Genomic DNA, 57,671 nt, shown 5'->3' with positions numbered 1-57,671 from the left:
ATTATATTCTAGATATAATCCATTATTTAGATATAACTTTTTATAGTTATCTTCTCTTGTAATACTTAAAGCAGTACATAGCTTAGATGGTCCATTGGTTAAATTTCTCTTTTGTACATTTGTTAACTCATTATAACTTTTCTTAAATCTAATATTAGATAAATAATCAAAATTATCAATAGGTTCAACAGCTCTTATTAAAACTGCCTCTGGCTCATCTTTTATATTAGTTACTATATTAAAACAATGATATAACCCATAAATAAAATAAACATACGCTATTCCGCCTTCTTCGAACAAAGGTTTTGTTCTCTCTGTTTTTTTATAATTATACGCATGACAAGCTTTATCTGTAGCTCCTATATAACTTTCTGTTTCTACTATTTTAGATTTAATTTTTATACCATCAATTTCTCTAACTAAGTAATGTCCTAATATACTTTGAGCTACTTCAATAGCTCCTTGCCTATAAAATTCTTTTTCAATCATCATAATAAATCTCCAGATATCAAAATATTATAAAATTAATTATCTTTTATAACTTTATTATTTATTATACTACCATATTTATTCCCTAATTATTTCATATTTATGACTTATTTAATTTTAACTATAATAAAAAAATAGAAAAGCCCTATAAGCTTCTCTATCTCAGCTATTTTAATAACTCTACCATTCAATTGTTAAAATATTTATTTCATCTTTTATTAATGAAACCTTGTACCCTTCTAATGCTAACCAAGCTAATAATTCTTTTTGTACCTCTTCATCATTACACATAAGTATTGCTGAAACCTTATTTATATCAGAGTTTTTAGCATAATTAATATTATCTAATATTTTTCTTTTTTTATCATTTAAAAATTCTAGATTCATAAAAACCTCCTACATATTTTAACTTATATAAAATATGTATTAGTCAAAAAGCATTATTATGTTGATTTACTTTATTTTCCAGGAAATATTTTTATAATTATCTTTAATAATTATAATTTATAGAAGAAATTGCTTATAAAATTTCTAAACTTAAAAGCTTATTACATAATAGATTTAATTTAATATCTACCTCTTTATCTTCTTAATTGTGAGATAAATCCTGTTTTATTATTCCAATTGCAACTCCTAATATATTAACTTCTTTATTTTCTAAATTAATTGGAGCATATAAGGAATTGGCTGGCATTAACTTCGGTGAATCACCATTTAAGTTTAATGTTTTTAATGTTGCCTCTCCATCTAAACTTGCAGCTACTATTTCATTGTGATTTGCTGTGCCTTGCTTTTTAATAACAACTAAGTCCCCATCACAAATATCTTTTTCCACCATAGAATCTCCTTTTACTCTTAAGATAAATATATCTTTTCCTCTTTCAAGCCAATACTTTGGTATATAAAAGTTACCTTCTATATTATCATTTATTTCTATAGGTGTTCCAGCTGCTATATTATTAAACATTGGAATATCTTCTAATTCATTTTCGTTATAACAAATATCATTTCCTTCAAATATTTCTTTTTTATTCGAAGCAGTGTCTATATTAAACTCTATAATTCCCTTGTTTTTTAAGTTAATATATCTATATTTTTCAACTGTATTTACTTGTTTTCTCTTCTCTTCTTCATATTTGATTTTGAAATTAAAGCTTTTTCCTTTTACATCAACACCTAAAGTATTTACTTTTCTTCCTTTAATCATCCAGGAATTTTCTTTATTATTGAATTCATTATTTAACACAAAAATAAATGAAGAATGAGCCATATTTTTATAAATAGCTTTTATAAAATCTATTTCACCCTTAGTAAACTTCTCCATATCATCTAATATGATATGACTATATAGGCCACCATGATTATTTATATACAAGATAGCATATAAAACATGGTCATATTCATCCATGTATCCTTTAGCAATTAATTTATCATTATATAAATCTTTAATTTTATATATAGCCTCTCTTGTGTAAGAAGATTTTTTGATTCTTCCACCTCTACCTTTTCTATCAACTTCTAAATATTCCTTTTTAGAAAGATTACTTGCTTTAATCCATAAAATTTCTTCTAATACAAACTCAATTGTTACTTTTTGAAGAAATTTAGATTTTTTATGAAATAATAATATTTCATCCTCTAAGTCTTTCAAAATCTCTAAAGACTTTATTTTATCTATAACCTGCATAGCTAGTCCTTTTTTTCTTCTAAATGCTTTAGAATATGTATCAATAAGTTCTTCTATTGATACAATATTTACTCTATCTTTTTCTAATGAAAATAATGAATAAAAATAATTCTCACTACTTTCTTTTTTATAAAGTTCTATTGCTTCATGAGCTTTAGTGTAATTAGATGTTACAAGTAAAATCTTGTCCTCCTCATAAATGCAGTAATTATTTTCTAAATTTATTGTTTTATATATCGATGCAGTACTCTTTCCTGTACCTTCATTACCCTTTAGCATTTGATATCCTGAATTTTTATGATTTATAAATCTGTGTTGAATATTAGAAAAATCCATTACCTTCACCACCGTATCCTTCTTATGTTTTATGTACTATAATCATATATTCTATAATAGTTTATGTCAAATAATCACTATTAAAAAGTAGTGATGTTTAAGTGTATTGACTATAATTTAACATTCTTCTTGTTATATATAATATTATTTGCTATAATTTAACAAACAACTTTGGGAGGTATTTAAATGAATGATTTAAAAGTTTTAATATATTTAGATCTTTTAAAAATTAAAAATTTCTTTTTTCAAATTTTCACTAATCCAATTCTCTTTCTAAAAAAACTATTTTCAATTATTATTTTCTTTGGAGTCTGTTTTTCTTCAATTATTATTTCAATATTTAAAAATGAATCTAAAATATCTATAACATCAGAAATTCAACAAGCTTCACTTGGAATAATAGCTGTACTATCTGTTATTATTATATTATTTGTTTTAGCACATTATTTAAATGATTATGCACCAAGTAACTTTTCAATTTCAGATATTAATTATTTATTTCCTTCACCATTGAATAACAAAATAATACTTTTTTATTCTATGGCTCGTAGTGCTATAAAAGGTGTAGCTAGTTTCTTCTTAAGTATTCTTTTCATTATACTTATGCTTTTAGCTTCAACTAATTTATCATTAATAGGATTATTACCAATAGCTTTTGGTTTCTTCTTTATATTCTTATTATTTATTTCGCTATCATACTTATTTTTTGCATTGAAAGTTAAAACAGGTCTAATAAAAAAGTTTAAGATTATATCCTACATATTACAAGGTATTACATGCTTAATAGTTTTATTTTATTTATATAAACTATGGACATTTAACTTTAACTTTTTTGAATTATCTCTTTCTATTTTTGATAGTTTTCTGGTTAAGTTACCAGTAGTTTGTTCTATTATAAACTTTATATCATTACTTTTAACTGAAACAGTTACACCACCAATATTCGACATAGTGTACTTAATTGTATTAACTGTACTTAATTGTTTTTTATTTACAGCTCTAAATACTGACTACTATGAAGAAATAGCTGAAAAAGTATCTGTACAAAATGAAAGGATTAAGCAATTAAAAAATAATAAAAAAGATGTTCATTCACAAATGGAAAAGGAAATAAAAAATGTTAACTTAAATAGTAACTCTAAAGAAAGATGGGGAGTGCTATCATTATATTGGAAATCTTCTATTATTAGAAAAAGAAAACAAACTTCATTAAAGAAATATTTGTTATTCTTATTTAACATTATTATTGGCGCTATAGGGGGATATGTAACATTACAAGGAAATCAATTAATTTCAATTATCGCAATTTCAGTTGGAACAGTTTATATAGGTCTTATTTCATCTAACTTTTCTGAGTTGTCTAGAGAATTAAAAAATGTGTATATATACATTATCCCTGGAAAACCAATAAATAAAATTCTTTCTACAGTCTTAGATGAGCTTTTAGTATTACTAATTAGAATTAGTATAATGCTTATACCTTCAATTGTTTTAAATTCAGAATTCTTAATCTTAGGAATAGGATGTTATATACTAACACTAGCATTTTCTCTTGTAATAAAATTGCTTAATTTAATATTGATACTTCTTATGCCAAAAGATAATGAATCTGGCCCTGGAATGCTTGCAACCTTTGTATTAATGATAATTATAATGATTCCATTTTTAGCAACTGGAGCTACATATGGATTAACACTTAATACTTATATAGCTTTTGGAGTATTAACTGTAATAATAGGTCTTTATCTAGGTTTATTAATATTATTATGCAATAAACTATTCGATCTTATAGAGTATTAAGAATTAATAGGAGGAAAATATGTTAGAAGTAAAAAATTTGTCTAAATCATTTAAGAAAAATAAAGCAATTGATAATATATCATTTAGTTTAAATACTGGGGAAATAGCCATATTATGTGGTCCAAATGGTGCTGGTAAGACTACTACCTTAAAATGCATACTTTCTCTATTAAGAAAAGATTGCGGTGATGTTTTAATAGATGGCAAGTCAACTAAAGATAGAACTATAAGAGAAACCTTAGCATATATACCAGAAACACCTGATTTATATAATTTATTAACAGTTTGGGAACATTTTAAATTTATAGCTCTAGCTTATAAAATCAAGGATTGGACAAGCAAAGCTGAAGATTTAATGAATATTTTCAATTTATCTAATAAGAAAGATTCTCTTGCTAAAGATTTATCTAAAGGTATGAAACAAAAAGTTTCTATTATAATGGCATTAATTCATGATCCAAATATAATTTTAATTGATGAGCCATTTGTAGGGTTAGATCCAAATGGAATAAAGGAATTTAGAGATATGTTATCTAAAATAAAATCTCTTGGGAAGACTATACTGGTTAGTACTCACATATTAGCTTCAATGGAAGAAATTAGTGATACTATGATTTTAATGAAAGAAGGTAAAATAGTAGACTCTGGAAGCAAGGAATATTTAAAAGAAAAATACAACGAAATGGGCAACATAGAAGATTTATTCTTTAAAATAATTGATAATGCTTAATAATAAATATGGCTGTCCTTGAGACAGCCATATTTATTATACTTACTTTATTATAATATTTAAATTATTTTACTTGTAAAGATAATCTTTTTCTAATTTTTATCCTATCTAAAGAATAACTAAGCATTAGAAATATTATTCCACTTGCTATAGGTTGTATTAACTCCATAAAAAAAGTTGCAAGTGGTGCTATAAAATTTCCTGATATAATTCCTCCAGCCAAATAATATCCAAACCATCCTACTATTCCTGCTAAAAATACAGCACTTATATTTCTTTTGCAAATAATATTATTATCTTTAGATGTAAAAAATAATACCATAACTGGCTTAATTATTATTGTTGGTAAAACCCAAAGCATTCCTCCAGATAATGCATCTGAAAGCCCAGCCCCTATTGCTGCGGATATCATAGCATAAGGTGTGGGTAATAATACAGCTGATAAATATATAAGAATATCACCTAAATGAATATATCCCCCATTAAACCCTGTAGGAATATGCAAAAATGCTGTTATTACATATATTAATGCTGCAAAAAGTGCTGTTATTACTAAATTTCTTGTTTTAATATTTTCTTTCATTTATCAAAATCAACTCCTTTAAAAATGCTTCAAACATTATCCCTTCCTTAGGATTAGTTTTAAATTTAGATGTATATTGAATAGCTTCATATATAAAGTTAGAAGCTTCTTTAATAGCAAAATTCAAATCATGTCCATTTAATAATAACCCTATAATTATTGATGTAAATATGTCTCCAGTTCCACTATAAGACTCATTATTAAAATATTCTTTTACCATAAAAACTTTATCTTCTTCTTTATCATAAACAAAATTGTAAATTTTATTTTCTCTTATTATTCCTGTAATAATAACTTTTTTAGGACCCATTTCGGATATTTTAACAGCAATTTCTTTTATTATTTCATCACTCATCTTATTCTTTTTATAATCTTCACCTGTTAATATGCAAGCCTCAGTTAAATTTGGTGTTACTATATTTGCAATAGAGATAAGTTTTTTCATTTTATTGCACATATTTTCTGTGAAAGTATCATAAATCATTCCATTATCCCCCATAACAGGATCTATAACAATTAAAGAATTTTTATTATCTAACACAAAATCTAACACTATATCAATTTGCTTTTCTGAACCTAAAAAACCACTATATATACAATCAAATTTTATATTCAACTCTTTCCAAACTTTTTTATAATTATTCATTTCATTAGTTATATCTAAAAATGAAAATTTATCAAATCCAGTCTGAGAAGAAAGTATAGCTGTCGGAAATGGACAACATTGTACCCCTAAAGCTGATAATATTGGAAGTGCTACTGTTAGTGAACATCTTCCTATTCCAGATAAATCATTTATTGTTGCTACCTTTTTTACCCAATTCATAAGTGCACCCGCTTTTTATTAAGTATTTATTTTATAATAATCCAATAATTACATTTTGTCTATTGTACCGATACAATGTTAAAATCAATAAAAAAAATAGAACTATTAATTTTAAATAGCTCTATTTTTTATTAATATCTTTTAATTTTACTTTATAATTCTATTACTTTATTTAATAACTCATTACTTCTATTAATAAAATCATTCATTTCTTCAGCATTTAATTCCTTATTAGATATTAACGCTAAATCTAAAATATATTTACATATTAAATTAATATCATCTTTTTTATTTTCATAATCTAATGACGCTAATTTTTTAATTATTGAGTTATTATTATTTATAACTAAAGTTTTTTCTTCCACAAACATGTTTGGCATTTCCATCCCGCCGAACATTTTGCTCATTTCAAGCATTCTTCTTGATTGCTCTGAAACTAGTATAATAGCAGGTGTCCCTGAATTTTTCAAATTTTCAACTTTAATACTATTTACTTTATTTAAAGTTGCTTCTTTAAATAATTCTTCTAATTTAGTATTTGCTTCTTTCAAATCTTCACTTTCATTATTTTTAAGTGTTTCAGAAATGTCAGAATCTATTCTAGTAAATGTGACACTATTTTCTTTTGATTCTAAGAAGCTAATAAAATGATTATCTATTGAACAATCTAAAATTAAAGCATCTAAATCTGCTTCTTTAAACATTTTAATATATTGTGATTGTTGTTTCTCATCTGTTACATAAAAAACTTTATTTTCATGTTTATCTTTATTATCTTCTAAATATTCCTTTAAGGTTATATATTCACCATTTAATCTTCTAAAAATGATAATATCTTTTATCTTATCATAGAAGCTTTCATCTCTTAAACAACCGTATTTAATAAATATTTGAATATCCTTCCAGAAACCATTAAAATTTTCTTTTTCATTTTTATATAGTCCAACTAATTTATCTGCTACTTTTTTAACTATATGCTTAGATATTTTTACAACGTCTTTATCTTTTTGAAGGAAACTTCTTGAAACATTTAAAGGTAAATCTGGACAATCTATTGTTCCCTTTAATAATAGTAGGAAATCTGGTATAACTTCTTTTATATTGTCAGCAACAAAAACTTGGTTATTATATAACTTTACTTGTCCTTCAGTAGCTTCTAATTCATGCTTTAGTTTAGGGAAATATAATATTCCTTTTAAATTAAATGGATAATCTACATTTAAATGAATCCAAAATAATGGATCATTAAAATCCATAAATACTTTTTTATAAAATTCTTTATACTCTTCATCCGTACAATCTTTTGGAGACTTTATCCATAATGGTGTTATATCATTTAAAGGTTTATTATCTTCTTCCTTAACCTCATGATCTTCTTCTTCTAAATATATTTCTATAGGTAAGAAAGAACAATACTTTTCTATTATTTGTTTCACTTTATATAATTCCAAAAATTCATTACTATCATCATCAATAAAAAGAGTTATAGTTGTTCCTCTTTCTTTTTTATCGTCACATGGAGATACTTCATATTCTGTGCCGCCATCACAAATCCATGTTACTGCTTCTGCTTCTTTTAAATAAGATAATGTATCTATTTGAACTCTTTTAGCAACCATGAATGCTGAATAAAATCCTAGACCAAAATGACCTATTATATCTGTACTCTCATCCATTTTATCTTTGTATTTTTCTATAAAATCTTCTGCTCCTGAAAACGCTACTTGAGTTATATATTTTTTAATTTCTTCTTCCGTCATTCCAATTCCATTATCAATAATTTTTAAAGTTTTATTATCTTTATTTAACGAAACTGTAACTTTATATTTTTCATTTTCATTTTCTTTTGCTTCTCCCAATGAAACTAACCTTTTATACTTGCTTATAGCGTCACACCCATTACTAATAAGCTCTCTAATAAATATATCTTTATCAGAATATAACCATTTTTTTATAATTGGAAAAATATTTTCTGTATGTATTGAAATATTTCCTTTATTTTTCTCCATAATTATTCCCTCCTCTTTCCTGTAAATATTTTATTTAAAAGAATTTCTTCTGTCAATCTTTACTAAGATTTATTTAAGTGTTTGAATTACTATTATTAAATATTAGAACAATAAATTTTGTATTTATAAAATAAAGCTTTAATTATCTAGTATTTTCTTTAATTTTTTAATCTTCTATTATTTACATATCTTTTTCTTATAATATCTTAACAAAATGTATTGTAAAATAATTCCTTAGAGATATATAATATTGATATAGTCTATTACTTATTAATTTGTAAAGAAGGTTTTATTATGAAAAAGCTCACTATAAATACTTTTTCTTGGATTCTTATTGTATTAATACTCTCATTATATTTACAAAGAAAATTGAACTTTCCTTTAAACTATTATATTTTTATAATTGGAATATCTCTTATAATATTTGGTATTTTCTCTGTCCTTAAATCAATATTTGGGAATAGTAAATATACTATAACTAATAAATCTGAAATACTTGTTTGTCTTAAAAATACAAATATCAATACTATATCTATTTGTTTAGCAGGTCTTATATCTTTATTAACTGGTATTTTATTATAATCTTTAAATTTTATAAAAAGTAGGCAAAGCTAATTCATTTTTTATAGTAAAAAATTTATCTTTAAACCTTCCACTTAATAATATAAAACAAAAAATTATGTTGCCTACTCATCTTTAAACATTTATATTTCATTTTCAATTATCTTAATATATCCATTATCTATACCTATTACATTTAAATTATTATGGATATATTCATTAACGATATCTATAATTTCTTTTGTTATCTTTTCGCCAGCACAAACTATTGGTATTCCTGGTGGGTATGGAATTATCGATTCTTTTGCTATTTTATTTAAAGCTTCATTTATGTTTATGTTTATACTATTTATATTAAAAACTTCATTTGGCTCCAACACTTTAATTGGTGCTATCTTAGGAAACACTACATTTTTTTCATTACATCTTAGTAAATTCATATCTAAATTTTTAATAGCTAAGTATATCTTTTCAAACTCATCTTCTGTATTTGAAGGCGATAATATAAGAACTACACCATTGGAAAAACTCATTTCGCCTTGTATTTTAATACTTTTAAAATATTTTAATAATTTATGGCCACTATATCCATTTTTTAATATAACTAAATATCTACTCCTATCAATTGAATATCCTTCTTTTAAATCCATATCACTAGCTATTATAGCTTTATCTAAAAGATTTATTTTTCTCTTCCATTTTTCTGCTAAAACAACTAAATTCTCATAATCCTCCTTGCCATAATTATCTAAATAATATCTAGAATAATCTAATGAAGCCATTATTAAGTATGATGGTGATGTAGTCATAAACGCTTTAATATAAAAGTTTATATTTTCACTATAATCATTTACTAATAAGTAAGCTCCTTGTGTCAATGCTGGTAAAGTTTTATGTGCACTTAGTACAATATAATCACCAAGATTCACTAGAGATTTAGGTAATTCTCTACTTATTACAAAATGAGCTCCATGTGCACTATCAATTATGACTTTTAATCCCTTTTCTTTTAATTCAATTATTTTATTTTCTATATCATAAGATATTCCAAAATAATTTGGACTTGTAAGTATTATTCCTTTTGGATTAGTTGATTTATTTAAAGCTTCATCTATCTCTTTTTCCCTAGGTGGTAGAAATACTCCCATTTCTTCATCTACTACAGAATCTATATAAATTACTTTAAGCTTTCTCAAAATAATACCATTATAAATTGACTTATGGCAATTTCTTTCTACTAATACCTCATCGCCTTCATTGAAAGCTGCAAATATTGACGCTAAGTTTCCAGATGAACTTCCATTTACAAGAAAATATGCTTTTTTTACATTATAAGTTTTTGCTAAAAGATCTTCTGACTCTTTTATTACTCCTTCAGGACAATGTAAATTGTCTAGATTATCAACTTCTGTAATATCCAGTTCTCCTAAAGATTCTCTAAATTTCTTACCTAATAAGTCTCTTAAAAATGCTTTTCCACTTTTGTTTCCTGGCATTGATAAAATCAAATTTTGTTCTTTATGATACCTTAATAATTCTTCTAACAAAGGTGCTTTACTCATTAATATCTCCCTTTTATTTAAATTAATTACTTATAACTTGTATAGATTTATTTTTTAATACTTTTTTAGCCACATCTAGGATATAATTTTTGTTTATAAAATCAATATTATTAAACTCATCTGAGTATGTTTTATAATCACCAAACATTGTACTATATGTTGATAATTCTTTAGCTAAAATTATATTTTGCTCTTCTCTAAACCATCTTTTTAATTTTATAGACTTTATAAAATCTAATATATCATTATCACTTATATCTTTTTTAAACATATCTATTTTGTTTATGCATTCATTTATTAATTCTAAGGATTTATCTAAGTTTTCTTTTGAAGTACTATAAGTTATTTTATAGAGTTTTATATACTTTTCGTAAGAAATCTTAGTTAAAACATCATATACAAGACCGTTTTTTGTTCTTAATGTATCAAATAATACTGAATTAACTCCCTCACCAAAATACTCATTAAATATTCTTAACGCTTTTATTTCATTATAACTTAAATCATTTATTGGAAATATAATTTGAACCTTACAAGTATTTATCCCATCTTTAATATCTCTATAAAATCCAAAATTAGAATTCTCATAACTAATATTCTCTTTACTATTATCCTCATATATACTTACCCAAGATTCAAAATATCTTTCTACCATATTTTTAACTTCTTCAAACTCTAAAGAAGATACTATTGCTATAGAGGTCTTATGAGGCAAATAGTTTTCTCTATAAAACTGTTGTATATCTTTTAGTTTTATCTTTTGTAAATCCTCACTTATACCTATTATTGGGTACTTTATTCTTCTTTCAGAAAAACTATTAAAAAACAACCTATCTTCACAATATTGTTCTAACTCCTCATCCCATTCTTTTAACTCTTCCACTATTACATTCATTTCTTCCTGAAAACCTTCACTTGGAAATATGGGATTTAAAATTATATCTGAAAAAAGTTCTATACCATTTTTTAAATCTTCATTTAGCATAGTTCCATAATAAATAACATAAGGAAAATTTGTCATAGCATTTTGAAAACCAAAAATTTTACTTAAGTCTTTATTTATTTTCTCTTCATTTCTCTTTTTTGTACCTTTATAAAGCATATGCTCAGTTGCATGAGCTACTCCTAATAATTTTTTTTCTTTACAGGCACCTGCATCTATTGATATGGATATTGAAGTTAAGTTAGATGTAGTTTTTGTATATATAAGTTTTATTTTATTTTTTAATATAAACTCCATAATTTCACCACCTTTATTCAGCTGATAGTTTACAATTCACAGCTATTGAAATAATTTACCCTTGTTGAATTATGAACTTTTTAGTTATATAAAAGAAATGATTGCTTCACAACAAAGTTATGCAGCAACCATAAATTAAAAACTGTAGTCAATATTTCTTTAGTAAACTAATTATCTAACCTGTAAATTGTACATTTTGAAATACTTAAATTATTCTGCTTTTAAAGCAATTGCACATTCAATTCTCTTCTTTTGCATTTTACAGCCAACTTCATAAGGTATTTTCATATCTCCATTGAAGCTAAAGTTATTTGCTTGACACCCTCCACTACAATAAAATCTTGCCCAGCAATCTCTACATTTAGGTTTATTATATATATGAGCTTTTTTAAATTCTTTGCCAAGATCTTTGTTGTATGTATCATCATATATAGTTCCAAGTTTAAATTCTTCTTTTCCTACAAATTGATGACATGGATAAACATCACCTTGTGGAGTTATTGCAACATATTCAAATCCTGCACCACAACCTGAAATCCTCTTATAAACACACGGTCCACCATTTAAATCAACATTAAAATGATAGAAGTTATATTCTCCATCCTTCTCTTTTTTTCTTCTTACCATATCTTCATATAATTTATCATAGTTTTTCATTATTTCTGGCAAATCCTCTTCTCTTAGCGCAAGAGGATTTCCATCTTCTAACACTACTGGTTCTATAGAAATTTCATCAAAGCCTTCATTTAACATAGCTTGTACATCTTCAAAGAAATCAGTATTAGCCCTTGTGAAAGTTCCCCTAACATAATATGTTTTTCCTGGTGTTCTCTTACTTATCATCTTTTTTATATTAGGAATTATATCATTATAAGATCCACTTCCATCAACTTTAATTCTTACATTATCATTAACACATTTTCTTCCATCTAATGAAAGTATGATGTTTCCCATCTCTTTATCCATAAACTCTATCATTTCATCATTTAGTAGAGTAGCGTTTGTTGTCATAGTAAATCTTACATTTTTCTTCCAACCTTTTTCATTTTCTCTAGCATACTGTATTATTTCTTTTACAGTATCCATTATCATAGTTGGTTCTCCACCAAATAAATCTATTTCTATATTTCTTCTTGGGCCACTTCTTTTTATTACATAATCAATTGCTTTTTTAGCCGTTTCTATTGACATAACACCTTTATTTCCGTTATATTCCCCTTCGTCAGCAAAGCAATATTTACATCTTAAGTTACATCCATGAATTATATTTAAGCATACTGCCTTTATATAATCCCTATCATCCATTGATCCATGAGCTATATCTTCATATCTATCTTCTGAATATAATAAACCATCTTTTATAAGATCCATTATTTCATCATAAGCTTCTATAATAGTATCCTCATTATATTTATTACTTAAATTTTTTAATGTTTCTTCTTTATTCTTCATTCCTTCATCATGTACTAAATCATATACTAGTTCGTCTACTATATGAACTGCTCCTGTATTTACATCTAATACAAAATAATTTTCACCTTGTTTAAATTTGTGTATCAAAGACATTTTCTATCCCTCCAAAAGCTTTGCTAAAACTAAAAAGCAAGCAGCAACTAACTTGTTGCCGCTTCTTGTTAATTAGTTTTCACACTCTAAGTTTGCAACTGTACATGAAGTTTTGCAAGCTGATTGACATGAGTTAGCACATTCTTTACAACCAGGTTTTACTAAACTGTTCTTAATATTCGTCTTGTTGATTGTCTTAATATGTTTCATGATTATACTCCCCCATTCTTCCAAAATACTCCACGATTATAACATAAAAATTTTACTTATAAAAGATTAATTTTATAAATTTGGTGATTTTCTTGTTATGTAACCATTATATGGTATCATAACTGCTACACCTGCTTTATCCAGTTTATATTCTGTTCCTTGCAAAGGTGGATTCTCTTTAACTAAATTCATTCCTATTCTATAAACTGCTTTAACCACAGCTTCATGATCTTGTATAACTGTTCCCGTCATTACACCTTCTCTAATTAATTTTACTGCTGGATCTGTTGCATCTATTCCTACTACTACTATATATTTTTTTGGATCTCCCTTATTATATCCAAGCTCCTGAAGTGCTAATATAGCACCTATTGCCATTTCATCATTATTTGAAATTATTACATCTATATTATCTGTATTCTTCTCAAATAAATATTTTACTCTTTCTTTAGCACACTCCCTATTCCAATTACAATATTCTGATGCAATTTCTTTTGTTTTAATTTCATGTTCATTAAGTGTTTTTATAACACATTCACTTCTAAGAGTAGTTGTTACATCATTTATAACACCTTGTAATAAAATATATTCTAAAATATTATTCTTATTTCTGTCTACTAAGCTTTCATTTCTTAATTCATTAATTATCATTTCTCCTTGTATATTTCCTGATACACAAGTTTCAGATCCTATGTATATAGCTTTATCATAAGTTTCAATAATATCTAAGGATTTAGGCTCTCTCCCCATAAATACTACTGGTATATTTGCTTGTTTTATTTTATGAATTAATATACCATATTCATTTGCATCTACAACATTTAATATTATTAGATCTACTTTCATATCTATAAGTTCATCTAATTGTTTGTTTTGCAATTCTTGATTATTCTCTGCATTATAAAATATAAAATCTACTATATCTTTATTTTCTTCTTCTATCTTCAAAAAATCATTCTTTATTAAAGATACATATGTATCTTCAGTGTACAATAATATCCCTACTCTAATATAAGACATATTATCAATATAAGCACTTACATTTGTAGTAAAAATATTAATATAAAATATTTCAGCTATAATTAATAAAATTATCTTTTTCATTTTTCCTCCGATTATACTTATATTAACTAATCTCTAACCAAGTAACCATTAAATGGCATTCTAACTCCAACTCCTGTTATATCAAATTTATATTCTGTGTCTTGTAATGCTTTCTTGCCTTCAGCCAAATTTAATACTATTTTATAAAGAATCTTTGCCTTTTCTTTAGCATCTTGTATAACTGTACCTGTTATAAATCCTTTTTTTATCATATCCCTAACTTCACCTGTTCCACCTATTCCTACTACTGATATAAATTTATTTGGGTCTCCTAAATTATAACCTTTTTCTTGAAGCGCTAATACAGCTCCTACTGCCATATCATCATTATTTGAAATAATTACTTCAATATTATCACCATATTTATCAAATAAAGAATTAATTTTCTCTTTAGCACATTCTTTTTCCCAGTTACATATTTCAGTGGCTATTTCATTAGTTTTAATTCCATTTTCATTTAAATCTCTTATAACACATTCACTTCTTAATTGAGCTTCTACATTATCTCTTTCTCCTTCTAATAATATATAATCTAAACTATCATTTTTATTTTTATCCTTTATATTCCCTTTCTTCATTTCATTTATTATCATTTCACTTTTAATTTTACCTGCGTCACAAGCTTGTGTTCCTACATAAATAGATTTATTATATGACTTTATTCCATTCAATGATAAAGGCTCCCTGTTAAAAAATATTAATGGAATATCTTTTTCCTTAACTTTATTTATTATTGAGTCTGCTTCATGTACATCTACAATATTTAACAATATTGCATCTACTTTCATATCTATAAGCTCATCAATTTGCTTATTTTGTAATTCTTGATTTCCCTCTGCATTATAGAATATAAAGTTTATTACATCTTTATTTTCATTTTCAAGTTTTTCTAACTCTTTCTTAATTTCAGAAATATAACAAATACCTTCTTTATATAAAAGTACTCCTACTTTTACAGATTTTTCATTTATAGTATTAGCACTTACATCTAATCTAAATATGTTTAAAATTATAACTAATACAAAACTAAATAAAATTAACTTTTTCATTTTTTTCCTCCATGTTATATCTATCTTAGTGAACTTCTAATTAAATATCCCTCATATGGTATCCTAATTCCTACTCCTGTTACATCAAATTTATAATCTGTATCTTGTAAAGCTGGTTTTCCTTCTGCTAAATTACTTCCTATTCTATATAAAGCTGTAGCCATTCCATCTGAGTCTTGAATAACAGTTCCTGTCATAAATCCATTTTCAATCATTTGTCTTGCTTGCTCTGTTCCATCAACACCTATAACTGAAATATATTTTTGGGGATCGCCTAAGTTATATCCATTTTCTTGTAATGCTAATATAGCTCCTATTGCCATCTCGTCATTATTAGAAATTATTAATTCTATTTCTTTTCCGTATTGTGAAAATAACTTTTCTGTAGCTTGTTTTGCACATGCTCTATCCCAATTACAAAACTCTTCCGCTATTTTAATAGTTTTAATATCATTCTCTTCTATTCTTCTTATAACACATTCACTTCTGTATTGAGCCTCCAAATTATCTTTATCTCCTTGCAATAGAAAGTATTGTATAGTATTATCTTTATTCTTATCTGTAATTCCTTTATCTCTCCATTCCTTTATTACTACATCGCCTTGCATATTTCCTGATTCACAAGCTGTTGTCTCTATATAAATTGCTTTATTTGTGTATTCTTTAATACCATTTAAGGACAATGGCTCTCTATTAAAAAATATTACTGGAATATTGCTTTTTTTTATTTCTTCTAATAATTTATCAGCATTATTTATGTTTACAATATTCAAAAAAATAACATCAACTTTATCTTTTATAAGTTCTGCTAACTGCTTATCTTGCAAATCTTGATTTCCATCCCCATCATAAATTATAAACTGTATTCTATCCTTATTTTGGTTTTCTATTTCTATTAATTTATTTCTTACTAAGGAAATAAAATAGTCATTTCCTTTATAAAGCAATACCCCAGCACGAATAGGTTCTGTATTTTTTAAAATAGCCTTAGGTTCTATACTAAATACATTTATAAATATTGCTATCATAACACATATTGAATTTATTTTTTTCATTTTATCCTCCATATTATGATTGATTTAAACTTATTTATTATATGGGTTGTATATCTTTCTCTTTCTCATTTAACTTAGTTCTTTATAATATATGTTTTAAGTATAGTATAAGAAATATATACATATTTAATACCTATTTTTAATTTTAAAAAAATAATAGCCACCAAAAAAAGATAGTTATTATAAATTATATTATTTTCTTATTATGTATCCATTATATGGTATTCTGATTCCAATCCCTGTTACATCAAATTTATATTCTGTATTTTGTAAAGCTGGTTTCCCTTCTGCTAAATTAACACCTATTCTATAAAGTGCCTTTGCCATAGCCCCATAATCTTGTATAACAGTTCCTGCCATAAACCCATCCTGAATCAATTTTCTAGCTTCATCTATTCCGTCTATCCCTACAACCGAAATATATTTTTCTGGATCACCTAAGTTATATCCATTTTCTTGAAGTGCTAATATTGCTCCTATTGCCATTTGATCATTATTTGAAATTATTGCTTCTATTTCATTTCCATGCTCTTCAAATAATTTTTCCATAGTTTTTTTGCACATTCTCTATCCCAATTGCAAAACTCTTCTGCTATCTTATTAGTTTTTATTCCTTTATTTTCTATACTTCTTATAACACATTCACTTCTATTTTGAGCCTCTAAATTATCTTTATCACCTTGAAACAAAACATATTGAATAGCTTTATCTGAATTTTTATCTATTATCCTATTTTTTTCCCATTCTTTAATTATCATATCCCCTTGCATATTTCCTGAATCACAAGCTGTTGTTCCTACATATACAGCCTTATTCGTATGTTCTTTAAGACTATTTAAATTAAATGGTTCTCTATTAAAAAATATAACTGGAATATTAGTTTTTTTTATTTTTTCTAATAATTCATAAGATTTCTTTACATTAACAATATTTAAGAGTATAATATCCACTTCACTATTTATAGCCTCATCTAATTGCTTATCTTGTAATTCTTCATTGTCCTTTCCGTCATAAATTATAAAGTCTATTATATCCTTATTTTGATTTTCTATTTCTAATAATGAATTTGTTAATAATGATATAAAATAATCATCTTCTTTATAAAGCAATACTGCTGCACGAATTGGTTCTGTAATTTTAATAGCTTTAGGTTTTATATTAAGCATATTTATAAATACTATACTTATAATAAATATTAGATTTATTTTCTTCATTTTATCCTCCAATCAAATTATTATAAACTTTTTATACCTTTAAATTATTCATATTTATAAGTTATAATTTTGTTTTTAAATTAACAAGATAAAATTAACGTATAAATGTATTATAAGTAATAATATATATTTAATACTAGCTTTAAATTTTTATTGTATTAAATGACTTTATAGTATTTAGACAAATATCTAAAAATATTTAAACTTAATACCTTTATCAAATATTTTCCTCTTGAATTTCTTATATAATATGTTATTATAGTTTTATTATTTATTAGCTTCCAAGCGGAGTGAAAAATAGATACACATATGTGTGAAGAGTGAAAATGGCAAATCACTCTTTTTTTTGATGAAAAAGGACTATATGAATAGTCCTTTTTATTTTACATTTAAGTATTCTTCTAAATTTCTAATATTACTCCTTTTTCCTATAACTACTATTAAATCATTTTCTCTTAATATATATTCTGGATCTAATTCTATTATAGTTTCTTCATTCCTTTCTAAAGCTATAATATTTAAACTGAAATTATTTCTTATATTCGATTTTAAAATAGACTTCCCATCTATTTTAGAAGTAACTTTTAACTCTTCTATATGAATATCATTGTTTAGCTCAATAAACTCTAATGCTTCTTCATTTAGCAATCTATTTGCAATTCTTATTGCCATATCATTTTCAGGGTACACAACCTCTGCACCTATTTTTCTTAAAACACAACCTTGTTCATAAGTAGTTGCTTTAGATATAACTCTTTTTACTCCCATATTAATTACATTTAATGTAGTCAATATGCTAACATCTATTTTCTCACCTATACATACGAATACTGTTTCACAATTTTGTATACCGGTTTCCTCTAAAGTTTCCTTATATAAATTATTAACTACAAAAGCATTTTCTGTTAGGTGTCTAATTTGTTTTATTTTATTTTCATCATTATCTATTACTATTACTTCTTTTCCAGCTTCTATAAGTGTTCTTGCTAATGCAAAACCAAATCTTCCAATTCCTATTATTCCAAATTCTATTGCAGATTTATAACTAAACATATTTATCTCTCCTTATCCTATTATAACTGTTTCTTCTGAATAATAAGCACTTGATGCTTCCTTAAAAGACCAAATTGTAGCTATAGTCATAGGTCCTAATCTTCCTATAAACATAATTAGTGAAATAATTATTTTACTTAAATCATTAAGATCTGGTGTTATTCCAGTTGATAATCCCACTGTACCAAAAGCACTTGTTACTTCAAATAATAATTGCATAAAAGTATAATTAGGTTCTATTATACTTATAACGAAAGTTCCCATACATACTACAAGTAAGGCTAATATAGTTAAATTAAATGCTTTAAAAACTACACTTGTAGGTATTGTTCTCTTAAATGCACTACAATGCTTATTTGTTGATGTGCTATAAATACTTTTATATAAAGTAAATAAAGTGGTAGTTTTAATACCTCCTCCAGTAGATCCTGGAGACGCACCAATAAACATTAAAATAACTAATACAAATAATCCTGAATTTGTAAAGTTACTTAATGAATAAGTACTAAATCCTGCAGTTCTTGCGGATGTGCTAAAAAAGAATGCCCCAAGCCAAGAAATATCCTCTGTTAATTTTAGCAAAACTGTACCTACTATTAATAATAAAGTTGTCATTGTAAGAACTATCTTTGTATGTAGGCTAAATTTCTTAAAGGATTTCTTTACTAAAATTTCTTTAATTACTAAAAATCCTAATCCTCCAAATATAATTAATCCACATGTAGTTAAATTTAATAATACATCATTTTTATATTGTATTAAATTTTGAAATCCTCCAAGTATATCAAATCCTGAATTATTAAATGCTGCTATGGAATGGAATATGCTTATTCCTAAAGCATCTAAAGGCTTATAATCTTGTGAAAATACAATATAACTTAAAATTACTCCTATAAATTCAAAGGTTAAAGTTACTGCTAAAACTGCTTTTACTAATCTTACTAATCCTTTCATTGTATCTAAGTTCATGGATTCTTTTATAAGTGTTCTTTCTTTTATTCCTATTCTTTTACCTAAAAGTAATATAAAACCAACACCAACAGATGTTACTCCTAATCCTCCTACTTGAATTAGTAAGGCAACAATTGATCTTCCAAATACAGTAAAAGTATCTGCGGTATCTATAGCGATCAATCCTGTTACGCATACAGCGCTAGTTGATGTAAATAATGCATCTACGAAAGATACATCGACTCCTTCATTTATTGATATAGGGAGTTTAAGTAATAATGCTCCTAATATAATTACTATTAAAAATCCTAAAACAATAATTCTTCCAGGCTTAATCTTTTCTATTAATTTCATACAAAGCTCACTCCTTTATGATTAATATCTGGAAACTTAATATATTTAATAATTTATGATAATATTTCCAAAAGATTTTAATATTAATTCTATATTAAAATCTTCTATAATATCTTGTACATTTTTATAAATTATATTTTAAAACTTCCTAAGATTTTACGGTTAATTATATATAGACAAGCAATTAATGTCAATTTCATTATTCTTATGCATAATCTTTTAAAAGCTGAATTAACTTAAACTACCCCTTAATAATTAGCTTATATTCACAAAATGTTGCAAAATCTACATTTCTCTAAAAAAACTAGAAACTATGTTTGTATAAAATTATTAATTTATAATATGATATCTCCTTATATCAAAAAGAGACTGTTTATTATCTTTTCAGATAATAAACAGTCTCTTTTGATTTATATAATTGTAAATACAAAACTTATTTAATAATACTGCATTTAACAGTATTATTCTTCCCATCCTTCTGGGAATTCAGCATTGTGGTAAACCTCTTGAACATCATCATCGTCATCAAGTAAGTCTAACATCTTTTGGAACTTTTTCGCATCATCTTCATTAATTGCAGTATATGTGTCTGGTATCATCTTAACTGTCGCTTCTAAAAATTCTAATCCATTTGATTCTAAGGCTTCCCTTACAGTTCCAAAATCCTCAGGTGTAGTTGTAATTATAAATACTTCTTCTTCTGCTGAAAAATCTTCTGCTCCTGCATCTAAAGCTAGCATCATAATTTCATCTTCATCTTTATCTTCTCTTTCAATAACTATTTCGCCTTTTTCTTGGAACATAAACCCAACACATCCCGTTGCTCCCATGTTTCCTCCGCCTTTTGTAAAGGCACTTCTTACATTTCCTGCTGATCTATTTTTATTATCTGTTAAAGTTTCTACTATTACAGCAACTCCAGATGGACCATAACCTTCATAAACTATTTTTTCATAGTTAACACCTGCAAGTTCTCCTGAAGCTTTTTTAATTGATCTTGTAATTGTATCATTAGGCATATTAGCCGCTTTTGCTTTTGCTATTACATCTCTTAATTTCGGATTAGTGTCGGGTACAGGGCCACCATTTTTAACTGCAATAATAATTTCTTTACCTAACTTTGTAAAGATTTTTCCCCTTTTAGCATCTGCTTTTCCCTTTTTATTTTGTATATTATGCCATTTTGAATGTCCTGACATGTTTTTTTCCTCCCAACATCTATCGAATAATTTTTATAACTTATAAACATTAGAATTATATCATACTTATATTATTATGACAAATTTTCTTATTTATCCATGAATTAGTAATAAAATTATTTAATTAATTATACAAGTTGATTTATTCTTAAATTAATTTGTATAATCTATTTTCTTCTTTAAAATAAATTCCTTCATCCATTTTAGTTATTATAACTTTACCATTTGAGGTTTCGGTTATTTCTTTTTCCATTTCATCCACTTTATTTATTTCTGATAATATATGAATTATAACTTTATCTGTATATTCAACTTCTTCAATATGCCAATTATTTTCATTACACTTATATTGAACTTTACCCAACATATCATAATCCATATTTAATAACAACCTTACTCCTTCTACCTTTTCAACTACTTTTCCTGCTTTTAGTGCTATTGAAGCACCTTTTGTATAAGCTCTTGTAAGCCCTCCGGCTCCTAATAATATACCACCATAATACCTAGTTACTACTATGGCACAATCAGTCACTTTACTTTTTTTCATCACTTCTAATATAGGAATTCCTGCCGTTCCCTGTGGTTCTCCGTCATCGCTATATCTTTGAATCCCCATATTTTCTCCTATAGCATAAGCAAAACAATTATGAGTAGCTTGCTTATGCTTGTTTTTAATTTCTGCTATAAACTCTTTTGCTTCTTCTTCATTTTCACATCTTTTGGCATATCCTATAAACTCTGATTTTTTTTCTATAAAACTATCTTCTCCGAAATTTCTTATAGTAATATAACTCATATAAGTTCCTCCTTGATTAAATTGATACCTTTTATTATCTTTTCTTTATTAACTTGTGAGAAACTAATTCTAAAAAAATAATCTCCATTTTTGGAATCTCTAAAAAATATTATTCCAGGTGTAATATATACATTTTTCTTTTTTAATTTATAAAAAAGTTCTTTAGATTTTACCTCTTTATTTTTTAATTTTATATAAAAATAAAGTCCTCCCTTTGGATCTAAATATGTGACTTTATCAAAAAGCTTTTCTTCTATTAGGTTTTTCATAAGCTCATATTTTGTTTTGTATTCTTTACATTGATATTGTATATGTTCCTTCCAAAAACCTTCTTTTATATATAATTCTAAAGCTCTTTGCATAAGACTAGAAGTTGCAAAATCTGTGTTTATCTTAGAATTTTGCATACTCTCTATAAATGAATTTGGTATAATCATATATCCAAGTCTTATTCCTGGTAAAAATACCTTTGAAAAACTTTTTACATAAATTACTCTTTCATACTTATCAAGCTCTTTTAATGGTTCATGAATTATTCCATCATCATATATAAGTTCAGATAAATAATCATCTTCTATAATATAAAAATCATATTTTCTAGCTAAAGCTAATAATTTCAGCTTTTTTTCATAGCTATAGCTTACACCTGTTGGATTATGGAAATAACTCATTGTATAAAAACAACTTATTTTATTTTTCTTTAATATTTCTTCAAATTCTTCTAAATCTACTCCATCTTCTTTAATTTCTAATTCAAATATATTAGCTCTTCTCCATTTAAAAACTGATATAGCTCCTCCATAGGTAGGTTTTTCTACTACTACGTTATCATTAATGTTAACTATTGCCTTAACTGCTATATCTATTCCCTGCTGCGCCCCTGAAACTATTATTATATTATCTAAATCTAACTTACCGCCCCAAAGTTCCTTATTTATTGTTCTTCTTAATTCTTCATATCCAAAAGGCTCTTTCATTATTAGTGCATTTGCTCCATCCCTATCTAGAACCTTATTAATTACATTCTTAAATTCTTTTATTGGAAAATACATCTCTGTATTTGTTTCTCCTGTAAAATCAATGATTTTATCTAAATCTTCAGTTAATATACTTTTTAATGTTTTAGAATATTCTCTATTGAATACTGATATAAGATCTTTCCTTTTTGCATAAGTTCCAGATCCTACTTTTTGAAAAGCATATCCGTCTGATTTTAACTTTTTATATGCGTTAACTATAGTTACATTGTTTACCTCTAAAATTTTTGATAACTCTCTTATTGTAGGTAGCTTTTCTCCATCATTTATTTTTTTATTATCTATTAGTTTTTTTATATGATTTGAAATTTGTATATATTTAGGAATTTCTTCCTCAAAGAACATCTTAAAAATATTATTCATAATTCCTCCAAATTCTTCTAATGTTTATAACTATATACATTTTCAGTTGCTAGTAGACATTCTTTGTGATCTCTAAATTCTCTTTTATTTTTTGTTAAGACATTATTCTTGTATAATACTTTTAAAATTTCTTCCGTCTTAATATTAAAATTTTTAAAATAGTCATTGTTTTTAATCTCATATGCACTTAATTCTTTATCTTCCTCTTTTATAAATTCTAGAATTTCTTTTGATGCTTTTTCTATATTGTAATCTAAATAGCTTTCCATATAACTTATAATGCTTTTTATATTCTCATCATTCATTTCGTTGTAGAATAATTTTTTTATTCTCTTATTTAATTCATCATTTAAATTACATGCCATATTTAATGAATCTTTACTTACAGTGTATCCATTAATACTAAGATAAAGCTTAGAAAAGTTATCTAATGCCCTAATAAGAAGTTCATATGCAGTGTATCCTCTGCCTGTACTTAAATATTTTTTGCATATCCCTATTTCTTTTAACAAATTTCCTAAATAAACTAGATTCCATCTTCCTTTATCTGAATTTACACTATATATTATTTTTTCATATAGTTCTGATATTTCATGATCCATTGAATATATTAATTTAGATGATATTAAAGAATTTTTTATTACATCTTTCTTACCACATTCATAATAAGCTTCTTTAAAAGCTTTTTTACTTAAAAATTTTATATGAACAGGTATATTCATCACTTCAGAATATAAATCTCTAACCTGTTCAAAATCATCTTTATATATTGTAAATAAATCTATATCTGATTCTTCCCACAGATCTCCAGTAACCATACTTCCTAATACAAAAATTGCTAATATATTAGTATTTTTCATAAGAATATCTGTAATTTCTTTATAAGCATTTTGGTAATCTATAATTGATTTTGCCATTATCCTACTCCCTTCAACTTAATATTGTATTATTACAATTTATTTTATTATATAAAATTACTGCAATAAAGTCTAATCTTCATTGCAGTAATTAACTATTTGGCAATAATGTTTACTATAAAATCTTTTGATTTATTATAAACTTCATCTTCTACCTCTACTACCATAAAGGTACCATTATCCTTATATTCTTCTTTTAGTACTCTTCCATTCCTATGAAGATATGAATTCATATCACTTCTATCGTAAGGAATCAAATATTCGCATTTTTTCATTTTATACGGTAATTTTTCTTCTATTAAATCAAGAAGATTATCTAAATTAATTCCTTCTTTAGCTGATATTTCAATAATTTTATATTCTGAACATATTTTTTTTACTTCTTCTATTTGCTCATCTGTAGCTTTATCTATTTTATTTAGTACTAATATAGTTTCTTTATCTTTGGCTCCAAGTTCTTCTAAAACTTCCTCTACAGCTTTTATTTGATCAAGTGCATGATCTGAAGAGGTATCAACAATATGACATAAAAGATCTGAGTATATCACTTCCTCTAGTGTTGATTTAAATGCTTCAACTAAATCATGAGGTAACTTTCTTACAAATCCTACTGTATCTGTTATAGTAACTACACCTTTATTTTTTAATATTATAGATCTTGTAGTTATATCTAATGTTGCAAATAACATATCAGCTTCAAAAACTTTTTCTTTTCCTTGAACCTCTTTTTGAGCTGCAACATCACACAATTTATTTCTAAGAGTTGATTTACCTGCATTTGTATATCCTACTAATGATACCTTAGGAATACTTTCTTTTGTTCTTTTTTCTCTTTGAACTTCTCTTGTTTTCTTTATTTTTTTAAGCTCATCATTTAAATCATATATAGTTTCCTTTATATGTCTTCTATCGGTTTCTAACTTCTTTTCTCCTGGTCCTCTTGTTCCTATTCCCCCACCAGTTCTTGAAAGCACTGTTCCTAAGCCTTGAAGTCTACCCATTCTATATTTTAACTGTGCAAGTTCAACCTGAATTTTTGATTCCTTACTTCTTGCTCTTCTTGCAAAGATTTCTAATATTAAAGTAGTTCTATCTATTACCTTTGCACCAATTGCCGCTTCTAGATTTCTTACTTGTGAACCTGAAAGCTCATCATCAAAAATTATAAGGTTTGCATGTTTACTTTGCCTTAAGCTAGCTATTTCTAATACTTTTCCCTTTCCAATATAAAAGGCTGGGTCAATTTTACTTCTACTTTGATAAACTAACTCTAATACTGGTATATCACAAGCTTTAGTAAGTTCTTTAAGTTCTTCTAAACTTTCCTTGGTATCAGATCCTACTAAAATAGCTCTTTCACCTTCATCTTCTACTATTTCTTTTTCTTTAATTAATCCTTCAACATAATGAATTTTATCTAATATGTGAATTGACAATACTTCTTCAATTGATAAGTTTAATTTCTCTTCATAATCTAACAAATCATTTGTTATTGTAAGCATTGCTAAAGAATAATCTGTTATTTTTCCATCATAAACTCCTATTGCCATTATTGCATCAAGTTTTAATTTTAAAAGAGCTGACAAATCAAGAGCTGACAAATTAGAAAATCCATTAGGATGTGTATGTATAACTCTAACTCCAGATAACCTTTTTTCCCTTATACCAATCATAGCTAATTCAACTGAAGTTGAATCTCCTATTGCTATAGATACTATTTTCCCTCTTCTATCTACTGCTATGCTTATTTCCCTATCCAAAATAGAAGTTAATCTAGAAATAATATCTATTATTTCTACACTACACACCTCATCTTTTAAAACCTTTACTTTATAGAGTCTTTCAAGTTCTTCTAAATAAGACTTCTTTATACCATCTATATTTCCAAATATCATAATACCACCTCACTATCTACTATTGGCAACTTGCATATAATTTTATACTAATAATTCTTTATTGTAAATATAATACTAATATTATAATCCATGCTATATTATACTTATATCAAATACTTTACTAAAAACTGTACTTAAAGTATTTAAAAATAAGTTGCAAGAAATATAAATAATATGTAATATTAAAATAATAATATAAGTTATTAGGTTATATAGGATATTTTAGGAGGATTAAACTAATGAATGACAAAAAAAGAAACATACTTTTTACAGAAGAACAAATAAAAACTAGAGTTGCAGAACTTGGAAAAATTATTACTGAAGATTATAAAGATAAGAAACTTTATGTTCTTCCACTTCTTAGAGGAAGTTTTGTTTTTGGGGCTGACATATTTAGAGCAATTGATTGTAAAGCAAAAGTTGGTTTTATGACTACTTCAAGTTATGGTCATGGTGAAGAAAGCACTGGTGAAGTTAAGGTTGTAAATGATATTCCAGACAATATAGAAGGATGGGATGTATTAATAGTAGATGATATTATAGATACTGGATATACAATGGAGTTTGTTGTTGATTATGTAAAAAAACGTGGAGCCAAATCTGTTAAGACTTGTGTGCTATTAGATAAGCCTTCTAGAAGAAAAGTTGATTTAAGACCAGACTATTGTTGCTTTGAAATAGAAGATTTATTTGTAGTTGGATATGGTCTTGATTATGAAAGTTTTTACAGAAATGTACCTTATGTATTTAACTGGAACTAAGTCAATTGACAATTTAAAATTAACAATTAGATTTAAATAAAAATCCACCAGCTTAGCTGGTGGTTTTGCATTTTCGGGCCTAGCCCTTTATTACTAGCATCGCCTAAAGGCGTACCCTCGGTCTGGCACACGCATTCCTTCTATTTGCTACCCGTAAACGGGTCTAAATATTCCATTGTAAGCTGCTCTGATACTTTATCTTCCTGCAATTGATTAGCTATATACTCTTTTATTTTTTTAGTATTTTTCCCTACTGTATCAACATAATATCCCCTACACCAAAATTCTCTATTTCTATATTTATATTTCATATTCCCCCATTTTTCAAATATCATCAAACTACTTTTTCCTTTAAGATATCCCATAAAACTTGATACGCTCATTTTAGGTGGTATTTCTACTAACATATGAATATGATCTACACAAACTTCAGCTTCTATTATATTTACGCCTTTCCATTCACATAATTTTCTAAGTATTGCTCCTACCTCTAATCTTTTTTCTTCATAAAATACTTTCCTTCTATATTTCGGCGCAAATACAATATGGTATTTGCAGTTCCACTTTGTATGTGATAAACTATGTACATCATTCATTTCGAATGTCCTCCTTCTGATATTAAAGTGCAGTTGCCAGACCGCATTTTTATTATATCAGAAGGAGTTTTTTTGTCATACTCATAGCTATAAGCTATACGGAACCCCACGTCTAACGCGGGGTTTTCTAAATACAATAAAAAACTCCTAAAATTAGGAGTTTTTTATTTTAATTAAATTTTCTTAATTCAGCTTGCCTGAATTATAACATAAATTCTTTCATTCTTTCATTTTCAATTATTTATTAAGTTCTATTGCTGTATTTGGAATTTTTCCTACTATTATTGTTTCTGCTATTGGAATTTCACATGCTATTTCTACATCTTTGCTATTAAGAGGCACAACTATTTTCATTTTCATATTAACATGCAAATATATTTTATGCCTTGTTTGATTAATACCTGCACTTTCAAATACAGATTCATAACTACTAGTTATATTCCCTATTTGATTCATATTTATATTTATCTTAGGCCCCAAATTATAAAAAACTAAATTTTTAGTCATATATCCTAAGGGCACTTCTAACCCCATCTCTTGTAATTTCCCAAATTTATCGTTAGATGCTAAAATCAATTTTGACGATAGATAATTTAATTTTACAGTATCGGCTCTTAGCATAGTTATATTTCCATCATTATCTTTTTCTATAATTATCATGTCAGAATAATCAAATTGATTTGAATAAATATCCAAAGCTGTTTCATTTATAATCTCTGTTGCTTCTCTTTTTAACTGCTCTTCTCCTATAGTTAAAACAGCTGGTAAAATATTTTTATCAAAAAAATACAATATAGAATTAAATAAGACACAAATGGCAATAATACCCAATATAAGTTTAGGATGTTTAATTTGAAATCGCATTTTAGGTTTTTTTGTATAATACTTCATAGACACCTTCTTGAGTTATTATTTTACTCTTTATATAAATATGCTATAATATTCTATATTATTTATTTTATACTTTAAATAATTTTAAATTGCAAGGGAGGAACAAATGGCTACTAAAGATACTTCTAGAACAGAAAAAAGCCAAGCTAATGTTAAGAAAAATAAAAACAGCGGCAAAAATTCTAAAAAGAAAAAAAATCAACCTAAATATAAGAAAATTTTGAAAGGTACTTTTCTTGGAATATTAATAGCAGGGCTTCTTTGCTTTGTTGTTGGACTTGGTTATGTATTTGCAATAATTAAAAGTACTGAGCCTCTTGACGTAAATGCGGTCCTGACTTTAAATGAGCCTTCAATGATTTATGATAGTGAAGGTCAATATATTGATAATCTACCAACTAAAGAAGAGAGATATAAAGTAAAGTTAGATGAAATGTCCAAATACTTAAAAGATGCTTACATTTCAATTGAAGATGAACGTTTTTATAAACATCCTGGCGTAGATATAAAAAGAACTTTAGGTTCAGCTCTAAGATCTGCAAAATACTTCTTTACAGGAAGTGGAAACGTACAAGGTGGATCTACTCTTACTCAACAATTAATAAAAAATACATTATTAACAAACGATGTTAAGATTGAAAGAAAAATAAGAGAAATTTATCTTTCATTAACACTTGAAAATAAACTTACTAAAGACCAAATATTAGAAGCATATTTAAACACTATTCCTTTAGGTGGTAAAATTTATGGAGTAGAGGCTGCTTCAAAATATTTCTTTGAAAAAAGTGCTAAAGATTTAACTTTACCTGAATCTGCATTTATTGCTGGTTTAACTCAAGCACCAAGTGCTTATAGTCCTTATGATCCTGAAAATAAAGAAGATCCTACAATATATTTAGATAGAACAAAAACTGTTCTTATGAAAATGAGAGATTTAGGATATATAACTCAATCAGAATACGATGAAGCATATGCTTTTGTAGATGCTAATCAATTTGTATTTTCTCAAACAGTAATTGACTATAAAATTAATTATGAATGGTTTGTATATCCAGCTTTAGATCAAGTGCGAGAAGATCTAAAAGAAGTGTATAAATATACTGATGAGGAAGTTGATAGATTATTTGCTACTGGCGGACTTAAAATTTATACTACTATGGATAGAACAATTCAAGATTCTACCCAAGCCGTTTTAAATGATAGAAATAGTATACAACAACTTGATATTTACGCTAACCCAGAAGTTACTGATGAAAATGGAACTCCAGCACTTCAAGCTGCTGCTGTAATTATTGATTATAAAACTGGCCAAGTTAAAGCAATGGTTGGTGGAAGAGGTGAACAGCCTGCAAGATCTACAAATAGAGCTTATTATGCTTTAAGATCTGTTGGATCAACTACTAAACCTTTAACAGTTTATGGCCCTGCTATTGATACTAAGGCTATTACAGCTGGTACAGTGCTAGATGATGCAGGTCTTCCATCATCTATTCAAAGTAAATATGGTGGATATAATCCAGCAAACTGGAACAAGGTTTCAGATGGATTAATTACAGCAAGACAATCACTTGCATTATCTAAAAATGTACCAACAGTTCTAGTCGAAGACAAACTTGGAGTTGAAACTGGATTGGCTTATGGTGAAAAACTGGGATTGGTTTATGGCGAAAAATCAAAATTCATAGCTACCGTAGCATTAGGTGAATTTACAGGTGTTGATGACGACGGTTCTGTAGATGGTGGTAATCCATATATACTAGCTTCCGCTTTTGGAAGCTTTGGAAATAATGGTTTATATACTAAACCTATTTTATATACTAAAGTTGCTGATGCAACTGGTAAAATTATATTAGAATCTAAACCTAAGCAAACACAAGTATTTTCTCCTCAAACTGCATATATAATGAGGGATTTATTAAAGGGTCCTTTAACCTTTGATGGTGCTTTGGCAAAGCTTCCTAATATGCCTGTAATAGGTAAAACAGGAACAACTAGTCTTGTTACAGACTTTTTATTTGCTGGGTTAACTCCTTATTATTCAGGAGCTGTTTGGATTGGATATGATAACCGTTCTGCTATGGGTGGCGCAAGTTATAGTTCATCTGCTGCTTCATTATGGGGTGCTATGATGGCTCCAATTCATGCAAACTTAGAATATAAGGAATTTGATGGAAACCCAGGTGGTATTACTACCGTTGCTATATGTAAAGATTCTGGAAAAAGAGCAACAGACCTTTGTGCTAAGGATCCTAGAGGCTCAAGAGTTTATACTGAAATGTTTATAGCTGGTACAGAGCCTACAGGAGTTTGCGATGTACATGTAACAGCTAAAGTTAATAAAAACAATAATAAATTAGCAACTGAAAATACTCCAAAGGACTTAATTGAAGAAAGAGTATTTATAAAGAAAGAAAATCCTTCTTCAGGAGCAGCTGATTTTAAATATGTTCTTCCAACAGAAAAAGATGATACTAAATATGTGCCAAAGGATGAAGAATTTAATTTATCTGATTTAGGGATTTCTGTTGGAAGCAATGTTGATATGGCTATAGAAATATTAAAATCTAAAGGTGTAAATATTAAGATATCTAATAATAATGCAAAAACTAGAATAATTAAAAGTTTATCTTCTGATAAAGCTAAAAAGGGAGATACAATTACCATTCAACTAAAGGATTCTGAAAGCAATAATGAAACTCCTGAAGTTCCAGATCCTAATAATGATTAGTGATATTAACTAACAAAAAAGAGATTTGATTAAAATTCAAATCTCTTTTTTTATTTTAGCTATTTGTGCTAGACTCTAAATTATAATTTATAACCTCTCCTAAATCTGCTCTAATATATATTATATATTTTTCTTCCTTATTCTTATCATCTATTGTTTTAACGTTATATACAAATGATAATGCCATTTCATTATCATTTACTGATACAAAGGCAATCATTGGTTTGTCCAATATTTCTGATTTTAAATTTAAATTAATAAAATAATTTTGAACTATATTTTTTGCTTTATATTCATCTATATTAATATCTTTTATATGTTTTATATTATCTAATGGATAGTTAGAATATGATTCTAATTTACCAGTAACCTTGTTTATAGAAGTATTTATTTCCTGTTTATAATATGGATATCCATCTTTGCATTTATAAAATACTACATTATAACATGGACTGTCTTCCTTTTCTCTTGATTTAATTTCTTTAAACATAAATTCATCGTCTGTAATTTTTTTTATATATTTTGTAGCTAAACTAATAGCTTCTTCTTCTGATATCTCCGCTAATTTAGTATTTGCTCCTAAGTTTTTATTTGAAAATCCCAATACATTGTAATTTTTATCAATATCCACTCCATAATTTCCTACTATAACAGAATACTGTATTTGCGAACTCTTACTATTTAATTTATTTAAAGCTTCTTCTTCAATTGCTTCTTTATAATAATCGGAATTATTTATTATCTTCTCATCTGATAAATTCTCTATAAACTTTTTTGCTACTATAACCTCTTTTGTTTCTTTATTTAGTATACCATTTACTATATAACCTATAAGCCCTAGTAATATTATAATAACTACACTAAAAATCACTTTTATTTTTTTTAATCTCATTGTATCCTCCCTAAATTCTTATATTAATAAAAATCTTCTAATAGATTTTTTTAATACAATGATTTTAATAAAATCTTAATTGTTATCAATATTCATTTTACATTATTTAATGTATAATATAAAGTTTTTTTATTATTTATTTAGTTATATTTTAATATTATTATTTTATTATAAGCATTTTCGACTTTAACAGCTTGTATTTATTTGTATTTTCCTTTATAATCCATTATATATAAAAGTATCGTAATAGGGGGGTTAAAATATGAATTTGACAAATTTAATAGAACAAAAGAAAAAAGAAAAAGCTAAAAAAGAAAAAGCTAAAATTGCAAAAAATGTTGCATTAGGCGCTACTATTGGCGTTGCCGCTGGACTAGCTAGTGGACTTTTATTTGCACCTAAATCAGGAAAAGATACTAGAAAATCATTAAAGAAAACTGCTAACGATTTAAATAATACAATTAAAACAAAAGCTATAGATGTTACTGAAGATGCTAAAAATAATTTTAGTGATGCTAAAAATAAGATTGCAAAATATCTTGAATCAAAAAAAGCTGTAACAAATGATTCTGTAGAAGAACTTACAGAAAAAATTATAACTGAAACTGATAATGAAGTTAAAGAGGATTCAAATGCATAATTATTTAATATAACTATTATTATAAATTTTAAGTGAGGGTATATAATATGACTATTACTATAAATTTTAATACTCTTCTATTGACTATTATAGTTATCGCTTCTGTTATAGCTTTAATTTATTTAATTTTAGCCTTAAGAAAAATTATTGTACTTATTGATAATATAAACACTACACTTAAAGATAATAAAACAAATTTAGATAACACTATTAAAAATTTAAATGGAATATCTGAAAATGTTAAAGATATAAGTGATGTAGCTGTTGAAACTACAGCAGAAGCCATCGTTATGAAAGATGGAATTATTAATCAATTAGATACTATAAAAGATATTATAAATATAATAATTGGAGTATTTTCAAAAAAATAATATACATATTTTTAAGGACAGTATATAGAATGTTAAAAACTATATACTGTCCTACTTATATACATTACTATATACAACCTATTATTTCTTTTATATTTTTAATCCCTTGCTCTATGCAGAATTTTTTCATTTCCTCTATTATTTCTTTTCCAGCCATGGGATTTATAAAATTTATAGTTCCTATTTGAATTGCGGAAGCTCCTACCATCATGAATTCAATTGCATCTATTCCAGTAGAAATTCCTCCTAAGCCTATTACAGGTATGTTAACAGCCTTAGAAACTTCATGTACCATTCTTAATGCTATTGGCTTTACAGCTGGTCCCGAAAGTCCTGCGTACATATTATTGAATATAGGCTTTCTTTTATATGGATCTATCGCAAATCCCTTTAATGTATTTATTAAAGATATTGAATCTGCTCCAGCTTCCTCGCAGCTTATCGCCATTTTAACTATATCTTCAGCATTAGGTGAAAGCTTAACCATAAGTGGTTTATCTGAAATCTTCTTAATCTTTGAAACAACTTCATAAGCTACATTTGATTTTATGCCAAATGCCATTCCTCCTGATTTTACATTAGGACATGATATATTAAGTTCTATCATATCTATATCTGTACCTTTTAATTTTTCAATAGCTTCCTCATAATCTTCTATACATCCTCCACCAACATTTGCAATAATATTAGTGCCAAGTTTTTTCATTTTAGGAAGTTCTTCATTTATAAATCTATCTACTCCTGGATTTTGAAGTCCAACTGAATTCATCATTCCAGATGGAGTTTCATATACTCTTATTCCCTCATTACCATCCTTAGGATTTAAAGTTAATCCCTTTGATGATATTCCTCCCAAGATACCTACATCATAAAAATTATTATATTCTGCTCCAAAACCAAAGGTTCCTGATGCTGCTATTACTGGATTTTTAAATTCTACTCCATTTATATTTACTTTCAACATTTATAAAATTCCTCCTTTGATTTTACAGTTCAACATAATTCCCATCGAATACTGGACCATCCTTACATGTCCTTTTATTTCCATCCTTGGTTTTACATGTACAGACAAGACATGCTCCAACACCACAAGCCATATGTTTTTCCATAGACACATATATTTTTACACCTTTTTCTTTACACATATCTATAACCTTTTTCATCATTATTTCTGGTCCACAGCAAAGTACAGTATCATAGTCCTCTACATTTAAAATATCAGTTACAAATCCTTTATGTCCATGTTTACCAGTATTTGTACTTATATATACTTCATCTACATAACTCTTTATTTCATCTATTAAATAAATATCTTCTCTAAAACCTGCATATAAATCTAGCTTAGAAGAGTTGTTATTCTCTTTAATTTTTTTAGCCACCTCTAACATTGGTGCAGTACCTATGCCACCAGAAACCAAAGCAACCTTACCAAGGTTTGTATATACATTAAATCCATTTCCTAATGGCCCAGTAAGATTTATATATTCGCCCTTTTCTAAATTAGTATATTCTCTTGTACCATTTCCAACAGCTGCATATAAGAAAGTTATAGTTCCTTCATTTTTTTCACATACACTTATAGGTCTAGGAAGTAAAGTTTGTCCATTTAATTTCAACATGTAGAATTGTCCTGGCTTCACTTCATTATTATCTTCTACAACCATTTTGTATATTCCATCAACTATTTTTTCATTTGATATAACTCTTGATTTTGTGTAAGTTACCTTCATTAGTTTTCCTCCTATAAACTTTCTACTGCTGCCTTTATTTCATCTCTCATCCTTATAACTTCTTCTCTTGCACAAATTGCAAATTCTTTTTCTCTATCCGCTTGGTTTTTATATGCTAAAAGTATAGCTCTTGAAGAGTTTACTACGCCTCCATTTCCACTATTTAAATATAAAGCCACATCATCTGCCTTTCCACCTTGAGCTCCATAACCAGGTATTAAGAAAAACATATTTTTAAATCTTTTTCTTATTTCAATTCCTTCTTCAACATGAGTGCATCCTATAACCCCACCTATACTTGAATATCCACATTGTCCTATTACTTCTTTTCCAATCTCAGCAATTTTATCTCCAACAACCTTGTATACATCTCTTGAATCTATAGTCTTTAGCATTTCTATATCTTCTGCTCCTGGATTAGAAGTCCTAACTAATGAGAAAATCCCCTTATTTCCTTTTTCTATATATGGCATATATGGTTCTATACTATCCATTCCCATATATGGGCTAAGAGTTATAAAATCTGCTTCAAAATCTCCTTCAAAGTGTGCTTTTGCATATTGCTTAGCTGTTGCTGCTATATCTCCTCTTTTTATATCTGCAATTATAATTGCATCCTTCTCTCTTAAATAATCTAAAGTTTCTTTATAAGCCATCATACCCTTTAATCCTAAGGATTCATAATAAGCAATTTGAACCTTAAAGCATGCTGCTACATCTATAGTTGCATCTATTATTGCTTTATTAAACTCAACTAATGCCTCTACTTCCGATCTTCCTTCAAAAATATAGCTAGGTATATATTCAAGTGCTGTGTCTAATCCAACACAAACTACTCCTCTTTCTTTTACTCTATTAAATAATTTATCTATTATTAAACTTTCCATGAATATCCTCCTATTTCTTATAAAGAATTCGTCCCTCTTTTATAGTCATTTGAACTTCTCCATAAAACTCCATGCCTTCAAATGGAGTATTTTTACCTTTTGAATGAAAATCATTTGAATTTACTACTATATTCTTATCTAAATCTAATAAAACTATATCACCTTCAACCCCTGGGGTAATTCTGCCTTTATTCATTCCTAGAATATTCGCTCCATTTCTTGACATAATTTCACTTAACTTATTTAAAGTTATAGCTCCTGATTTAACTAATCTTGTATAACATATAGAAAATGATGTTTCAATTCCAACTATTCCTGGTGCTCCTTTTTCTTTATCTTCTTTTGTATGAGGAGCATGATCTGTACCTATACAATCTATAATTCCATCTTTTATAGCATTTATAATTTCAGATGCATCGTCTTTTTCCCTTATAGGAGGATTTACTCTATAATTGCTTATATCTTTTGTTAAATATATATGATGTGGCGTAACTTCACAAGTTATATTATTAAATTGCTTCTTTGCTTCTCTAATATATCCTACCGCTTCTTTTGTACTAACATGACACATATGAAGTCTTGCTCCAGTTTCTTTTGCTAAATATATATCTCTTAAAGTCATTATATTTTCAGCTATTCTCATATCTATATGTGAAAATTTATGATCTTCTGCATGAGACATTATTATCCAGTCATATTCTTTTGCCTTTAACATAGCTTTATACATTACGTCTGAATCCATAACTCCAACACCATCGTCAGATATTGCTTTAACTTTATTATCATTACTAAAATCATCTAAATGACTTATATCTTTGCCATTAAAACCTTTTGTAACAGATATACATTGGTGTAAATCTATTAAATTTAATTCTTCTTCTCTATTTCTAACCTCTTCTAAAATTTCTTTACTAGAGCATATTGGCTTAGTGTTCGCCATCAAACATACTCCAGTATATCCCCCTCTTAATGCTGCTTTAGAGCCGCTTTCTATATCTTCTTTGTAAGTAAGTCCAGGCTCTCTAAAGTGTGCATGAGTATCTATAAATGAAGGCATTAGAGTAAGTCCCTTAGCATCTATAAGATCTACCGCTTCTATATTAATATCTAATCCTACTTCTTTTATTTTTCCATTCTCTATATAAATATCCCCAATAAAATCCTGTGAGTAATCTACTATTCTAGCGTTTTTTATTAGCAAATTCATAATTTCACCTCATAAATTATATTTAAATCTATAAATCAGATAGACTTGTTATGTGATCGCAATAATCGCACTTATATGTTCCTTTATCTTCATCTATCAAATTAAATGTATGTGGAACATATTGTTCTACTTCTGTAATACACCTTGGATTACTGCAAATCAGAACATCTATAACCTTTTTAGGTAACTTTGGCTTTATTTTTCTAACTATTTCACCAAACCTTACCTCATTTATAGTAAGATTCGGTGAAAGTAATCCTAAAATTGTATAATTTACTTCTGAGGAATTTTCTATTTTAATTATATCTTTTTTTCCAATCTTATCACTTTCAACATTCATTATTAAAGCAACTTGACTATTAACTTTATCAAGATTTAAATAGTTAAATATTTTTATTCCCATTCCAACTTTTATATGGTCTATTACTAGTCCATTTTTAATACTTGTTATTTCTAACATCTAAGCCACCCCCAAAAGTTTTGCAATTAATGCCATTCTTACGTACATTCCATATTCTGCTTGCTTAAAATAACAAGCTCTCTCATCTTTATCTACTTCTATAGAGATTTCATTTACTCTTGGTAATGGGTGCATAACTATCATATCCCTTTTTGCTAATTCCATTTTCTCGACATCTAAAATATAACTATCTTTAAGCCTTATATATTCCTCTTCATTAAAAAATCTTTCTTTTTGAATTCTTGTCATATATAAGATATCTAGTTCGTCTATTATATCTTCTAGTTTTTCAACTTCTTTAAACTCTATATTATTTTTTGCCAATATTTCTTCTCTTATATAAATTGGTATTGATAATTCTTTTGGTGAAATTAAGATAAATTTAGTGCCTTCATATCTTGACATAGCTTTTATAAGTGAGTGTACTGTTCTTCCATTTTTTAAGTCCCCACAAATTCCTACGGTATGATTTGTTAATCCATCTTTTAAAGATTCTATAGTTAAAAGATCTGTTAATGTTTGAGTTGGATGCTGATGTCCTCCATCTCCTGCATTTATTACAGGCACCTCTGAGTACATACTTGCAAGTTTAGCAGAACCCTCCATGGGATGTCTCATAGCTATTATGTCAGAATATATAGATACCATTGTTATAGTATCTGCTAAAGTTTCTCCTTTTGCAGTAGAACTTGAATTTGGTTCTGAAAATCCCAAAATTTTACCCCCAAGTCTCATCATGGCAGCTTCGAAACTAAATCTAGTTCTTGTACTTGGTTCATAAAATAACGTGGCTAAAATTTTTCCATCACAGATATGAGAATATTCTCTTGGATTTGCTATTATTTGATGTGCTAGCTTAAAAATTTCTTGCAGTTCGTCTTTTGAAAAATCCATTGGGTCGATTAAATGTTTGCTTTTTATATTCATTTACATCACTCCTTGTTAACATCTCTGTGTTAAATTTAAAGGTATATTAATTTAATTATATATTATAATTTGCACAAAAAAACCTTCCTTAATTTCAAGGAAGGTATAATAAGCCTACATAAAAGTATTTTCACTTTTACAATTTCTTCCTTGTTAATCTCTCTGGATTAATTTAAAGGTTATCTTTTTTCATTAGAATAACACTTATATAATTTATTGTCAAGAAAGTATTAAATTTCACAGTAAAAATTATTTCATAATCATGTCAGTAAATATTTAACTTGTTATTCTAAATAAATAAAAATAAGGATAATTATATACCTATCCTTATTTTTACCTGAAAATTTATATTTTTTAATTTCTACTTGAACAATACTTATCTTAAAATCTCATATATAAAGTTTATAGCCTTAGTGCCAATTATTCATAACATTATCCCACATCATCTTTCCACACTTAGCTAAAGTAACAGTTCCATAAACGCTATTAGGAATTCCCATAGATAATAGTGTGAATGTGAAGTTTCCTTTTGATAACCTAATCAATTCTGTATCATTTTCCACGCCATTTTTATCACCAGTTTTGCTAGAAATTTCATATTTTAAGTCATCTGGAATATACAATGCTAATTTATTCTTTATTTGCTGCCTTGTTAAAATATCTATTAACATTTGACTATTTTCTTTACTTAAATATGTTGCATTATATAAATGTCTCCATACCTTTGCAAGATCTAGTGCACATGTTATATTTTCAACTTCATTTTTTACTTTTCTCTCATCAGTGGTTTTTCTATTTAATACTGTATTTTTCAATCCCATTTCTTCTATGTTTTTGTTTATTTTATCCATTCCTACTATATCTATTATTTTGTTTGCAGCAGTGTTATCGCTTTGAATTAACATTGCAACAAGTAATTCGAAGACAGTATATTCTCTTTCATTAAACTCGTGAATTATTCCAGTCCCAAAGACCTTATCTTTTCCATCTATTCTAATTTTATCTAGAAAATCTATCTTTTTATCTTCTACTGCTTTTATTAATGATACAGCTATAGGCAACTTCATACAACCTGCTGCTACCATTTGAACGTTTTCATTGTACCCATAGATATATCCACTCTTCAAATCCTCAAAGAAAAATCCATATGTCCCAATTCTTGATTCTAAATATTTCTTTATTTCTTTCATAATACCCTCCAGCTTTCTTTCCTGTAATCTCTGCCTATTAAAATTATATCATATTGTCAGAAAATTTTGAAGTATCAAACAAAAGTTTATATAACTTTTATTTAGTTTTTATTCATTTTTAATATTAAAAATAGTGGTAGAGTTTAACTCTCTACCACTTATTTTCTACTTAATCGGCAAAAGAAATTCCTATTTTCTTCGCAATTTTTACTAATTCTCCATTTGGATCAACTAATTTTGATTTTTGTCCTATAACATTTTCTAAGCTATCACTAGATATTTTCCCATCTTTAAGACAAACCATATCACCAAATTTACCTTCATTAATTAGTTCTACTGCTCCAACTCCATATCTTGTTGATAAAATTCTATCATATGTTGACGTTATTCCACCTCTTTGAATATGTCCAAGAACTGTACATCTTATTTCTTTGTCTGGTAATACTTTTTCTAAATCACCTGCTAATTTATTTCCTATTCCTCCAAGTCTAATTGGATCTGGGCTATCCGCAACTATTTTAGCAACTACTACATCCCCGTCTTTTGGCTTTGCACCTTCCGCTACTACTACTATACTAAATCTTTTTCCTTCTGCTTCTCTTTCCTTAACCTTATCTGCGATTTTATTTATATCATAAGGGATTTCTGGCAATAATATAACATCTGCAGAACCTGCAATCCCAGATTCTAATGCTATCCAACCTGCACCTCTACCCATAACTTCACAAATCATTACTCTATGATGAGATTCTGCTGTAGTATGAAGTCTATCTAAAGCTTCTGTAGCTACATCTATAGCTGTATTAAATCCAAAAGTTACATCTGTTGACGCTAAATCATTATCAATGGTTTTTGGCACACCTATTACTTTAACACCTTTTCTTGCAAAATCTCTTGCTGATGTTAAAGTACCATCTCCTCCTATTACAACTAATACATCTACTCCTTCTTTTTTTAGGTTTTCTACACCTACATCTGATACATCTTTTTTTATCATAGATCCATTTTCTTCTACTAAATAATCAAATAAGTTGTCTTTATTTGAGCTATATAATATAGTTCCTCCCCTATGAAGAATACCTGATACACTTTCTAAAGTTAGAGGTACGAAATCATTATTATACAATCCTCTGTATCCAAACTTATAACCTATTACTTCCATTCCATAGTTTAATATTGCTGTTCGTGTTACCGCTCTTATAACTGCATTTAATCCTGGACAATCTCCACCACCTGTTAGTAACGCTATTTTCTTAATTTGTTGTGACATTTAAAATTCCCCCTACTCCTTCAGTAACTTTTAAATTGACTATACATTTAAAATTTTCTGTTAATTCATTTTAAAAAAATTTAACAACTTTAAATGTTGTTTATGCAATTGTTTTCAAAATGTTATTTACTCTCTTACTTAATGATAGCATAAAGATTTTATGCTGAAAAGTAGAATAATTATATTTTTAATAATTTTTTTCATTTTGGTAATTTTTATCTAATTATCTTTTAATTTATATAAAAATTATCAAAAGTCTTGATATAAGGTATGCATTACCTTATAATATGATTATATTTATTTTGAATGAGGGGGATTATTTATGCTTAACTTTAACGAAGAATTTTTAAAACTTGAAGAAGATAAAAATACTTTAAAAAAACTAAAAACAAAGCTTTCTAATATCGATTTAGAAATTACTAAAACAAACACATCATTAAAAGAATTGAAAAAGATATTATCTAAAGAAGAAAAGGATGTTTCTAATTTAGAATCATTTAGTTTAAGTTATATTTATTATAAAATTAAAGGTTCTCTAGATGAAAAATTGTCAGAGGAAAAGATTGAATTCTTACAAGCTCAAGCAAAATTTTTAGAATGTGAGGATTATTTAAATAGACTTGCATCAGATAAGAAAAAAATATTAAATAATATTTCTGAACTTGGAGATATAGATTTAAAACATGAAAATCTTTTAAATACATCTTCCCAGTATATTTTAAATTTAAATAATGAAAGTAGTAAAGAAATTTCTTTACTTTTAGACAAAATGAAATCTGCTTCTTTAAATCTAAAGGAAATTCAAGAAGCTATTTTTGAAGGGAATAAGCTTGTCCCTTATATAGATGAAGCTATTTCCCATTTAAATAGTGCTCAAAATTGGGGAATTTATGATATGCTAGGCGGAGATTTCTTAGCCACAATGGCTAAACGCTCTAAAATGGAAGATGCCTCAAAATCAATTAATGATATTAAAATTATGCTAAATAGATATAATACTGAACTCTCTGATCTAAGTGATGAAATTAGTATTTCATTAAATCTTAATAGCTTCGATGGAATAATGGATTATATTTTTGACAACTTTTTTACTGATTATTTTATTCAAGGTAAAATAAATTCTGCTTTAGATTCCACAAGAAATTTACAGTCTAAAGTAAATATGATTCAATCTAATTTAACAAATAAATCTAAAGATTATAGTAAAAAAATTGAGTATTTAAAAAATGCTTTGGAAATCGAAATAAAAAAATATTAAAAAATATCTTATAAATATAATAAATAGGACTAATAATTTAAAAAGATAATTATTAGTCCTACTTATTATATTGTTAAAGTTACTATTCCTGCAACAGATAATGCTAATAAAACAATACCTGCAATAATTCTATAAATAGCAAATATTCTCATTGGTTTCTTCTTTAGGTAGCTTACAAACATATCCATAACTATTAATGCCACTATAAATGCTACTATGAAGCCAACAATCAATGCAACTACATATGTAGAATTCATTATTGAAAAATCAAAATTAGATAAATCCATAATTGATGAGCCTACCATAGCTGGAATTGCTAAAAAGAATGAGAATTCTGCCGCTACTGGAGTTGAAAGGCCTGCAATCCATCCACCCATTATTGTTGATGCACTTCTTGACATTCCTGGCCACATTGCTAAAATTTGAAAAAGTCCAACCTTTAATGCTTGTATTGGAGTTAAATCAAAAACATCCATAGTTTGATAACTTCTTCTTTTTGAAGCCTTATTCCTGTATATATTCTCTATTATAATTAATAATATACCTCCAACTATGAATCCAACTACAACTGCTGACGGTTTAAATAAGCCTTTTATTTTATCGTATAAAGTTACTCCTACAATTAAAGCTGGAATGGATCCTATTATTACATTTATTCCAAACTTAAAACCTGAGTGCCCTTTTTTACCTAATGTAAATATATATGTAAAAAATTCAACTACAGCTTTCCAAAGTTTATTCCAATATAATACTACCACCGCCAATATTGCTCCTAGCTGAATAACTACTTCAAACATTTTGGCAAATTCTTCTGCTCCAACTGCTCCTGATCTAAATCCTATTAAACTTCCAACTAAGATCATATGTCCAGTGGATGAAACTGGTACAAATTCTGTAAGACCTTCTACTACAGCTATCACTATAGCCTTAATTATATAGATAAAATCTAAACTCATTCTTTTTCCTCCCTTTAAGACCTGTTTTATTTACAACAAATCCTATTATACCTTTATAATTCCAAGCTGTCTATTCATTATCTACTATTAAATCTTAAAATTATATTAAAGAAATCAAAAGATAAATACAATTTTTAAATTCATTTGCTATTACCACTCTATTTCTATGCTACTTTCTATATTTTCACCATCCAAAGAAATTTCTATTGTATTAACTCCTTTGGATAATATTAAATCTGAATATTTTTTTACTTTTTTAAACTCTTTATTATTTTCTCTTATATAATATTCATCAACTATTTTTCCATTTTTAAAGGCTCCAACTATAAAGTTTTCTTCTTTATCTTGTTTAGGTTCCTCTTTCTCTTCTTGTTTTTTCATTAAAATAATATACAATTTTTCATCTTCTATATATGTAGTGTCAATAGGGTTTCTATTCATTAACTCTTTATTTTGTGTAAATACTGTAGGGGGAATATAACTTCCTTTAAATTTAATATTTATATCATTCTCACTTTTAATATAAGTTATATAACTATTACTTTTTTTCATATCCGTGGTATTGTCTATGTTTATAGTGTATGTGTACAATACTTTTTTCAACATTGGTATATAATCACTTCTATTACTATTACCTGTATAATTTAAATTTCTTATATCTGTATCTAAAAGTTCCATAGCACTACAAGGAAAACCCTTTTCATCAAAGTATCCTCTATCTATAAAATCTATCATTATCCATTTATTATCTTCTTTACTCCAATATTCAACTACATAATAAGCCTTTTGTTTATTAAAATTTGTATCTGTTCTCTTAAATACTCCAAGTCTTGCAGTATATCCAACACTTTCAAGGAAATCTCTATATATTATTCCAAGATCTCTAGCTGATGCTTTTTTTGAGTCGCCTTTTTCTTTTAATATATCATATCCATTTATTCCTTGAGAACTAGAAATATCATCAAATGTTATAATTTCATTTAAGATCTCTGATACCTTAATGGCTTTTTTTAATTTATCTTTTTCTCCATCTAACTTCTCTTCTATGCTATACATTTGTTTTAATATTTTTATTTTTTCATCATCTTCATCTCCATAAAAAAATATAATATTATTTTCGTTATATATATTGTCCCATTTTTTTATAATAATTTCACTTTTATTATTTATCTTAAAAATAAATATAATTCCTAAGGCAATTATTAATCCTACAACAATCAATCGAATAAAGCTTTTAGATTTTTTCAAATAAATCCCTCCATAAATTAGTTATTAATATAATACTATCAGAAAATACACCACTTTTCTATAAAAAAGTGGATATATCTAAATTTGCTTATGACCTGGCTTTTTTCCAATTCACCACAAATTTACATATATTAACTCAAAAACTGAAAGAATGAATTTATAAAAGTTTACCATATAAACTACTTTTTATAAATTTTTAATAGAAAAAAGTGCCCTTAGGCACTTTTTAGTAAACTAACTTTATTCCTGATAATTTAAAGTCCTGTGAACTATCTTTTAAGAATTGTTCATAAATTTCTTTTGATTTATTATAATTTCCTACAATGGTATTTTTAGTTGCTTCATCCATAGTTGTAGAAATTTCCTCATAAGCCGCCTTTATATTTTCATATCCTCTTGCTATGTCTTTTTCTACCATTAAATAGTACCATCCAGCATTATTTAGGGAAATTACATCTTTCTCATTCATTGCATAAGCTTCACGTATTAAGTTGATTCCTTCTTCATTATTTCCTTGGGTTAAATATACAGCTCCTAAAGTTCTATAATATTCCTGATTATCTTTTTCTATCTTTATAGCTTCTTTCAAATTTAATGCTGCATCATCCCATTTTTCATCAATTATATCTAGCCTAGCCAATTTGTAATATAATTTACTATTATCTACTTTTATATTTAATGCTAATGAATAATAATCTCTTGCTTTTTCATTGTTTGACTCATAATTAGAATAATAATTAGCTATTCTCATTATTGTTTCATAATTATAAGGCTCTTTTTGCATTGCTGTCCTAAAATACGCTTCAGTTGGTTTAATATTTCCCTTTTTTAATAATATATCTGTAATCAAACTTCCATAACTGTTAGGGTAATTATTATTTTTAACTATACTCTTTTTAGCTAGATTAAAGGCTTCATCATATTTCTCATTGTAAAAAGATCTTAATGAAGATAAATAATACTCTATATATGAATCTTTTTTATCATTACTTGCTTTTCTTACAGCATCACCCAAATAATCTTCTGCTTCCGATTCTCTGTTAGAATTTTTAAATATTTCAAAATTTATATAATCTGTTGATATTCCATTTATATTTTCATCTTCTAATTTTATAATTAATTCTTCAGCTTTTCCTATATTCTCTTTAGAAATAGAATATGCTTTTGCTAACATCATTTTATATGCTGCTTCTTCTGGATTTGCTTCTATTTTTTTCTCTATAGATTTAATTAACATATCTTTATCAAATGAATACATATCGTCTATAACATCATATATTTTCATTTCATTTCTATCTAAATTCCATGCATCTTTTAATAATTCTAATCCATTTTCCCATCTGTTTATTAGCATATTCATATTAGACAAAATACATATATCATAAGAAGAATTTTTATCCAAAGGATAATTTTCTGTTAATCCTTCTGCTTTGTATATATGATTATTAGCTATATAAGCTGAAAATAAAGTTTTTAATATATCTTTATTAGAACCATAGTCATTTATGTATTTCTCTCCAAATGAAATAGCTTCATCATATTCTTTATTCATAATAAAAGTAAATAGCATTGAATTAATTAGTTCTATATCTTTATCCCTATACTTATCAAAGCCCTCTTCTTTTATTATTCTATCTCTCTTTATAATTGATTCCTTTAGAAGAGAACTTGATTTCTTAACATCCCCTTTTAAGGAATATATATCAGCAGCCTTAACTGTCCATATTGGCCAATTATCATCTTTTTGCATTTTATTATATTCTTCTATTGCTTCATCATATTTATTTTCATAATATAGATATTCAGCTCTATTTTGGGTTATGTCAACTTCTTCAACTGTGGTAAATCCTTTTATACATAGTATCATAATAAGTGTTATGATACATGAGCCCCCTATAATGACAATAGGTTCTACATACTTATTCTTTTTATTAGCTTTTCTATATTTATCTATTAAATTAGCACTTGTCCTATTAATTACTTTGCTAAGTTTTCTAAAAAACGATTTCAGATACTTTTTTGTAGTAGAAAAAAGTTTTTTTATTTCATTCATGACTCTCTCCACCTTTTCATTTAATCTACATAATTATAAGCTAATATACATTTTAGCAGATTTTTTTAATATTTACAATTGAAATATTTACAAAAATTCCCCATTAACTAACTTTTTTTTAAGTAAATTAAATAAAAATGTAAAAATTTAGTGCTAACAACATATTAAAATTAAATTTAAAAAGCTAATAATATATACTACTATTAGCTTTTTAAAATCAACATTAATTAATATTCTTTAATTTTTCTTCTAATCTCGAAACAACTTTATACATAACAAAGGCTATTATAGAAAGAATTACTATACTCATCATAACCATATCTAACTGTGAAATTTGACCACCATATACTATTAAGAATCCTAAGCCTTCTCTTGCAACTAAAAATTCACCCATAATTACACCTACCCAGGATAATCCAACATTTATTTTAAGTGCAGAAATTAAAACCTGGATATTAGCTGGAAATACAAGATATTTTAATGTTTGAAATTTTGTTGCTTGAAGTGTTTGCATAAGCTTTAGTTTTCCCTTATCAACTTCATTAAATCCAGTTAAAACTGTTATTATTGTTGTTACTATTGAAATAAAAAGTGCTATTACTATTATAGCTGTCATCCCATTACCCACCCAAAATATTACAATTGGTGCAAGTGCAACCTTTGGCAATGCATTTAGCACTACTAAGTATGGATCTAAAACTTTTGATGTAAAAGGGGATGACCATAATATAATAGCTATAAAGGCTCCAAGTAATGTTCCTAACATAAAACCTAATACAGTTTCATAACAGGTTACTAATATATGCTTTAAAAGTGTTCCTTCTTTTACAAAAGATAAAAATGAATTAATTATTCTAGTAGGGCTCGATGTTAAAAAAGGATCTATCCACTTTAATCTTGCTGCAACTTCCCATAAAGCAATGAATACTACTAATATGGCTATTCTAAATATAGCTACTTTTATTCTATCTCTTTTTATTTTTTTTATATAATCTTCATGTTCTTTACTCATTTACTGCATCAAGCTCCTTCCATAATAAATTAAAGTACTCGTTAAACTCTGGCTCTTTTCTCCTTTGAAATGGAGTTGCTTCAGTATTCTTAAAGTTTATCTCCACATCTAATTTTAAGTTTGCTGGCCTTTTAGTAAGGATTATTATTCTATTTGAAATTGCTATCGCTTCTCCTAAATCATGTGTAACCATAATTGCTGTTTTTCCTTCTCTTTTTATTATGCTTTTCACATCATCACAAACTTTAAGTCTTGTCTGATAGTCTAAAGCTGAAAAAGGCTCATCTAAAAGAAGTACATCTGGATTTAGCGCAAGAGTTCTAATAAGAGCAACCCTTTGCCTCATTCCTCCGGAAAGCTCTGTTGGTTTATGGTCTTTAAACTTTGATAACTGATAATTTTCTAACAACCTATCTGCTCTATCTATATTTTCTTTGCTATCTAAGCCTTTAATCTTTAACCCTAATAATACATTGCTTCTTACTGAAAGCCATTCAAATAAATAATCTTTTTGAAACATGTATCCCATTTTATCTAATCTATTTTTTATATCTTTATCTGTATATAATACATCCCCTTCAGATGGTTTTAAAAGTCCACTAATAATATTTAAAAGTGTTGATTTTCCGCATCCTGATGGACCTATTATACTAACAAATTCTCCTTTTTCTATTGAAAAATTTAAATTTTCTATTGCTTTTGTCTCATCTTTTAAAGAATGATACGTTAAACTCACATTTGATATATTTATTAAACTCAAATTTGTGCCCCCTTTCTAATTTATGTAAATCTTGATAGAAAGAAGTTTATTGGGGCTGTCAGAAAGACAGCTCCATTAAAAATTTATTTAGATTTTACGGCTTCTTCTGCAAAAGTATTATTAACAATCTTCTCAAATTCAGGTCTGTCTTGTAACAAACTACTATCATAACCTTCTATTACATCCATTAATCTATTTAAATCTTCTTCTGCAATTGATGGATTAGTTGCTATTGCATTTATTTTTCTATAATTTTTAACAACTGAGACTATTATCTCTTTATCAGTCCCAGGGAAAAATGAAATTATTGAATTAGCTACTTCTTCATCACTATGTGTTTCAACCCACTTTTGTCCTTTATATATTGCATTAGTAAATTTTTGTACTATTTCAGGGTTCTTGTCCATATAAGATTTAGTTGTATAAAAACAAGTATATGGTAAATCTCCAACGGCTTCTCCAATTGAAGCTATTATTTTTCCACTACCTTCTTTTTCAAGCATAGAAGCTGTTGGCTCAAATAAATTAACATATTCTCCAACTCCTGACTTAAAGGCTCCAGCTGTTGCTGTGAAGTCGATATTAGTTACTAATGATACATCCTTTCTAGGGTCTAATCCGTGATTTCTTAACACATACTCAAAAGCCATTTGTGGCATTCCACCTGGTCTCGCCCCTATTATTTCAACCCCTTTTAGATCTTCCCATTTGAAATTTGGATTTTCTTCTCTACCAACTAAAAATGATCCATCTGTTTTGGTTAGTTGTGCAAATAATACTGGATAATCTTCTCTTCCTTGATTGTGTATATATATAGCTTGCTCAGGACCAGAGAAACCTATATCCACATTTTTACTTAAAAGTTGCTGCATTGTTTTGTCTGCGCCTTGACCTGTTGATAAGTCTATCTCTATTCCTTCTTCTTCAAATAGCCCTTCATTTATGGCTACATACATAGGTGCATAAAAAACTGAACGAACTACTTCATTTAACCTAACTTTAGTTAATTCTTTTTTAGGAATTTCATTGTTTTTTCCACATGATATAAAGCTAAAGCTTGTAATTCCTATTAAGGCTACTAATGATACTATTTTTATTAATTTATTTTTCATTTAAACCTCCTTATTTTTTTAATCTCTACTATGATTTATAATATGACACCACAACATATTTTGTTAAAAAATAAGATTTTTTAATTTAAATTATCAATATTATGCACTTTTCAAAGAATTAAACACTGAAAATCCTTCTTGTAAATTTCATTATTCCATTTACATCTTTATTTAATAGTGATAAATTATTAGTTGAATAGTTTAAGGAGGTTTGAAAATGAAAATTTTTAGGGAAGCTCTAATAATTTTGGGCATTTACTTACTTGGAGAACTTATTTCAAAAGGACTTTCTTTACCTATACCAGGAAATATATTGGGTATGATTATATTATTAATTTTATTATGCTGTAATATTGTAAAAGTCGAAAAAGTTGAAACCGTGTCTAATTTTTTCTTAGATCATCTAGCTTTTTTCTTTGTTCCTGCGGGGGTAGGTTTACTAACATCTTTTGATTCGATTAAGGATAGCTTAATACTAATAATACTTCTTTGCATTATTACTACATCTATAGTTATCGTAGTCACTGGATTAACAGTTCAAATTGTTATGAATCTTCAAAAAAAGAAAAACTAATAAGGAGTATGAATCAAAGTAATGAGTATTTTAACTGGAAATATTTTATTCGGAATAGTAATTTCACTAATATCATTTGAAGTTGGACTTTTTATTTATAAAAAAACTAAATTCCCATTATTTAACCCTTTACTGATTTCTATTATATTAATAATTGGATTTCTGATATTATTTAAAGTGGATTTTGATGTTTATAATAAAGGAGGACAATTTATAAATATGTTTTTAGGTCCTGCAACTGTTGTTTTGGCTGTTCCCTTATATAAGCAGTTACAATTATTAAAACAACATTTAATCCCAATATTTATAGGTATTCTATTAGGTAGTAGTGTGGGCATATTTTCTGTAGTATTCTTTGGATATATATTTAAACTGGATAAGCTTATAACTATATCTTTACTTTCTAAATCTGTTACCACACCTATAGGAATTGAAATTACAAATCAACTTGGTGGATTAGCTCCTGTAACAGTGCTTTCTATAATCTTATCTGGAATAATTGGTGCTATAATCGGACCTATTTTATGTAAATTATTTAAAATTAATGAGAGAGTTGCAATTGGAATTTCATTAGGAACTGCTGCACATGCAGTAGGAACAACAAAAGCATTAGAACTTGGTGAAACAGAAGGTGCTATGAGTTCTCTATCTATTGGAATAGCTGGAATAATGACAGTTTTTCTAGCACCTGCATTTTATATAATATTATCAATATTTCTTAAGTAACATTAATAAAGCTCAAAGATTATAAAATATTTATATAATCTTTGAGCTTATATATTTTTATTGATTTTTAATTTTTAGTAATTTGGTGTTTAAAAAACTTATATTAGGATTATTTAAAACCTTTGTAGTATTTTTTCTAGTATAAGCTTCTAACTTAATCATAAATTCTTTAGGCTCTATTTCCTTATCATTTACCATCTTTAATCCTTTTTCCCATGATGCTGTTAAAGATGGATTGAGAAGTGATGGTATAGATACATTTATAACTTCATAAATCATTTCTCCAAGCTCAGTTGGGGTTATAATTTGAGTTTTGTTGTTAGATTGTATATATTGTATATTTATTAATTTTTTAAGTATTTCTGCTCTGGTAGCTGAAGTTCCTATTCCAGCTCCTTTTATATGTTCACGTAATTCTTCATCTTCTATTAACTTTCCCGCATTTTCCATAGCTATTATCATAGATCCAGTTGTATATCTCTTTGGAGGTGATGTTTCACCCTCTTTTATTTCTAATTCATTTATATTTAACTTAGTACCTTTGCGTAAGTTTTCCGGAAAAGATTCTTGTTCTTCATCTTTTTCATTTCCAAGTACAATTAAATATCCTTTATCTATACATATTTTTTTATTTAATATAAAGCTTTCACTCCCCACTAAAATGACAATAGACATCTTACTATATTGAGCTGGTGGATAAAATATAGATAAAAATCTTCTAAGTATAATATAATAAACTTTCTTATCTAAACTAGGCAATTTACTTAAAGTATCTTTTCCTTCTCCTGTTGGTATAATGGCATAGTGATCAGTAATTTTACTATCATCTACATACTTGCTTTTCATTATAGATTTTGAATAATCTTTTTCCAATATTTCAGATGTAACATTAATTAACTCATCTCCTATTGGCATATTTCTAAGTTTTATTATATTGCTTTTTATTCCTTTAGCTACAGCTGTAGATAATACTCTAGCATCTGTTCTTGGATATGTGACCATCTTTTTCTCATATAACCCCTGAACTATTTTTAAAGTTTCATCTGGACTTATTTTGAACCTTTTGGTACATTCATTTTGAAGTTCTGCTAAATTATATAAAAGAGGTGCATTCTTCTTTTCTTTTGTTTTCTTAACCTCATTTACTATTCCAAATTCTATCTCTCTTAAATCTTTAATTAATATTTCAGCATCTTCTTTATTTTTAAACCCCACCTCATTATACAGCTTTGGAGATTCAAAATATTTAGATCCTTCTATAGATTTCCAATCGCCTTTTATAATAACTTCATCATTATCCTTTATAAATTCTCCAGATATTTTATAAAAAGATGTTTTATTGAAACTCCTTATTTCTCTTTCTCTTTCAACAACCATTCCAAGAACACAAGTCATTACTCTTCCAACTGCTACTACTACATTTTTGTCTTTTTTTAAGGCATTAGCAACTGTTTTTCCATACATAAGAGTTAATAATCTAGAGAAGTTTATACCAAATATATAATCCTCTTTAGCTCTTAAATATGCAGAATGAGCTAAAGAATCATAATCTGATAATAATTTCGCCTCTCTTATTCCTCTTCTTATTTCTTCTTCAGTCTGAGAGTCAATCCAAACTCTCTTTTTTATTTTATTAGGCTTTCCTGCCATATCATCTACTAATCTATAAATATATTCTCCTTCTCTTCCTGAGTCAGTACATACATATATACAATCAACATCTTTTCTATTCATTAAACTGTTAACTATATTAAATTGGTTTGCAGCTGAAGAAATAACTTCATATTTATATTCATTAGGTAAGAAGGGTAAATCTTTCAGATTCCAAAACTTTAATTTTTCGTCATAAGCTTCTGGATAACTCATTGTAACCATATGTCCTACACACCATGTAAAAATACTTTTTTCTCCCTCTATATATCCATTACTTCTTATCCCCTTAACATTGAGTAGCTTTACAAAATCCATAGCTACTGATGGTTTTTCTGCTATAAATAAAGTTTTCCCCATAAAAACTTCCTTTCTAAATGAAATAAACCTTCAAAAGAAGGCTTATTTATATTATACTACATATTAACTTACATTTCATTAAGTAACCAAATAAAATAATTTAAAACTCCTGCAAAGATAAGCCATAGCATATAGGGAGTTATTAAAAATGCAGATATTTTATCTGCTTTAATAAATTTAATAAATGTTATACTTACTAAAACAAACAATATTATAATCCAAAAAAATGAAATTGCGTATAGCTTAAATGTAAAAAATATAAAGCTCCACATTAAATTAAATATTAATTGAACTAGATAAAAAAAGTACGCTCCATTGTCATTTATACCTTCTTTATTTTTCATATATATTCTATATGCAGCTATTCCCATTAATACATATAGTATATTCCATACTATTGGAAAAGTAAGAGCTGGAGGACTAAAAAATGGTTTTTTTAAAGCCTCATATGTAGAAATAGTATTTTTATTAATATATCCTACAATAAATCCCATTCCTACTGGAATTAATATATTAATTATTAAAGGTATCAATTTAAAATTACTATTAACCTTAAATATATTTAAACCAATATCTTTTTTATTTTTCATTTTTTTAGATTTTTTAATTTTCTTTTCCTTAGATTTTTTATTTGTTTTTTTTTCCTTATTTCTCATTTATGCACCTCTATAAAATATTCATTATTATATATGCATAGACAAGTGTTTTTATGTAATTAAAAATATATATCTGAAAACTCTATATCTATTTTCTCTTTTAGTTCATTAATCTCTATATTATTATTTAAAGATATAACTTCGCCTTTAAGCTCACTATCGTATGGGAATGATATCTTGAAAATATTCCCGTACTTTATTCCTGCATCTATTTTTATTTCTCCATCATGTAATTCAACTAACCCTCTAGTTAAAAATAATCCTAAACCACTACCTTCTGATGGTCTATTTAAAGATGTATTTATTTTAGTAAATTTATCGAATATTACTATTCTTTTATCTACTGGAATTGCTTCTGCATCATTTATTACTTCTATTATTATTTCATTATTCTCAATCTTCACCATTACATAAATATTACCCTTGTATTTTCCATACTTTAAGGAATTTGATAATATATTCAACATTATTCTTTCTATGTAACTTTTATCGCAGTAAAAATATATTTCTTCATATTGTGGATCAAAAATCAATTTTGTTTCTCTAAGTTTCATATAAAAGTCACATGATAAAACAACATTTTCTATTATATCTACAATATTATAAACACTTTTTTCTATATCTAAAAATCCTTCTGAAAGTTTATTACTATCTATAAAATTATTCACAGTTCTAATTAATCTTAGGCAATTTTGTTTTATTATGTTATTGTTCTTATTTATTTTATTTACTTCATCACTTTTTAAATATATATCATTTAGCTGAAGCGCTGAATATATAACATTTATTGGAGTTCTTAATTCATGAGAAATATTTGAATAAAACTCGTCTTTAATATTTTCATCATTTATCCTTTTTTCAAGTTTAACTATTTCTTCCCTTTGCTTTATTATTTCAGTTATATCATTAAATACTAGAATTTTTTTATTATCATTAATTTTTACAAGATCAATTTCTAAATTTCTATTTTCTCCATATTCATTTCTTGTATCTACTTCTATAGTAAAATCATTAATATCATAATTATCTGGATATTCTTCTCCAGTAATCTTGCTTAATATTTTATTTAATTTTAGCTTATTGCAATCATATATTATTTCGTTTACCATATTATAATCTGTTTCCTTATAATCATTGGAGTACACCATAATATCATTTTCAAAAAGTAATAATCCATCTGACAACGTCTTAACAACATCATAATATTTTTTTTCACTTTTTTCTAAGAGTAGATTTAATTCTTTTAACTGTTTTTCTCTTCTCTTAAGACTTTTATTTAAATTGGTTTTAACCTTTTTAGCTCTATTTAAACTTTCATAAGCTCCTTCATAGACACTAGATATCAATATCTCTTCTATTTTGGCATAAACTAAAAAATATGATATTGGCTTAGCTATCCATATAAGAAATGTAAGTTCTATATTTAATATAGCTTCTAAAACAACAAATATATTATTTAACACTATAATTAACGTTACATCTACAATCCATTTATAGTTTTTATCAACTTTATTTTTCTTATAATAATATAATAAAAAGCCAAATAATATTGCTAATATCCCTTGATTCGCAATAATTGCTGAATAAGCATTATATACATCTGTTATGGAAGATATACTACTATACTCAGCTTGTACAAAAGCGAATATAATTGGAGTAATCGTAATAAATACAATATTTTGTACCTTAGGTGAATATCCTTTTTTAAATAATACAATGCTAGATATCATGTTTAAAACTTCTAAATATGTTATAAGTTGAAAAAGTGATAAAGAGCCAAGTATACTATTTATTGAAAAAATATATTCTAAATCCACAAATCTTACTATGGCTATATAAAAATATCCTATTCCTATATACTTTACTATTGTTATTTGCTTATTATCAACACTGAGTACACTCATTATAAAAATTAAAATTGAAATAGAAAAACATAACATTTTTATTATAAATATAAACTCATCTGTCATCTTAAAAATTAGATCAATAAAAGTCAATCCTATAAGTGTAGCGATAAATACTTTTGACATTAAACACTTATGTTTATAATTAATTTTTTCATTTAACATTTATTACTCAATCATCCTTTACCTATACAACTTAATAGTGAAAATAGTTCCTTGCCCTACAGTACTATTTATTTCTATATCTCCATTTTGAGCTTTTACTAAATTATAAACTACAAAAAGCCCAACTCCAAAACCAGTTGGATTACTTTCCTTTGTTCTATTTTCCATTTCATATTTATTAAAAGCCTTTTTTATAAATTCCTCGCTCATGCCTATTCCATTGTCACCTATATCTATCATTACATAATTATTAGTACTTTTTATATTTATAAATATAGTCCCATTCTCCTTAGTAAACTTTAATGAGTTTGATACTAAATTCAATATTATTCGTTGCATCATCTCTTTATCAAAATATACGAATTCTTCTTCTTCTTCTGTATCAAATACAATATCTATTCCACTATTTTTTATATAAGTAGATAGTGAATTTAAATAATCTTCAATAAATTCTACTATATTATCTAAACCTAAATTTGCTTCTAAATTTTCTGAATCTATTTTACTCATATCAATAAGATTATTAGTAAACTTTGTTAGAATAAAGCAATTTTGCTTACTTAATTCGTTATACATACTCAATTTTTCAATATCATCATTTTGTATTAAAACTTTTTCAAGTTGTATAGCAGAATATATTACATTTATAGGTATCTTAAGATCATGAGAAATATTCGACAAGAAGTTTCTTTTTATTTCTTCTCTCATTTTTATACTTTCTAATTCCTCTTTCATATTAGACAATTTAATTTCTTCTGTTAAATCTTTTAATAGTAATATAAATTCTGATTTTTCAGTGTTTACAGAAAAAATTCTTACTTCTAATTTCTTATTATCTTTATTTATTGTAGTAGAAACTGGTCTGTTATTAATATCTGATATAATATCTCTAATGTCACATTTAAAATCAATATAATTATCTATTCTTCTATTTACTATATTTTTTAAATTATTAACTTCCATAATATCTAAAAATTTTTCATTACAATAATATATTCTTAGATTATTATTTATTATAACAATAGGATTTGGTAAACATCCTAAAAATCTTTTATACAATAGCTGTTTTTCATTTAAATTTCTATATACTTCTTCCAATTTATAATTGTTATATATTATTTCCTTATTTATATCCTCTAGATTTTTATTGGTTTTTACAGTTTCTTTAAATATAAAATTATAATTTTCTTTTGCTATATTAACTATAATAATAAGTATAGTACTAGTAAAAATTATAATTTTAACAAACTTAACTACATCATTAATAAAAAATATATTTATATAATTAGTGGACAATGATGCTAAAATTTTTAATGTTAATAAATTTACATTTAATTTTAATAAATCTATCTTTTTTTCAACATTTATAGTATAAATTTTAAAATACCTATAGGTTCTCATTACAATTAATATAATGACTAAATAATATATTTTATATATAAAATGCAAATCAGTAATATTATTAATGAAGTTTATAGTTGACGTTATTAATATTAATATAAAATATTCAAAATATATAAATTTATCATTTTTTTTATTAAGTCTATATTTTGCCATAATATAATATAATATGACTATATGAAAAATACTAAACTCATAGTTTGTACCACACCCAACCTTTCTTAATAGTATTTTTACATCTTCAAATTGGCTATTTGGCGTGAAAAAAATCATAGATACAGTCCAAAGTATAACAAAAAAAATTTTCAGTACTCCATATAATTCCTTTTGAGTTATGCTTTTTAAATGCATTGCAAACATAAGAGATATCATAACTAATATTATTTTAAATATTTTAACAAAATCATTTATTATTCTACTATCATATATTAGAGCTATTTCGAAACAACTATACATTACTAGACTTAATAATGCATAAACTAATAATTTTTTCTTATCAACATAATAAATTCTCTCTCTAAAATTATTATAATCCAATTTTTTTCCCTCACTATATGTTATTACTACATAATTTTACATCATTTCCTTATATATGTGAATAAATTTAAAAGACTTTTATAAATAAAAAAATTGCTTCTATAAGTTTACTTATTCCTTCTCTCAGATGCTTATACAAAAAAAATAAGGAGCTGTCGCATTA

50 protein-coding genes and 1 pseudogene (1 of these 51 running past the window's edge) are annotated in these 57,671 nt (G+C 26.4%); 9 read left to right on the top strand and 42 right to left on the bottom strand.

Going from position 1 to position 57,671, the window contains the following annotated elements; translation table 11 throughout:
* The 3 genes from AAT22_RS07900 to lexA all read right to left on the bottom strand — a co-directional run.
* Positions 1-492, bottom strand: partial view of a DNA-3-methyladenine glycosylase gene (locus AAT22_RS07900; protein WP_047000818.1) — the 5' portion only. It extends 120 nt beyond the left edge of the window; the window shows 492 of its 612 coding nt (coding positions 1-492); its start codon is at positions 490-492; its stop codon lies beyond the left edge, outside the window.
* Between the two features lie 177 nt (positions 493-669).
* Positions 670-876 carry a hypothetical protein gene (locus tag AAT22_RS07895; RefSeq protein ID WP_016208417.1) on the bottom strand — a complete coding sequence of 69 codons (207 nt, stop codon included), beginning with the start codon at positions 874-876 and terminating at the stop codon, positions 670-672.
* 202 nt (positions 877-1,078) lie between these two features.
* Positions 1,079-2,524, bottom strand: coding sequence for a transcriptional repressor LexA (gene lexA, locus AAT22_RS07890; RefSeq protein ID WP_242849800.1), 1,446 nt, complete (start codon positions 2,522-2,524; stop codon positions 1,079-1,081).
* A gap of 174 nt (positions 2,525-2,698) precedes the next feature.
* Here lexA and AAT22_RS07885 point away from each other — a divergent pair, with 174 nt between their 5' ends.
* Both AAT22_RS07885 and AAT22_RS07880 read left to right on the top strand, forming a co-directional pair.
* Positions 2,699-4,312 (top strand): putative ABC exporter domain-containing protein, encoded by a 1,614-nt coding sequence (locus AAT22_RS07885; protein ID WP_047000817.1) that lies wholly within the window; start codon positions 2,699-2,701, stop codon positions 4,310-4,312.
* Between the two features lie 19 nt (positions 4,313-4,331).
* Positions 4,332-5,042: an ABC transporter ATP-binding protein gene (locus AAT22_RS07880; protein WP_016208421.1), complete on the top strand. Its 711-nt coding sequence runs from the start codon at positions 4,332-4,334 to the stop codon at positions 5,040-5,042.
* A gap of 64 nt (positions 5,043-5,106) precedes the next feature.
* On the opposite strand, the gene AAT22_RS07875 is transcribed toward AAT22_RS07880, so the two are convergent.
* From AAT22_RS07875 to hflX, 18 genes and pseudogenes are all read right to left on the bottom strand, one after another.
* Positions 5,107-5,625, bottom strand: a complete 519-nt coding sequence (locus AAT22_RS07875) for a TIGR04002 family protein (RefSeq protein WP_047000816.1) — start codon at positions 5,623-5,625, stop codon at positions 5,107-5,109.
* Complete coding sequence (locus AAT22_RS07870) at positions 5,609-6,451, bottom strand: pyridoxamine kinase (protein ID WP_047000815.1); 843 nt, start codon at positions 6,449-6,451, stop codon at positions 5,609-5,611. The genes AAT22_RS07875 and AAT22_RS07870 overlap by 17 nt, the downstream gene beginning before the upstream one ends.
* 152 nt (positions 6,452-6,603) lie before the next feature.
* Complete coding sequence (htpG, locus tag AAT22_RS07865; RefSeq protein WP_047000814.1) at positions 6,604-8,460, bottom strand: molecular chaperone HtpG; 1,857 nt, start codon at positions 8,458-8,460, stop codon at positions 6,604-6,606.
* Positions 8,461-9,164: 704 nt separating this feature from the next.
* Positions 9,165-10,583, bottom strand: a complete 1,419-nt coding sequence (locus tag AAT22_RS07855; RefSeq protein ID WP_016208426.1) for an aminotransferase class I/II-fold pyridoxal phosphate-dependent enzyme — start codon at positions 10,581-10,583, stop codon at positions 9,165-9,167.
* 22 nt (positions 10,584-10,605) lie between these two features.
* A complete protein-coding gene (locus AAT22_RS07850) occupies positions 10,606-11,826 on the bottom strand; it encodes a pitrilysin family protein (protein WP_040436969.1) in 1,221 nt (406 codons plus the stop codon).
* 207 nt (positions 11,827-12,033) lie between these two features.
* Positions 12,034-13,389, bottom strand: coding sequence for a thioether cross-link-forming SCIFF peptide maturase (scfB, locus tag AAT22_RS07845; protein ID WP_047000813.1), 1,356 nt, complete (start codon positions 13,387-13,389; stop codon positions 12,034-12,036).
* A gap of 72 nt (positions 13,390-13,461) precedes the next feature.
* Positions 13,462-13,599: a six-cysteine ranthipeptide SCIFF gene (gene scfA / locus AAT22_RS07840; RefSeq protein WP_016208429.1), complete on the bottom strand. Its 138-nt coding sequence runs from the start codon at positions 13,597-13,599 to the stop codon at positions 13,462-13,464.
* A 72-nt stretch (positions 13,600-13,671) separates the two neighbouring features.
* Positions 13,672-14,703 (bottom strand): galactose ABC transporter substrate-binding protein, encoded by a 1,032-nt coding sequence (locus AAT22_RS07835; RefSeq protein WP_047000812.1) that lies wholly within the window; start codon positions 14,701-14,703, stop codon positions 13,672-13,674.
* Between the two features lie 26 nt (positions 14,704-14,729).
* Positions 14,730-15,752, bottom strand: a complete 1,023-nt coding sequence (locus AAT22_RS07830) for a galactose ABC transporter substrate-binding protein (RefSeq protein ID WP_047000811.1) — start codon at positions 15,750-15,752, stop codon at positions 14,730-14,732.
* Between the two features lie 20 nt (positions 15,753-15,772).
* Positions 15,773-16,807: a galactose ABC transporter substrate-binding protein gene (locus AAT22_RS07825; protein WP_047000810.1), complete on the bottom strand. Its 1,035-nt coding sequence runs from the start codon at positions 16,805-16,807 to the stop codon at positions 15,773-15,775.
* Positions 16,808-16,999: 192 nt separating this feature from the next.
* Positions 17,000-17,973, bottom strand: a pseudogene (locus AAT22_RS07820) (galactose ABC transporter substrate-binding protein).
* A 426-nt stretch (positions 17,974-18,399) separates the two neighbouring features.
* Positions 18,400-19,074, bottom strand: coding sequence for a TrkA family potassium uptake protein (locus tag AAT22_RS07815; RefSeq protein WP_016208434.1), 675 nt, complete (start codon positions 19,072-19,074; stop codon positions 18,400-18,402).
* 12 nt (positions 19,075-19,086) lie between these two features.
* A complete protein-coding gene (locus AAT22_RS07810) occupies positions 19,087-20,379 on the bottom strand; it encodes a potassium transporter TrkG (protein ID WP_047000809.1) in 1,293 nt (430 codons plus the stop codon).
* Between the two features lie 461 nt (positions 20,380-20,840).
* Positions 20,841-21,578: a YebC/PmpR family DNA-binding transcriptional regulator gene (locus tag AAT22_RS07805; RefSeq protein WP_016208436.1), complete on the bottom strand. Its 738-nt coding sequence runs from the start codon at positions 21,576-21,578 to the stop codon at positions 20,841-20,843.
* Between the two features lie 148 nt (positions 21,579-21,726).
* A complete protein-coding gene (locus AAT22_RS07800) occupies positions 21,727-22,374 on the bottom strand; it encodes a YigZ family protein (RefSeq protein WP_047000808.1) in 648 nt (215 codons plus the stop codon).
* Positions 22,371-23,774 (bottom strand): PLP-dependent aminotransferase family protein, encoded by a 1,404-nt coding sequence (locus AAT22_RS07795; RefSeq protein WP_047000807.1) that lies wholly within the window; start codon positions 23,772-23,774, stop codon positions 22,371-22,373. Before AAT22_RS07795 ends, AAT22_RS07800 begins: the two co-directional genes overlap by 4 nt.
* Before the next feature lie 17 nt (positions 23,775-23,791).
* Positions 23,792-24,691: a nucleotidyltransferase domain-containing protein gene (locus AAT22_RS07790; protein WP_016208438.1), complete on the bottom strand. Its 900-nt coding sequence runs from the start codon at positions 24,689-24,691 to the stop codon at positions 23,792-23,794.
* A gap of 95 nt (positions 24,692-24,786) precedes the next feature.
* On the bottom strand, positions 24,787-26,586 hold the full coding sequence (gene hflX, locus AAT22_RS07785) for a GTPase HflX (RefSeq protein WP_047000806.1): 1,800 nt from the start codon (positions 26,584-26,586) through the stop codon (positions 24,787-24,789).
* 239 nt (positions 26,587-26,825) lie between these two features.
* Between hflX and hpt the strand changes: the two genes are divergently transcribed.
* On the top strand, positions 26,826-27,347 hold the full coding sequence (gene hpt / locus AAT22_RS07780) for a hypoxanthine phosphoribosyltransferase (RefSeq protein WP_047000805.1): 522 nt from the start codon (positions 26,826-26,828) through the stop codon (positions 27,345-27,347).
* 140 nt (positions 27,348-27,487) lie between these two features.
* Here the strand turns inward: hpt and tnpA are convergent, their stop codons facing one another.
* Positions 27,488-27,943: an IS200/IS605 family transposase gene (gene tnpA, locus AAT22_RS07775; RefSeq protein ID WP_016207054.1), complete on the bottom strand. Its 456-nt coding sequence runs from the start codon at positions 27,941-27,943 to the stop codon at positions 27,488-27,490.
* A 237-nt stretch (positions 27,944-28,180) separates the two neighbouring features.
* Positions 28,181-28,834 carry a sporulation protein YunB gene (gene yunB / locus AAT22_RS07770; protein WP_047000804.1) on the bottom strand — a complete coding sequence of 218 codons (654 nt, stop codon included), beginning with the start codon at positions 28,832-28,834 and terminating at the stop codon, positions 28,181-28,183.
* A 106-nt stretch (positions 28,835-28,940) separates the two neighbouring features.
* Here yunB and AAT22_RS07765 point away from each other — a divergent pair, with 106 nt between their 5' ends.
* Entirely contained in the window at positions 28,941-31,562 is a 2,622-nt protein-coding gene (locus AAT22_RS07765; RefSeq protein ID WP_047000803.1) for a transglycosylase domain-containing protein, read from the top strand.
* Positions 31,563-31,617: 55 nt separating this feature from the next.
* Here the strand turns inward: AAT22_RS07765 and AAT22_RS07760 are convergent, their stop codons facing one another.
* Complete coding sequence (locus AAT22_RS07760) at positions 31,618-32,454, bottom strand: hypothetical protein (protein ID WP_047000802.1); 837 nt, start codon at positions 32,452-32,454, stop codon at positions 31,618-31,620.
* 262 nt (positions 32,455-32,716) lie between these two features.
* On the opposite strand from AAT22_RS07760, the gene AAT22_RS07755 reads away from it, so the two are divergent.
* Positions 32,717-33,094, top strand: a complete 378-nt coding sequence (locus tag AAT22_RS07755; RefSeq protein WP_047000801.1) for a YtxH domain-containing protein — start codon at positions 32,717-32,719, stop codon at positions 33,092-33,094.
* 47 nt (positions 33,095-33,141) lie between these two features.
* On the top strand, positions 33,142-33,465 hold the full coding sequence (locus tag AAT22_RS07750; RefSeq protein WP_016208445.1) for a hypothetical protein: 324 nt from the start codon (positions 33,142-33,144) through the stop codon (positions 33,463-33,465).
* Between the two features lie 67 nt (positions 33,466-33,532).
* Here the strand turns inward: AAT22_RS07750 and AAT22_RS07745 are convergent, their stop codons facing one another.
* The 8 genes from AAT22_RS07745 to AAT22_RS07710 all read right to left on the bottom strand — a co-directional run bounded on the left by AAT22_RS07745 (position 33,533) and on the right by AAT22_RS07710 (position 41,136).
* Positions 33,533-34,429 carry a dihydroorotate dehydrogenase gene (locus tag AAT22_RS07745; RefSeq protein ID WP_047000800.1) on the bottom strand — a complete coding sequence of 299 codons (897 nt, stop codon included), beginning with the start codon at positions 34,427-34,429 and terminating at the stop codon, positions 33,533-33,535.
* 22 nt (positions 34,430-34,451) lie between these two features.
* On the bottom strand, positions 34,452-35,195 hold the full coding sequence (locus tag AAT22_RS07740; RefSeq protein ID WP_047000799.1) for a dihydroorotate dehydrogenase electron transfer subunit: 744 nt from the start codon (positions 35,193-35,195) through the stop codon (positions 34,452-34,454).
* A gap of 11 nt (positions 35,196-35,206) precedes the next feature.
* On the bottom strand, positions 35,207-36,082 hold the full coding sequence (pyrF, locus tag AAT22_RS07735; protein WP_047000798.1) for an orotidine-5'-phosphate decarboxylase: 876 nt from the start codon (positions 36,080-36,082) through the stop codon (positions 35,207-35,209).
* 10 nt (positions 36,083-36,092) lie between these two features.
* Complete coding sequence (locus AAT22_RS07730; RefSeq protein WP_047000797.1) at positions 36,093-37,289, bottom strand: dihydroorotase; 1,197 nt, start codon at positions 37,287-37,289, stop codon at positions 36,093-36,095.
* A gap of 28 nt (positions 37,290-37,317) precedes the next feature.
* On the bottom strand, positions 37,318-37,749 hold the full coding sequence (locus tag AAT22_RS07725) for an aspartate carbamoyltransferase regulatory subunit (protein WP_016208450.1): 432 nt from the start codon (positions 37,747-37,749) through the stop codon (positions 37,318-37,320).
* Positions 37,750-38,676, bottom strand: coding sequence for an aspartate carbamoyltransferase (pyrB, locus tag AAT22_RS07720; protein WP_047000796.1), 927 nt, complete (start codon positions 38,674-38,676; stop codon positions 37,750-37,752).
* A 410-nt stretch (positions 38,677-39,086) separates the two neighbouring features.
* The gene (locus AAT22_RS07715; RefSeq protein ID WP_047000795.1) at positions 39,087-39,866 is read right to left on the bottom strand and encodes a serine hydrolase; all 780 of its coding nucleotides are present in this window, start codon (positions 39,864-39,866) and stop codon (positions 39,087-39,089) included.
* Positions 39,867-40,035: 169 nt separating this feature from the next.
* A complete protein-coding gene (locus tag AAT22_RS07710) occupies positions 40,036-41,136 on the bottom strand; it encodes a 6-phosphofructokinase (protein ID WP_016208455.1) in 1,101 nt (366 codons plus the stop codon).
* 322 nt (positions 41,137-41,458) lie between these two features.
* Here AAT22_RS07710 and AAT22_RS07705 point away from each other — a divergent pair, with 322 nt between their 5' ends.
* Entirely contained in the window at positions 41,459-42,394 is a 936-nt protein-coding gene (locus AAT22_RS07705; RefSeq protein WP_016208456.1) for a hypothetical protein, read from the top strand.
* Between the two features lie 65 nt (positions 42,395-42,459).
* On the opposite strand, the gene AAT22_RS07700 is transcribed toward AAT22_RS07705, so the two are convergent.
* From AAT22_RS07700 to AAT22_RS07675, 6 genes are all read right to left on the bottom strand, one after another.
* On the bottom strand, positions 42,460-43,350 hold the full coding sequence (locus AAT22_RS07700) for an undecaprenyl-diphosphate phosphatase (protein WP_016208457.1): 891 nt from the start codon (positions 43,348-43,350) through the stop codon (positions 42,460-42,462).
* Positions 43,351-43,500: 150 nt separating this feature from the next.
* Positions 43,501-44,598 (bottom strand): hypothetical protein, encoded by a 1,098-nt coding sequence (locus AAT22_RS07695; RefSeq protein WP_047000794.1) that lies wholly within the window; start codon positions 44,596-44,598, stop codon positions 43,501-43,503.
* A gap of 226 nt (positions 44,599-44,824) precedes the next feature.
* Positions 44,825-46,651 (bottom strand): tetratricopeptide TPR_2 repeat-containing protein, encoded by a 1,827-nt coding sequence (locus AAT22_RS07690; RefSeq protein WP_047000793.1) that lies wholly within the window; start codon positions 46,649-46,651, stop codon positions 44,825-44,827.
* Positions 46,652-46,874: 223 nt separating this feature from the next.
* Positions 46,875-47,663 (bottom strand): ABC transporter permease, encoded by a 789-nt coding sequence (locus AAT22_RS07685; protein ID WP_047000792.1) that lies wholly within the window; start codon positions 47,661-47,663, stop codon positions 46,875-46,877.
* Positions 47,656-48,423, bottom strand: a complete 768-nt coding sequence (locus AAT22_RS07680; protein WP_047000791.1) for an ABC transporter ATP-binding protein — start codon at positions 48,421-48,423, stop codon at positions 47,656-47,658. The genes AAT22_RS07685 and AAT22_RS07680 overlap by 8 nt, the downstream gene beginning before the upstream one ends.
* Before the next feature lie 83 nt (positions 48,424-48,506).
* Positions 48,507-49,535, bottom strand: coding sequence for an ABC transporter substrate-binding protein (locus AAT22_RS07675; protein WP_016208462.1), 1,029 nt, complete (start codon positions 49,533-49,535; stop codon positions 48,507-48,509).
* Between the two features lie 217 nt (positions 49,536-49,752).
* Between AAT22_RS07675 and AAT22_RS07670 the strand changes: the two genes are divergently transcribed.
* Positions 49,753-50,109 (top strand): CidA/LrgA family protein, encoded by a 357-nt coding sequence (locus AAT22_RS07670; RefSeq protein WP_016208463.1) that lies wholly within the window; start codon positions 49,753-49,755, stop codon positions 50,107-50,109.
* A gap of 21 nt (positions 50,110-50,130) precedes the next feature.
* Positions 50,131-50,835, top strand: coding sequence for an LrgB family protein (locus AAT22_RS07665; protein WP_016208464.1), 705 nt, complete (start codon positions 50,131-50,133; stop codon positions 50,833-50,835).
* Between the two features lie 57 nt (positions 50,836-50,892).
* Here the strand turns inward: AAT22_RS07665 and AAT22_RS07660 are convergent, their stop codons facing one another.
* The 4 genes from AAT22_RS07660 to AAT22_RS18555 all read right to left on the bottom strand — a co-directional run bounded on the left by AAT22_RS07660 (position 50,893) and on the right by AAT22_RS18555 (position 57,508).
* Positions 50,893-52,845 (bottom strand): DNA topoisomerase, encoded by a 1,953-nt coding sequence (locus tag AAT22_RS07660; protein WP_047000790.1) that lies wholly within the window; start codon positions 52,843-52,845, stop codon positions 50,893-50,895.
* Between the two features lie 68 nt (positions 52,846-52,913).
* Positions 52,914-53,501, bottom strand: a complete 588-nt coding sequence (locus tag AAT22_RS07655) for a TspO/MBR family protein (RefSeq protein WP_084820737.1) — start codon at positions 53,499-53,501, stop codon at positions 52,914-52,916.
* Between the two features lie 59 nt (positions 53,502-53,560).
* Complete coding sequence (locus tag AAT22_RS07650; RefSeq protein ID WP_047000789.1) at positions 53,561-55,570, bottom strand: HAMP domain-containing sensor histidine kinase; 2,010 nt, start codon at positions 55,568-55,570, stop codon at positions 53,561-53,563.
* An 18-nt stretch (positions 55,571-55,588) separates the two neighbouring features.
* The gene (locus AAT22_RS18555) at positions 55,589-57,508 is read right to left on the bottom strand and encodes a PAS domain-containing sensor histidine kinase (RefSeq protein ID WP_052953928.1); all 1,920 of its coding nucleotides are present in this window, start codon (positions 57,506-57,508) and stop codon (positions 55,589-55,591) included.
* Positions 57,509-57,671 lie beyond the last annotated feature (163 nt).

This window comes from Clostridium sp. C8, assembly GCF_001010885.1.
Classification (GTDB): Bacteria; Bacillota; Clostridia; order Clostridiales; family Clostridiaceae; genus Clostridium; species Clostridium sartagoforme.
Note: the sequence above shows the minus strand (reverse complement) of the source record. Positions and strands in the feature narration are given on the sequence as shown.

Coding starts and splice junctions, on each gene's coding strand:
- AAT22_RS07895 (WP_016208417.1), bottom strand. CDS start 876: ATGAATCTAGAATTTTTAAATGATAAAAAAAGAAAAATATTAGATAAT.
- AAT22_RS07885 (WP_047000817.1), top strand. CDS start 2,699: ATGAATGATTTAAAAGTTTTAATATATTTAGATCTTTTAAAAATTAAA.
- AAT22_RS07880 (WP_016208421.1), top strand. CDS start 4,332: ATGTTAGAAGTAAAAAATTTGTCTAAATCATTTAAGAAAAATAAAGCA.
- AAT22_RS07875 (WP_047000816.1), bottom strand. CDS start 5,625: ATGAAAGAAAATATTAAAACAAGAAATTTAGTAATAACAGCACTTTTT.
- AAT22_RS07870 (WP_047000815.1), bottom strand. CDS start 6,451: ATGAATTGGGTAAAAAAGGTAGCAACAATAAATGATTTATCTGGAATA.
- htpG (WP_047000814.1), bottom strand. CDS start 8,460: ATGGAGAAAAATAAAGGAAATATTTCAATACATACAGAAAATATTTTT.
- AAT22_RS07855 (WP_016208426.1), bottom strand. CDS start 10,583: ATGAGTAAAGCACCTTTGTTAGAAGAATTATTAAGGTATCATAAAGAA.
- scfB (WP_047000813.1), bottom strand. CDS start 13,389: ATGTCTTTGATACACAAATTTAAACAAGGTGAAAATTATTTTGTATTA.
- scfA (WP_016208429.1), bottom strand. CDS start 13,599: ATGAAACATATTAAGACAATCAACAAGACGAATATTAAGAACAGTTTA.
- AAT22_RS07835 (WP_047000812.1), bottom strand. CDS start 14,703: ATGAAAAAGATAATTTTATTAATTATAGCTGAAATATTTTATATTAAT.
- AAT22_RS07830 (WP_047000811.1), bottom strand. CDS start 15,752: ATGAAAAAGTTAATTTTATTTAGTTTTGTATTAGTTATAATTTTAAAC.
- AAT22_RS07825 (WP_047000810.1), bottom strand. CDS start 16,807: ATGAAAAAAATAAATTCAATATGTGTTATGATAGCAATATTTATAAAT.
- AAT22_RS07815 (WP_016208434.1), bottom strand. CDS start 19,074: ATGTTTAGTTATAAATCTGCAATAGAATTTGGAATAATAGGAATTGGA.
- AAT22_RS07810 (WP_047000809.1), bottom strand. CDS start 20,379: ATGAAATTAATAGAAAAGATTAAGCCTGGAAGAATTATTGTTTTAGGA.
- AAT22_RS07805 (WP_016208436.1), bottom strand. CDS start 21,578: ATGTCAGGACATTCAAAATGGCATAATATACAAAATAAAAAGGGAAAA.
- AAT22_RS07800 (WP_047000808.1), bottom strand. CDS start 22,374: ATGAGTTATATTACTATAAGAAATTTCGGAGAAGATAGTTTTATAGAA.
- AAT22_RS07795 (WP_047000807.1), bottom strand. CDS start 23,774: ATGAATAATATTTTTAAGATGTTCTTTGAGGAAGAAATTCCTAAATAT.
- AAT22_RS07790 (WP_016208438.1), bottom strand. CDS start 24,691: ATGGCAAAATCAATTATAGATTACCAAAATGCTTATAAAGAAATTACA.
- hflX (WP_047000806.1), bottom strand. CDS start 26,586: ATGATATTTGGAAATATAGATGGTATAAAGAAGTCTTATTTAGAAGAA.
- hpt (WP_047000805.1), top strand. CDS start 26,826: ATGAATGACAAAAAAAGAAACATACTTTTTACAGAAGAACAAATAAAA.
- tnpA (WP_016207054.1), bottom strand. CDS start 27,943: ATGAATGATGTACATAGTTTATCACATACAAAGTGGAACTGCAAATAC.
- yunB (WP_047000804.1), bottom strand. CDS start 28,834: ATGAAGTATTATACAAAAAAACCTAAAATGCGATTTCAAATTAAACAT.
- AAT22_RS07765 (WP_047000803.1), top strand. CDS start 28,941: ATGGCTACTAAAGATACTTCTAGAACAGAAAAAAGCCAAGCTAATGTT.
- AAT22_RS07760 (WP_047000802.1), bottom strand. CDS start 32,454: ATGAGATTAAAAAAAATAAAAGTGATTTTTAGTGTAGTTATTATAATA.
- AAT22_RS07755 (WP_047000801.1), top strand. CDS start 32,717: ATGAATTTGACAAATTTAATAGAACAAAAGAAAAAAGAAAAAGCTAAA.
- AAT22_RS07750 (WP_016208445.1), top strand. CDS start 33,142: ATGACTATTACTATAAATTTTAATACTCTTCTATTGACTATTATAGTT.
- AAT22_RS07745 (WP_047000800.1), bottom strand. CDS start 34,429: ATGTTGAAAGTAAATATAAATGGAGTAGAATTTAAAAATCCAGTAATA.
- AAT22_RS07740 (WP_047000799.1), bottom strand. CDS start 35,195: ATGAAGGTAACTTACACAAAATCAAGAGTTATATCAAATGAAAAAATA.
- pyrF (WP_047000798.1), bottom strand. CDS start 36,082: ATGGAAAGTTTAATAATAGATAAATTATTTAATAGAGTAAAAGAAAGA.
- AAT22_RS07730 (WP_047000797.1), bottom strand. CDS start 37,289: ATGAATTTGCTAATAAAAAACGCTAGAATAGTAGATTACTCACAGGAT.
- AAT22_RS07725 (WP_016208450.1), bottom strand. CDS start 37,749: ATGTTAGAAATAACAAGTATTAAAAATGGACTAGTAATAGACCATATA.
- pyrB (WP_047000796.1), bottom strand. CDS start 38,676: ATGAATATAAAAAGCAAACATTTAATCGACCCAATGGATTTTTCAAAA.
- AAT22_RS07715 (WP_047000795.1), bottom strand. CDS start 39,866: ATGAAAGAAATAAAGAAATATTTAGAATCAAGAATTGGGACATATGGA.
- AAT22_RS07710 (WP_016208455.1), bottom strand. CDS start 41,136: ATGTCACAACAAATTAAGAAAATAGCGTTACTAACAGGTGGTGGAGAT.
- AAT22_RS07705 (WP_016208456.1), top strand. CDS start 41,459: ATGCTTAACTTTAACGAAGAATTTTTAAAACTTGAAGAAGATAAAAAT.
- AAT22_RS07700 (WP_016208457.1), bottom strand. CDS start 43,350: ATGAGTTTAGATTTTATCTATATAATTAAGGCTATAGTGATAGCTGTA.
- AAT22_RS07690 (WP_047000793.1), bottom strand. CDS start 46,651: ATGAATGAAATAAAAAAACTTTTTTCTACTACAAAAAAGTATCTGAAA.
- AAT22_RS07685 (WP_047000792.1), bottom strand. CDS start 47,663: ATGAGTAAAGAACATGAAGATTATATAAAAAAAATAAAAAGAGATAGA.
- AAT22_RS07675 (WP_016208462.1), bottom strand. CDS start 49,535: ATGAAAAATAAATTAATAAAAATAGTATCATTAGTAGCCTTAATAGGA.
- AAT22_RS07670 (WP_016208463.1), top strand. CDS start 49,753: ATGAAAATTTTTAGGGAAGCTCTAATAATTTTGGGCATTTACTTACTT.
- AAT22_RS07665 (WP_016208464.1), top strand. CDS start 50,131: ATGAGTATTTTAACTGGAAATATTTTATTCGGAATAGTAATTTCACTA.
- AAT22_RS07660 (WP_047000790.1), bottom strand. CDS start 52,845: ATGGGGAAAACTTTATTTATAGCAGAAAAACCATCAGTAGCTATGGAT.
- AAT22_RS07655 (WP_084820737.1), bottom strand. CDS start 53,501: ATGAGAAATAAGGAAAAAAAAACAAATAAAAAATCTAAGGAAAAGAAA.
- AAT22_RS07650 (WP_047000789.1), bottom strand. CDS start 55,570: ATGTTAAATGAAAAAATTAATTATAAACATAAGTGTTTAATGTCAAAA.